This window comes from Streptomyces sp. NPDC044002, from assembly GCF_056434525.1.
Window position 1 is genome coordinate 1 of record NZ_JBWKEZ010000008.1, and the last position, 56,655, is coordinate 56,655.

Here is a 56,655-nt window from a genome sequence, read left to right on the forward strand (position 1 = left end):
GGGGGGGGGGGGGGGGGCGAGTGTGCGGTCGTCCGGTTCGCCAACACCCGGCCGGGGGTGGTCGCCGTCTCCCGCGAAGGGAGGGAGGGGGGGGGGGGGGGGGGGGTCCCCCCCCCCCCCCCCCCACCACCTTCCCGCGTTCCCCCTCCCGCGTTCCCCCTCCCGCGTTCCCCCTCCCGCGTTCCACCCCGCCACACCACCCGCCGCACCGTCCGCCGCGACCCTGGAGACCGACGCCCATGCGCATCCGCACCGTTGTCCGCTCCCTCCTGCCAGCCCTGTCCGGCGCGCTGGTGCTGCTGGTGCTGCTGCTCCCCGCCACCCCCGCCACGGCCGCGGACAACGGCACGTGGGGGGTCTTCCCGACACCGCCGGCCGGCGCGTCGGTGACCGACCGGGCGTACTTCTTCCACCAGGGCGCCGCCGGGACCACCGTCAGCGACAGCGCGACGATCGTGAACTCCTCCGACAAGGAGCTGACCTTCCGGGTCTTCGCCACCGACGCGGTGAACACCCCCTCGGGCGGGGCCTTCGCGCTGCTGCCCGTGCAGACCAGGCCGAAGGACGTCGGCGCCTGGGTCGCGCTGGCACCCGAGGCGGCCGCCACCGTCACCGTCCCGCCCCGGGGCCGCAAGGACATCCCCTTCACCGTCAAGGTCCCCCAGGACGCCGTGCCGGGCGACCACGTCGGCGGGATCGTCGCGCTGAACACCGAGGTCGAGGGGGTGCGCAAGGACGGCAAGGTGCAGGTCGGGGTCCAGCGACAGGTGGGCGCCCGGATGTACTTCAGGGTGCCCGGCCCGCTGACGCCGGGACTGACCGTGGAGGACGTACGGGTCACCCGGGGCGCCCCGCTGCTGCCGTGGGTCAAGGACGCCCGGGCCACCGTCACGTACACGCTGGTCAACCGGGGCAACGTGGTCGTCGAGCCGAGGGTGGCGGTGTCCGCCGAGGGGCTGTTCGGGCGCCGGGTGCTGAACCGGCCCGCCCGGGACCTGAAGCTCGTACTGCTGCCCGGCCAGCGCATCGAGCTGACCGAACCGTGGCCGGACGCCCCCCAGTTGGACCGGGTGTCCGTCAAGGTCCGGGCGAGTGCCGCCGCTTACCCCGACCTCACCCCGGACGCCGGTACGGACTTCGTCGCCGTGCCGTGGCCGGCGGCCTGCGCGCTCCTGGTCCTGGCGGGGGCCGGCACCACCCTCCTGGTGCTGCGCCGGCGGCGCCGCGGCACTCCGGAAGAAGCGCTGAGCGAACCGGACTTGGCGCGGGCCCGCTGACCGGCAAGGGTGTCCCCGGGGGGTGACGGCATTCGGCCATCACCTGTGACGGGGAGGCAAGACGGATGGAACGAGAGCACAGCGAGCCCGGGTCCGCCGCGCCCGCCGCCCGGCCGGTCAGGGGCGTGGGCCTGCTGACCCGCATCGAGCGGGCGCTGGGCACCGGGACCGCCGCCTACCTGCCCGGGGACGGCTGGATACGGCTCACCCTCCCACTCGACGACGGCGGCCCGGCGCCCGTCACCGTGGACGTGGTCGCCGACACGGTGCGGGCCCCGCGCGGGATCGCGTACCTGCTGCCCGGCGGTGGCCTGAACTTCGCGGCGGACTTCTTCACTCCGGGCCACGACAACCTGGCCCACCACCTGCGCCGCCAGGGCCTGCTGGTGGTCGGGGTGACCCCGCGCGAGGACGCCGCCCGCCCCGAGGAGGTCACCGCGGACTTCGGACTGGCCGCGCACCGCCGGGACCTGGCGGCCGTGGTGGCCGCGCTGGACTCCGTACTGGGCCTGCCGTACGAGTACGCGGGCCACTCGGCCGGCGCCGTCCTGGCCCTGGACGCCGCCTCCCACGACCCCTCGGAGCGGCTGCGCCGGGTGCTGGCCCTGGACACGACCGGCCCGTACGCGGGGGCCCTGGCCGAGCGGGCCGCCGAGACCCGCGAGGCGTACGAGGAGCAGCTCGCGCGGGGTGTCCACGCGGCCGCCCCGGGCCTCGCGGCACTGGTCGCCCGGGCGGTCGCGGACCCGTCGGGCGCGTCGGAGGCGCCCTGGGCGCCGGACCCGGCCCGCCGCTTCACGCACGCGGGCCTGGCCCACTTCGCGCTGCTCCGCACCGCCGCCCTGCCCGGTCCGGCGAACTGGATCTACCGCCAGGGCCACAGCGCGGGCGAGTACGTCTTCGGCGCCACCCCGGCCGAGGACCGCTTCGCCCTGGCCAGGACCCCGCTGGCCACCTGGCACGCGGCCACGTCGGCATTGGGCAGCGGGCTGGTCCCCACCGCGCTGATGCGGGACCTCGCGGCGGTGTGGGCGGGCGACGGCAAGGCGTACGGGATCGCGTGGGAGCGGATCCGCTGCGAGGTGGTGTGGGTCAACGCCGAGCTGGGCCGGGGCGACGAGCCGCGCGGCGCGGAGCTGATCCGGGCGGCGGGCAACGACCGGGTCCGCTTCGCCGTGGTCCCGGGCTACGGGCACGCCGACGCGGTCTGGTCGCAGACGGCGGCGGCGGACGTCTGGCCGCTGCTCCAGGGCTGAGCAGGCCCGGCGCACGGGGCAGCCCCCGGCCGGTGAGGGTTGGCCGGGGGCTGCTGGTTCGGCGGGGCGCCGGGCCGGGCGGCCGGCGCCCGGGGGACGGCCCGGGCGGTCGGCGCCCGGGGGACGGCCCGGGCGGTCGGCGCCCGGGGGACGGGCCGGGCTCAGTGGTTGCGGGGGAAGCCCAGGTCGACGCCGGCGGGGGCGTCGGCCGGGTCGGGCCAGCGGGTGGTGACGACCTTGCCGCGCGTGTAGAAGTGGATGCCGTCGTTGCCGTAGATGTGGTGGTCGCCGAAGAGCGAGTCCTTCCAGCCGCCGAAGGAGTGGTAGCCCACCGGCACCGGGATCGGCACGTTGACGCCGACCATGCCGGCCTGGATCTCCAGCTGGAAGCGGCGGGCGGCGCCGCCGTCGCGGGTGAAGATCGCGGTGCCGTTGCCGAACGGCGAGGCGTTGATGAGGGCGACGCCCTCCTCGTAGGTCTCGGTCCGCAGCACGCACAGGACCGGGCCGAAGATCTCGTCGCGGTAGGCGTCGGAGTCGGTCTTCACGTTGTCGAGCAGGGACAGGCCGATCCAGTGGCCGTTCTCGAAGCCGTCCACCGTGTAGCCGGTGCCGTCCAGGACCACGTCGGCGCCCTGGTCGGCCGCGCCCTTGACGTACGAGGCGACCTTGTCGCGGTGGGCGGCGGTGATCAGCGGGCCCATCTCGGAGGTCGGGTCGCTGCCGGGGCCGATCTTGATCTTCTCGGCGCGCTCGCGGATCTTCTCGACCAGCTCGTCGGCGATCGAACCGACGGCGACGACCGCCGAGATGGCCATGCAGCGCTCGCCGGCCGAACCGTACGCGGCGGACACGGCCGCGTCGGCGGCGGCGTCCAGGTCGGCGTCCGGGAGCACCAGCATGTGGTTCTTGGCGCCGCCCAGCGCCTGGACGCGCTTGCCGTGGGCGGAGGCGGTGGTGTGGATGTGGCGGGCGATCGGCGTGGAGCCGACGAAGGAGACGGCGGAGATGCCGGGGTGGGCGAGGAGGGCGTCGACGGCGACCTTGTCACCGTGGACGACGTTGAGGACGCCCGCCGGCAGGCCGGCCTCGGTCATCAGCTCGGCCAGCTTGACGGAGGCCGAGGGGTCCTTCTCGCTCGGCTTGAGGATGAAGGTGTTGCCGCAGGCGATGGCCAGCGGGAACATCCACATCGGGACCATCGCCGGGAAGTTGAACGGGGTGATGCCCGCGACGACGCCGAGCGGCTGGCGGATGGCGGAGACGTCGACCCGGTTGGAGACGGAGGTGGACAGCTCGCCCTTGAGCTGCGTGGTGATCCCGCAGGCCAGCTCGACGATCTCCAGGCCGCGCGCGACCTCGCCCAGCGCGTCGGAGTGCACCTTGCCGTGCTCGGCGACGATCAGCTCGGCGATGGCGTCGCGGTTGGCGTCCAGCAGGGCGCGGTAGGCGAAGAGCACCTTGGTGCGGGCGGCCAGCGAGGACTGGCCCCAGGACAGGAAGGCCTCCTGGGCGACCTCGACGGCCGCGTCGACCTCCTCGGCGGAGGCGAGCGCGACCTGCGTGGTGACCTCGCCGGTGGCCGGGTCGGTGACCGGGCCGTAGTTGCCCGACGCGCCCTCGACGGTCTTGCCACCGATCCAGTGGTTGACGGTCTTCATTGTGCTGCTCCTTCACAGATGGCGACGTCGCTGCGCGGCTTGCCGGTCGTACTCTTCACGGGCCCGGGCCGCCGACGCACGGGTCGCGGTCTCGGCCACAGGAACATCCCACCACGCCTGTGCCGGGGGCGGGCCCGACACAGTGTCGGGTGTTCGGGTCTGTGCGTAGACACATGTGGGCCGGTCCGCGAGGCGGGCCTCGGCCAGGGCTTTTCGCAGGTCACCGATGGTGCGGGTGTGGATCACGGCCATCCCGAGGGAGGCCGCGTTGGCCGCGAGGTCCACCGGAAGGGGATCACCGGTGTACGCCCCGCCGGGCGCCCGGAAGCGGTAGGCCGTACCGAAGCCCTCGCCGCCGACCGCCCCGGAGAGGCCGCCGATGGAGGCGTAGCCGTGGTTGTCGACGATCACCACCTTGAGGGGAACGCCCTCCTGGACGGCGGTGACGATCTCGGTGGGGTTCATCAGGTACGAGCCGTCGCCGACGAGCGCCCACACCGGCCGGTCCGGGGCGGCGAGGGCCGCGCCGAGGGCGCCGGGGATCTCGTAGCCCATGCAGGAGTAGCCGTACTCCACGTGGTACTGGTACGCGGAGCGGGCCCGCCAGAGCCGGTGCAGGTCGCCGGGGAGCGAGCCGGCCGCGTTGACGATCACGTCGGTGTCGTCGACGACGGCGTCGAGGGCCCCGAGCAGCTGGGCCTGGGTGGGGACGGCGTCCTCGTCGGGGGCGTGGAAGGCCTGGTCCACCAGGGCCTCCCAGTAGAGCTTGGCCTTGCGGTACGTCCGCTCGTAGGCGGGGTCCACGCGGTGGCCCGCCAGCTCCGCGCGCAGCGCGTCCAGGCCCTCGCGGGCGTCGGCGACCAGCGGCAGCGCGGCCTGCTTGTGGGCGTCGTACGGGTCGAGGTTGAGGCCGAGGAAGCGGACGCCGGGGTCCTGGAAGAGGGTCGAGGAGGCGGTGGTGAAGTCGGTCAGCCGGGTCCCGGCCGCGATGACCAGGTCGGCGGCGCGGGCCAGGTCGTCGGCGGTGGCGGTGCCGGTGTGGCCGACGGCGCCGACCTCGGCGGGGTGGTCGTGGCGCAGCGCGCCCTTGCCGGCCTGGGTGGCGGCGACGGGGATGCCGGTGGCGTCGGCGAAGGCCCGCAGGGCGTCCTCGGCGCCGCTGTGGCGGATGCCGCCGCCGACGACCAGCAGGGGCCGGCGGGCCGCCCGTACGGCCTCGGCGGCGGCCCGCAGCTCGTCGGTGTCGGGCCGGGGGCGGCGCACCCGCCACACCCGTTCGGCGAAGAACTCCTCGGGCCAGTCGTACGCCTCGGCCTGCACGTCCTGCGGGAGCGCGAGGGTGACGGCGCCGGTCTGCACCGGGTCGGTGAGCACCCGCATCGCCTGCAGGGCGGCCGGGACCAGGGCCTCGGGGCGGGTGATCCGGTCGAACCAGCGGGACACCGGCCGCAGGGTGTCGTTGACGGAGACGTCGCCGGCCCAGGGCACCTCCAGCTGCTGGAGCACCGGATCGGCGGGCCGGGTCGCGAAGGTGTCCCCGGGCAGCAGGAGCACCGGGATCCGGTTGATCGTGGCCAGGGCGGCGCCGGTGACGAGGTTGCTGGCGCCGGGCCCGATGGAGGTGGTCACGGCGTGCGCGGAGAGCCGCCCGCGCTGCCGGGCGTACCCGACGGCGGCGTGCACCATGGCCTGCTCGTTGCGCCCCTGGAGGAAGGGCATGGCCTCCGGCCCGCTCTCCAGCAGTGCCTGCCCGATCCCGGCGACGTTCCCGTGCCCGAAGATCCCCCAGGTGGCGGCGATCAGCCGGTGCCGCCGCCCGTCGCGCTCGGTGTGCTGGGCGGCGAGGAAGCGCACGAGGGCCTGCGCGGTGGTGAGCCGGACGCTGCGCTGCGCGGTCACGGGGTCTCCTCGGGTCGGGGGAACGGGAGGCGGGGGTCCACGGCCTGGGCGGGCCAGGTGCCGCGGATCCAGGCGTGGTCGGGGTGGTCCCGGATCAGCCACTCCCGCTCCGCGTCCGGGCCGGCCATCACGTTCAGGTAGTACATGTCGTGCCCGGGCGCCGCGATCGACGGGCCGTGCCAGCCGTCGGGGATCAGGACGACGTCACCCGACCGCACCTCGGCGAGGACGTCGGTCTTCCCGGCGGGCGAGGGCGTCACGCGCTGGTAGCCGACGCCGGGGGTGTCGCCGTGCGGGGCGATCTCGTAGAAGTAGATCTCCTCCAGGCGGGACTCCTCGCCCGGGTGGTGCTCGTCGTGCTTGTGGGGCGGGTACGAGGACCAGTTCCCGCCGGGGGTGAGCACCTCGACGGCGATGAGCCGGTCGCAGTCGAAGGCGTCGGCGGCGGCGAAGTTGTGCACCTGCCGCGAGCACTGGCCGGCGCCGCGCAGCTCTACGGGTACGGCGTCGGCGGGGCCGTACCGCGCGGGCAGCCGCCGCTCGCACCGGGCCCCGACGAGCGCGAACCGGCCGCCTCCGGCGGAGGCGATCTCGGCGCGGGCGTCCCGGGGCAAGTACGCGAAGTCGGTCGGCCCCGCGAACACCCCGGCGCGGCCGCGCAGCCGGAACGTCCCTGCGGGGCCCTCCCCCACCCCGCCCCTTCCCGAAACCGTGGCTGCGCCCCGGACCCCCTCGGGGGCTCCGCCCCCGAACCCCCGCGCCTCAAACGCCGGCGGGGCTGGGTTTCGCTGCGCACCCCGAGTCCCGAAGCCCGTGGCTCCCACCCCGGGCACGGAGCCCCCCTCACCCAGCCCCACCGACCCTTGCGGCGCGGAGTCCGGGGCGGAGCCCCCCTCACCCAGCCCCGCCGACCCTTGCGGCGCGGGATCCGGGGCGGAGCCCCCCTCACCCAGCCCCACCGACCCTTGCGGCACGGGGTCCGGGGCGGAGCCCCCCTCACCCAGCCCCGCCGGCGCTTGAGGCGCGGGGTCCGGGGCGGAGCCCCGGGGAACGGTGGAAGGGCGGGGCGGGGAGAGTTCCGGCCGTGCCCCGGCCCCGGGGCCCGTGTCCGCGTCCGGGGCCTGGGCCTGGGCCTGGGCCCGGCCCGGAGCCGGAGCCGGGTCCGGGGAAGCGTCCGCGCAGCGGACCTCGCAGGCGCCCGACAGCGGCAGCACGATCCACTCCGCGTCGCCGCAGGCGAACCCGTGCGTCTCCCCCGGTGCCAGCTCCAGCACCACCAGCCGGGTGAGTTCCATCCCCGTCTCAGACCGCACCGGCACGCCCCAGCACCTCCTCCACCTCGCGCGGGAACGGCATCGCCGACGAGCACGCCAGCCGCGAGGCCACGATCGCCCCGGCGGCGTTCGCGTACCGCAGGACCCGCTCCAGGTCCCAGCCGGCCAGCAGCCCGTGGCACAGGGCGCCTCCGAAGGCGTCCCCGGCGCCGAGCCCGTTCACGACCTCCACCCGCACCGGCGGCACCTCCACCGCCGTCCCGTCCCGGTGGACCGCGAGGACGCCCTTCGGCCCCCGCTTGACCACCGCCAGCTCCACCCCGGCCGCGAGCAGCGCCTCCGCGGCCGCGTACGGCTCGCGGCAGCCGGTGGCGACCTCGCACTCCGCGGTGTTGCCGACGGCCACCGTCGCCAGCCCGAGGGCCCGCTCGTACCAGGGCTGCGGCGGGCCGTCCCACAGCGTCGGCCTCCAGTCGAGGTCGAAGACCGTGGTCCCGGACTTCGAGCGGGCCTCCAGTGCGGCCAGGGTCGCGGCGCGGCTCGGCTCGGCGCTCAGGCCCGTGCCCGTCATCCAGAAGACCCGCGCCGCCCGCACCGCCGCCCGGTCGATCTCGTCCGGCCCGATCTCCAGGTCGGGCGCCTTCGGGAGCCGGTAGAAGTAGAGCGGGAAGTGGTCGGGCGGGAAGACCTCGCAGAAGGTGACGGGCGTCGGGTGGGCGGCGACCTCCGCCACCCACCGGTCGTCGACCCCGAACGCCCGCAGCTCGGCCCGCAGGTACGCGCCGAACGGGTCGGCCCCGGTCCGGGTGATGACGGCCGTGCGCCGCCCCAGCCGGGCGGCCGCGACGGCGACGTTCGTCGGCGAGCCGCCGAGGAACTTGCCGAAGGTGTCGGCCTCGGCGAGCGGTACGCCGGTCTTGAGCGGGTAGAGATCCACCCCGATCCGCCCCATCGTGATCAGGTCGTGGACGGCTCCCCCGTCCGACGTTTCCACAGCCGGTTCTCCTGCCACTCGCCCTCCCACTCGCCCTCCCATTCGTCCTCCCTCTTCCTCGAAGCCCCCGCACCCTAAGGTGGCCGCCATGACCTCCTCCCCACCCGCGTTGACCCGTATCCGTGTCGGTTCGGCTCCGGACTCCTGGGGTGTCTGGTTTCCGGAGGATCCCCTGCAGACCCCCTGGGAGCGGTTCCTCGACGAGGTCGCCGACGCCGGGTACGAGTGGATCGAGCTCGGCCCGTACGGCTATCTGCCCACCGATCCGGCCCGGCTCGCCGACGAGACCGCCGGACGCGGGCTGCGGGTGTCCGCCGGCACCGTCTTCACCGGACTCCATCACGGCCCCGGCGTCTGGGAGCAGACCTGGGCGCACGTGTCGCGGATCGCCGCGCTGGCCCGGGACACGGGGGCGGAGCACCTCGTCGTGATCCCGTCCTTCTGGCGCGACGACAAGACCGGCGGGATGCTGGAGGACCCGGTCCTGAGCCCCGCCCAATGGCGTGAGCTGACCTCGCAGACCGAGCGCCTGGGCCGGGAGGTCCGGGAGCGGTACGGGCTGCGGATCGTGGTCCACCCCCACGCGGACACGCACCTCGACACCCCGGAGAACGTGGCCCGGTTCCTGGACGCCACCGATCCGGCGCTGGTCTCCCTGTGCCTGGACACGGGGCACTACGCGTACTGCGGCGGGGACAGCGTCGAGGCGATCGAGACGTTCGGCGAGCGGATCGGCTACCTGCACCTGAAGCAGGTCGACCCGCGGGTCCTCGCCGAAGTGCGGGCGCAGGGGACGCCGTTCGGCCCGGCGGTGGCGCGCGGGGTGATGTGCGAGCCGCCGTCCGGGGTGCCCGCGCTGGAGCCCGTGCTGGCGGCGGCGCAGCGGCTCGGGGTGGAGCTGTTCGCGATCGTGGAGCAGGACATGTACCCGTGTCCGCCGGAGCGTCCGCTGCCGATCGCCCGGCGGACCCGTGCCTATCTGCGCTCCTGCGGCGCCCGTTGACGACCCCGAACCTCGGAGGAGAGACATGAGCACGCTCGGCATCGCCGTCATCGGCACCGGGAAGATGGGCGCCGACCACGTCCGCCGGATCGGCGACAGGGTGGGCGGGGCGCGGGTGGTGGCCGTGGCCGACCCGGACGGGGACCGGGTCAAGGAGGTCGCGGCGGGCCTGGACGGGGTGGGCGCGTACACCGATCCGGCGGCGGCGGTGGCGGCTCCCGGGGTGGACGCCGTGCTGATCGCCTCGCCGGGACCGGCCCACGAGGAGGCGATCCTGCACGCCTTGGGGCGGGAGTTGCCGGTGCTCTGCGAGAAGCCGCTGACGCCGGATCCGGAGGGGGCCCTGCGGGTGCTGGAGGCGGAGCGGGGGCTCGGCCGGCGGCTGGTGCAGGTGGGGTTCATGCGGCGCTTCGACGCCGAGTACGAGCGGCTCAAGGAGCTGCTGGACTCGGGCGGGATCGGCCGGCCGCTCTTCCTGCACTGCCGCCACCGCAACGCCGCCTCGCCGTCCTTCTTCACCAGCGACATGCTGATCAGCGACTCGGTGGTGCACGAGGTGGACGCGGCCCGCTGGCTGCTGGGCCAGGAGGTGACGGCGGTGACGGTGCTGTCCCCGACCCCGTCCTCGGCGGCGCCGGAGGGGCTGCGCGATCCCCGGCTGGTGCTGCTGGAGACCTCGGGCGGGGCGGTGGTCGACGTGGAGATCTTCGTGAACTGCGGGTTCGGCTACCAGGTGCAGTGCGAGGCCGTCGGCGAGTCGGGCAGCGCCCGGATCGGCGACGGGCAGGCGATGGTCGTCCAGTCGGGCGGCCGCTGGGGCGGGGAGATCACCCAGGACTTCACCACGCGCTTCGCCGACGCCTACGACCGCCAGGTGCGGCGCTGGGTGGCGGCGGCCGGGCGGGGGCGGGTGGACGGCCCCGACGCCTGGGACGGGTACGCGGCCGCCGCGGTGTCGGAGGCCGGGCTGGCGGCCGCGCGCAGCGGCGTACGGACCGAGGTGCGGCTGGCGGAGCGGCCGGAGCTGTACGCGCGCTGAGCCCGCCGGGCCGACGTCGCCCCCTGCCGCCACCGGCGGCTCCTGTGTCACGTACGTCACGGGAGTCGCCGCCGTGTCACACATGTCCGCACTACGCGGGTTTTCCGTCACAGGGAGTCCACAGACCCTCCCCCGCGCTCACCGAGCGTCGTTCTCCGGGCACAACCCGAGTGATCGTCAGTGTCCACGCGCCGGCTCCCCCGACGGCCTCCCGGCCGGCCCCGCGCCGTGGACCAGGAGGTGGCGTGGATGAGCGACCGACAGCTGTGGTCCTACAAGGAGATCGCCGCCCATATCCGGGTCCAGCCGGACACCGTGCGCTCCTACCGCAAGCACGGGCTGCTGCCCGCCCCCGACCACGTGGAGGGCGGCAAGCCCTACTGGTACGCCGACACCATCCGGACCTGGGTCTCGCGCCGCCCCGGCAACCGCGGCCGCCGCGAGGAGTGATCCGGTGGTACGGGGGCGGGGCCGGGCCCCGCCCCGGTCACCAGGACTCCTCCCCGGCCCGCAGGCCGCCGGCCGCGGCGTGGCCCCGCAGCCGCAGGGCGATCAGCGGGAAGACCAGCACCGAGACCATGCCGGCCCCGACCAGGGCGGCCGCCTCCCCGGCGCCGAGCTCGCCGTCCTCCACCCCGAGGGTGGTGATCGCCACCACCAGCGGCAGCGCGGTCGACCCGAACAGCACCAGCGCCCCGCGGTCGCGCCGCACCAGGTCACGCGGGGCCAGCAGCCAGATCGGCAGCCCGCGCACCAGCAGGAACAGCAGCAGGAACACGGGCAGCAGGAGCAGTTCGCGGCCGCCCGCGAGGAGGGCCTCCAGGTCGAACTGGATCCCGGTGACCACGTAGAACAGCGGCACCAGGAAGCCGAAGCCCATGGCCTCCACCTTGGACAGCACGGCCTCGCTGCTCTCGGGCGCCGCCCCGTGCAGCACCAGCCGGGTGATCAGCCCGGCGGCGAAGGCGCCGAGCAGGACGTCCAGGCCCATCGCCTGGGCCAGCCCGAGCATCGCGACGAGCATCAGCGCCACCAGCCGTACCGCGAACTGGGCGCTGCTGTGCAGGGTCTTGGCGATGACCGCGGCGAACCAGGGCGGCTTGGGCCGCATCGCCCAGAACACCGCCACCGCCGTCAGGACGGCGAAGGCGGCCAGCAGCGCCGCCGAGCGGGCCGGTGCCCGGCCGCTGAGCAGCAGGGCCATCGCGATGATCGGCCCGAACTCGCCGACGGAGCCCACGGCCATGGTCACCGTCCCGAACCGGCCGTCCAGGTCCCCGGAGTCCCTCAGCATCGGCAGGACCGCGCCGAGTGCGGTGCTGGTGAGCGCGGTGCCGACGTAGACGCCCTTGTCGAAGCCGCCGTGCGCGAGGAGGGTGCCGGCGGCCAGCCCGAGGGCGAGGGCGGCCAGCCAGGCCCAGGCCGAGCGGCGCAGGGTGTCGCCCTTGACCTCGTCGAACCGGATCTCGTAGCCGGCCAGGAAGATCAGCATGGCCAGGCCCAGCTGGCTCAGTACGTCGATCACCTCGCCGGTGTGCGCCCAGCCGAGCACGTCGGGGCCGATGAGGACGCCCAGCACGATCTCGAAGATCACCAGGGGGACGGAGAGCCAGCGTGCCGTCACGTAGGCGAGCAGCGGCGCGAGCACCGCGGCGGCCATGATGAGGATGAGCGTCACAGACTGGGCCATGAGCGCCATTTACGTACGCTCCGGCGATCCCGGCCACCGGAGGACGGCCGGAGGGCCTCCGGAGCCGCACTCAATGGACACTCAATACCCCCTAGGGGTATAGAGTGGAGAGAGACAGACGTCCCCCGACAGAGGAGAACGACATGACCGCCATGACGGTAACCGTGTACAAGGTCACCGGGATGACCTGCGGGCACTGCGAGGGCGCCGTGACCGCCGAGCTCACCGCCCTTCCCGGCGTGACCTCGGTCAAGGCCGTCGCCGCCACCGGGGAGGTCACCGTCGAGTCCCAGGCCCCGCTCTCCGAGGACGACGTGCGCGCCGCCGTGGACGAGGCCGGGTACGAGCTCGCCGGCGTGGCGGCCTGAGCCTCCGGCCCCTCCCAGCCGCAGCACCCCGCCGGGCCGCACCCGCCAGCTCATACTGGACCGTACGGCCCGGCCCTCCCCCTGGAGCGGGAACATGAGCAGCAGCACAGTGCACGACGGGCCCATAACGGAGGCCCCCGCCTCCGAGGTCGAACTGACGATCGGCGGGATGACCTGCGCCTCCTGCGCGGCCCGCATCGAGAAGAAGCTCAACCGGATGGACGGCGTCAGCGCCACGGTGAACTACGCCACCGAGAAGGCCCGGGTCTCCTACGGCGGCGCGGTCCAGGTGGCCGACCTGATCGCGACCGTGGTCAGGACGGGCTACACCGCCGAGGAACCCCCGCCGCCGCGCCCCGAACCGGAAGCGGAGCCCGAGGACACCGCCGCCGTACGCGACCCCGAGCTCGCGGCGCTGCGGCAGCGGCTGCTGGTGTCCGCCGCCCTGGCCCTGCCGGTGGTCCTGCTCTCGATGGTCCCCGCCCTCCAGTTCGACAACTGGCAGTGGCTCTGCCTCACCCTCGCCTCGCCCGTGGTGGTGTGGGGCGCCCTGCCCTTCCACCGGGCCGCCTGGACCAACCTCCGGCACGGCGCCGCGACCATGGACACCCTGGTCTCGGTCGGCACGCTGGCCGCCTACGCCTGGTCCCTGTGGGCGCTCTTCTTCGGCCACGCCGGGAACCCCGGCATGCGGCACGGCTTCGACCTCACCGCCGGGCGGACGGCCGGCTCCTCCGCCCTCTACCTGGAGGTCGCGGCGGGCGTCGTGACCTTCATCCTGCTCGGCCGCTACCTGGAGGCCCGCTCCAAGCGGAAGGCGGGCGCGGCGCTGCGGGCGCTGATGGAGCTGGGCGCCAAGGACGTGGCCGTCCTGCGCGACGGCCGCGAGGTGCGGATCCCCGTCGGCGCGCTCGCGGTCGGGGACCGGTTCGCGGTCCGGCCCGGCGAGAAGATCGCCACCGACGGCACCGTCGTCGAGGGCTCCTCCGCCGTCGACGCGTCCATGCTGACCGGGGAGTCCGTCCCGGTCGACGTCACCGCCGGGGACACCGTCACCGGCGCCACCGTGAACACCTCCGGCCGGCTCCTCGTGGAGGCCACCCGGATCGGGGCCGACACCCAGCTCGCCCGGATGGCCCGCATGGTCGAGGAGGCCCAGAACGGCAAGGCCGAGGTGCAGCGGCTCGCCGACCGGATCTCCGCCGTCTTCGTGCCCGTCGTCCTGCTCCTCGCGCTCGGCACCTGGGTCGTCTGGCTGCTGCTCACCGACGACCCCACGGCCGCGTTCACCGCCGCCGTGGCCGTCCTGATCATCGCCTGCCCCTGCGCACTGGGCCTGGCCACGCCGACCGCGCTGATGGTCGGCACCGGCCGGGGCGCACAGCTGGGCATCCTGATCAAGGGGCCGGAGGTGCTGGAGTCCACCCGGCGCGTGGACACCGTCGTGCTCGACAAGACCGGGACGGTCACCACCGGCCGGATGACCCTGACCGGGGTGCACGCGGCCGAGGGCGTGGACGAGAAGGAACTGCTGCGGCTCGCGGGCGCGCTGGAGCACGCCTCCGAGCACCCGGTCGCCCGGGCGATCGCGGCCGGCGCCGCCGAGGCGGCCGGGGAGCTGCCCGCGCAGGCCTCCTTCGAGACGCCCTCTTCCTTCGAGGCACCCTCTTCCTTCGAAAACCTCGCCGGGCTCGGCGTCCGCGGCACGGTCGAGGGGCGCGAGGTCCTGGTGGGCCGCGAGCGGCTGCTCACGGACCACGGGATCACCCTGCCCGCCCCGCTCGCCGCGGCCAGGGCCGCCGCCGAGGCGGCCGGCGCCACCGTGGTGCTCGTCGCCTGGGACGGCGCGGCCCGCGGGCTGCTGACCGTGGCCGACGCCGTCAAGGGGACCAGCGCCGAGGCCGTGGCCCGGCTGCGGGCGCTCGGCCTCACCCCGGTGCTGCTGACCGGCGACAACGGGGCCGTGGCCGCGACGGTGGCCCGGGAGGTGGGCATCGACGAGGTGATCGCGGAGGTGCTCCCGCAGGACAAGGTGGACGTGGTCCGCCGGCTCCAGGCCGAGGGCCGCACGGTCGCCATGGTCGGCGACGGGGTCAACGACGCGGCCGCGCTCGCCCAGGCCGACCTGGGCCTCGCCATGGGCACCGGCACGGACGCGGCCATCGAGGCCGGCGACCTGACCCTCGTACGGGGCGACCTGCGGGTGGCGGCGGACGCGATCCGGCTCTCCCGGCGGACCCTGGCCACCATCAAGGGCAACCTCTTCTGGGCCTTCGGCTACAACGTGGCGGCGCTCCCGCTGGCCGCCGCGGGGCTGCTCAACCCGATGATCGCGGGGGCGGCGATGGCCTTCTCGTCGGTCTTCGTGGTGACCAACAGCCTGCGGCTGCGCTCGTTCCGCTAAAGGATCTCCTCCCCGTTCCCTCCACAGATCCTTCACTGGAGACGCAGATCACAGTGATGACAACGTAACCATCCGGGGTCGTCACAGGTCTAATGGGGCGATGCCGGAAACGTCTTGGGGGACGTTTCACGGAGGTCCTTGGGGGGCTTCCGGGCATCCGCCGGCCGGGACGCGTGCCCTCGGGAAGCTTTGAGCGGCCCACCCGACCCGAACGGGTCCCGGCACACACCGACGCCCCGGCGCGGATCCCGTGGGGGGAATCCGCTGCCGGGGAAAGGGAAGCGCCCCGACCGTCGACCCGTGGGGGGATCGACGGCGGGGCGCTTTCCGCGAACCGGAGCGGCCGGGAGGACCTAGCGGGCCTCGACCGGGACGAACTCGCGCAGGACCTCGCCGGTGTAGATCTGGCGCGGGCGGCCGATGCGGGAGCCGGGCTCCTTGATCATCTCGTGCCACTGCGCGATCCAGCCGGGAAGGCGGCCGAGCGCGAAGAGCACGGTGAACATCTCGGTCGGGAAGCCCATGGCCCGGTAGATCAGACCGGTGTAGAAGTCCACGTTCGGGTAGAGGTTGCGGGCGACGAAGTACTCGTCGGCCAGCGCGTGCTCCTCCAGCTTGAGCGCGATGTCCAGCAGCTCGTCGCTCTTGCCGAGCGCCGAGAGGACGTCGTGCGCCGCCGCCTTGATGATCTTCGCCCGGGGGTCGAAGCTCTTGTAGACGCGGTGCCCGAAGCCCATCAGGCGGACGCCGTCCTCCTTGTTCTTCACCTTGCGGATGAAGGCGTCGACGTCGCCGCCGTCGTCCTTGATGCCCTGCAGCATCTCCAGGACGGACTGGTTGGCGCCACCGTGCAGCGGGCCCCACAGGGCCGAGATGCCGGCGGAGATCGAGGCGAACATGTTCGCCTGCGAGGAGCCGACCAGGCGCACGGTGGAGGTCGAGCAGTTCTGCTCGTGGTCCGCGTGCAGGATCAGCAGCTTGTCGAGCGCGGAGACCACGACCGGGTCCAGGTCGTACTCCTGGGCCGGCACGGAGAAGGTCATGCGCAGGAAGTTCTCGACGTAGCCGAGGTCGTTGCGCGGGTAGACCACCGGGTGGCCGACCGACTTCTTGTACGCGTACGCGGCGATCGTCGGGAGCTTGGCCAGCAGACGGATCGTCGAGAGGTGGCGCTGCTTCTCGTCGAACGGGTTGTGGCTGTCCTGGTAGAACGTCGACAGCGCGCTGACCACGGACGACAGCATGGCCATCGGGTGGGCGTCGCGCGGGAAGCCGTCGTAGAACCGCTTCACGTCCTCGTGCAGCAGCGTGTGCTGGGTGATCTCGTTGCGGAACGACGCGAGCTGGTCGACGGTCGGCAGCTCACCGTTGATCAGCAGGTAGGCGACCTCGATGAAGGTCGAGCGCTCCGCCAGCTGCTCGATCGGGTAGCCGCGGTAGCGCAGGATGCCCTGCTCACCGTCGAGGTAGGTGATCGCCGACTTGTAGGCGGCGGTGTTGCCGTAGCCACTGTCCAGCGTGACGAGCCCGGTGTGGGCCCGGAGCTTCGAGATGTCGAAGCCCTGGTCACCGACGGTGCTTTCGACCACCGGGTAGGTGTATTCACCGTCCGCGTACCGGAGTACTACAGAGTTGTCGCTCACGTCATCCCTCACCGACGTAGTGCCTCTTCTTCGAGGTGCCCTGACTGCCTCTACCTTCCCCCATTTGGCGCAGGAGAGTGCACTCGGGGTCGGCCTTTGGTCCTTTTGACGGCACTGAGTGCCGTCAACCTGCTCATCCTGCCCCCTCCGCGCCGGTGGTAGGAACCCCAAATGATCGATCATCTAGGTGATGTTTCCCACCGAGACCCGGCCGGCGAGCCGCGCGGCCACCGCCGTGTACCTCCTGCCTGCGGAAACGGTACGCACCGCCTGCCCGAGGGCCTTGCGGGACCCGACCAGGACGACCAGTTTCTTCGCCCTGGTCACGGCCGTGTAGAGCAGGTTCCGCTGGAGCATCATCCAAGCCCCGGTGGTGACGGGGATCACGACCGCCGGATATTCACTCCCCTGGGAACGGTGGATGGTGACGGCGTACGCGTGCGCCAGCTCGTCCAGCTCGGCGAACTCGTACCCCACCTCCTCGTCCTCCTCTGTACGGACCGTCAAGCGCTGCTCTTCCACGTCCAGAGCGGTGACCACGCCGACGGTGCCGTTGAAGACGCCGTTGGCGCCCTTCTCGTAGTTGTTGCGGATCTGGGTGACCTTGTCGCCCACCCGGAAGACCCGGCCGCCGAACCGCTTCTCGGGCAGGTTCGGCCGGGCCGGGGTGATCGCCTGCTGGAGCAGGCCGTTGAGGTTCCCCGCTCCGGCCGGCCCCCGGTGCATGGGGGCCAGGACCTGGACGTCCCGGCGCGGGTCGAGCCCGAACCGGGCCGGGATCCGGCGGGCAGCCACGTCCACGGCGAGGACCCCGGCCGCCTCCGTGTCCTCCTCCGGGAAGAGGAAGAAGTCCGGCAGGCCGTCGGTGATGGGCGGCACCCCGGTGTTGATGCGGTGCGCGTTGGTGACCACGCCCGACTGCTGCGCCTGGCGGAAGATCCGGGTCAGCCGGACGGCCGGCACCGGCCCGCCCTCGGCGAGGAGGTCCCGCAGCACCTCGCCGGCGCCGACCGAGGGGAGCTGGTCCACATCGCCGACCAGCAGCAGGTGCGCTCCCGGCGCCACCGCCTTGACCAGCTTGTTGGCCAGCAGCAGGTCCAGCATCGAGGCCTCGTCGACCACGACCAGGTCGGCGTCCAGCGGCCGGTCCCGGTCGTACGCCGCGTCCCCGCCGGGCTTGAGCTCCAGCAGCCGGTGCACGGTGGAGGCCTCGGCCCCGGTCAGCTCGGACAGCCGCTTCGCGGCCCGGCCGGTGGGGGCGGCGAGCACCACCTTGGCCTTCTTGGCCCGGGCCAGCTCCACGATGGAGCGCACGGTGAAGGACTTGCCGCAGCCGGGCCCGCCGGTGAGCACCGCCACCCGGCGGGTGAGGGCCAGCCTGACCGCGTCCCGCTGCTCGGGGGCGAGGCTGGCCCCGGTGCGGCCGGCGAGCCAGCCGAGGGCCTTGTCCCAGTCCACGTCCCGGAAGCCGGGCATCCGGTCCTCCTCGGCGTTCAGCAGCCGGCGGACCTGGCCGACCAGCGACAGCTCCGCCCGGTGGAAGGGGACCAGGTAGACGGCGGTGAGGGGGTCGGGGCCGCCCTGCGGGTCGGGCACGGGCTCCCGTACGACGCCCTCCGGATCGGCGGCGAGCTCGGCCAGGCACTCGATGACCAGCCCGGTGTCCACCTGGAGCAGCTTCACCCCGTCGGCGATGAGCCGCTCCTCGGGGAGGAAGCAGTGCCCCTGGTCGGTGGACTGGGACAGGGCGTACTGGAGGCCGGCCTTGACCCGCTCGGGGCTGTCGTGCGGGATGCCGACGGCCTGGGCGATGCGGTCGGCGGTGAGGAAGCCGATGCCCCAGACGTCGGCGGCGAGCCGGTACGGCTGGTTCTTCACCACCGAGATGGAGGCGTCCCCGTACTTCTTGTAGATGCGGACGGCGATGGAGGTGGAGACGCCGACGCCCTGGAGGAAGACCATGACCTCCTTGATGGCCTTCTGCTCCTCCCAGGCGGCTCCGATCAGCTTCGTCCGCTTGGGGCCGAGGCCGGGGACCTCGATCAGCCGCTTCGGCTCGGCCTCGATGACGTCGAGGGTGTCGAGGCCGAAGTGCTCGACGATGCGGTCGGCGATCCTGGGGCCGATGCCCTTGATGAGGCCGGAGCCGAGGTAGCGGCGGATGCCCTGGATGGTGGCGGGCAGGATCGTCGAGTAGTTCTCGACGCTGAACTGCCTGCCGTACTGCGGGTGCGAGCCCCAGCGGCCCTCCATGCGCAGGGATTCGCCGGGCTGCGCGCCGAGCAGCGAGCCGACGACGGTCAGCAGGTCCCCGGCGCCGCGGCCGGTGTCGACCCGGGCGACCGTGTAGCCGCTCTCCTCGTTGGCGTAGGTGATGCGCTCCAGCACCCCCTCGACCACCGCCGGTTGCACCGCCCCGTTGTTCGCCATGGCACGAAGCTACAGTCCGCCGCCGACAGCCCGGCGGGCCTGTGGACAAACGAAAGGGGGTCCGGCCTCGCGGCCGGACCCCCTCACGGTTACCCCTCCCTCGTCGGACTTCCCGATCCCCCCGGATCCCCACCCGGAAGTCCCGACGTTCCATACGACCCGCGTGGCGCCCGGAGGGTTGCATGCGGAATCACAGCTTTACCTTTCCATTACGTTCAGCCACCCGGGGAGTACTCCGAGGTGCCATGAAATCACCGCACACGTAGCGTTTCCGGCATGAGCGACTCTTCCTTCGAAGACGACGTAATGAACGAGCTCGGCGACGACAAGCTCCAGGAGATCGCCTCCCTGCTCGGCACCGACGCCGCCGGCGCCCGCGACACCGTCTCCCAGACCGTCGGGGCGATGACCGGCGGCCTCCAGGAGAAGGCCGACGCCGACGACGACGAGGTCCGCCAGGCCTTCGCGGAGGTGTCCGAGGCCCCCCTCCAGGGCGTGGCCACCCTCGGCGGCGGCCTCGGCGGGCTGCTCGGCGGCGGGATGATGGCCGGGGTGCTCTCCAAGGTGAGCAGACCGGTGGCCAACGCCGTCTCGAAGAAGACCGGCATCCCCGCCCCGACCGTCATGCGCGTCATCGAGCTGCTGATCCCGGTGCTGATGGCCGTCTTCGCCAAGCGCGCCGCGGGCAGGGGCGCGGGCGCCCCCACCCCCGGGGCCCCTGCCCCGGGAGCCGCCCCCGCCGGTGCCGGCGGCCTCGGCGACCTGCTGGGCCAGATCCTGGGCGGCGGGAAGAAGTAGTCCCGCCCGGCCGGCCGCCCCCGCGCTATCCTCGGCAGCCATGGAGACTTCCGGCGCGGCGGTGCGGCTGCGGGACCCCGGGCCCGGCGAGCTGGGCTGGATCGTGCAGCGCCACGGCGCGCTCTACGCCGCCGAGTACGGCTGGAACCAGGAGTTCGAGGGCCTGGTGGCCCGGATCGTCGCCGACTTCGCCGAGGACCACGACCCCCACCGGGAGCGGGTCTGGATCGCGGAGCACGAGGGCGAGCCGGTCGGCTCGGTGATGTGCGTGCGCGAGGACGGCTCGCCCGGCACGGCCCGGCTGCGGCTGCTGCTCGTGGACCCGGCCGGGCGCGGCCTCGGGGTGGGCACCCTGCTGGTGGACACCGTCGTCGCCTTCGCCCGTTCGGCGGGCTACCGCGAGCTGGTGCTGTGGACCAACGACGTGCTGACCGCGGCCCGTTCGCTCTACGAGCGGGCCGGCTTCACCCTGGTCGCCGAGCGCCCGCACCGCTCGTACGGGGCCTCCCTCACGGGGCAGGACTGGCGGCTGCCGCTGCGCGAGGACCCCCCGCGCTGACCGGGCCCGTACGGGTCTTCGCGCGCGCGGGGGCCAGCGAGGTCAGGCCCACCCCGCCCACCAGCAGCACCGCCGCCGCCCAGCCCGGCCCGGAGACCCCCTCGCCGAGCACCAGGGCGGCCGAGGACATCCCGAACGCCGGCACCAGCAGCGAGAACGGCGCCACGGCCGAGGCCGGGTAGCGGCGCAGCAGGTAGGCCCAGGCGCCGAAGCCGAACACCGTGGACACCCAGGCGACGTAGCCGATGACGGCCACCCCGGACCAGTCCAGGGCCCGCAGCGCGGCCATGTCCCGCTCCGGCCCCTCCAGCAGCAGCGACAGCGCGAACAGCGGGACCACCGGCACGACGCACACCCACACCTGGAAGTTCATGGCGTCGGACGGGGCCGCCTTGCGGGTGAGCACGTTGGACACGCCCCAGCAGGCGGCGGCCGCGACGACCAGGACGAAACCGGTGACGGGCCCGGACAGGCCCCGGTCCACGGCGGCCACCGCGATCCCGGCCAGCGCCACGGCCATGCCCAGCAGCCGCACCCGGCCGGGCCGCTCGCGCAGCACGACGGCGGCCAGCGCGGCGGTGAAGACGGCCTGGATCTGGAGCACGAGCGAGGACAGCCCGGCCGGCATCCCGGCCGCCATCCCCGTGAACAGCAGCCCGAACTTGGCGATGCCGAGGGCGGCCCCGACCCCGAGGATCCACTTCCAGGCGACCTTGGGGCGCCCCACGAAGAACACGGCGGGCAGCGCGGCGACGAGGAAGCGCAGCGCGGACAGCAGCAGCGGCGGGAAGTGGCCGAGGCCGATCTCGATGACGACGAAGTTGAACCCCCAGACGGCGGCGACGAGTACGGCGAGTGCGGTGTGTACGGGACGCATGCTCCGAGCATCGGCGCCCGGACCATGTAGCACCAGCGCGGATCCCTACCGGGATGGATGAAGCAGTGCTTACGATTGGCAGATGCTCGACCTGTCCCGGCTGCGCGCCCTGCACGCCGTCTCCGTCCACGGTTCGGTCGCGGGCGCGGCGGCCGCCCTCGGCTACACCCCCTCCGCGGTCTCTCAGCAGATCGCCAAGCTGGAGCGGGAGACCCGCACGACGCTGCTGGAGCGGCGCGGGCGCGGGGTCGCGCTGACCGAGGAGGCCCGGCACCTCGCCGACACCGCCCATGAGCTGCTGGCGATCGTGGAGCGCGCCGAGACCACCCTGGAGGAGCGGCGCGGCCGGCCGAGCGGCCTGCTGACGGTCGCTGCCTTCGCGTCGGCGGCGCGGGGGCTGCTGCCGGGGGTGCTGGCCGAGCTGGTGCAGCGCCATCCCGCGCTGGACGTGCGCCTCACGGAGGTCGACCCCCACCTGTCGGTGGACCTGGTCGCCCGGGGCGTCACCGACCTGGCGGTGGCCCACGACTGGGACATCGCCCCGCTGCCCGCCCCCGAGGGCGTGGAACAGGCCGTCATCGGTGACGACCCCTGCGATCTGGTGGTCCCGGCCGGACACCCCTTCACCACCCGGCGGACGGTGCGCCGCGCGGACCTGGGGGGCCAGCGGTGGGTGTGCCAGCCGCCCGGCCGGGTGTGCCACGACTGGCTGGTGCGGACCATGCGGACGGCGGGGTTCGAGCCCGACATCGCGCACACCGCCGAGGAGAACCACACGATCGTCGCGCTGGTCGCGGCCGGTCTCGGGGTGGCGGTCGTGCCCCGGCTGGGCACCGGCGCGCTGCCGCCGGGTGCGGTGGCCGTACGGCTGGAGCCCGGGCCGGTGCGCAGGCTGTACGCCCTGTGGCGGACGGGAGCAGCCCGCCGGCCCGCGATCACCGAGACCGTACGCACCCTCCAGGAGCACTGGGCGGCGACGCAGGGGCGTACCTAACGGGCCATTCCCGAGTGTCCGTCAGGCGTGGCGCCGGGTACGGCAGTAGGGTCCCACGGGTGCCGAACCACGCCTCCCGCCGGGCTCTGCTCGCCGCCGCCGCCATGGCCGCCGTCACGGCCGCCGGAGCCGCCGGGGCCGCCTCCACGGCCTCCACCGCCGCCCCCGGGACCCCCGGGACCCCGGACGACTCCCGCGCCCCCGGCGGGCCGCCGGGGCGCCGCCCGGACCGGGAGCGGCTGCGGGCGCTGGTCTCCGGGCTCGGGCTGCCCGAGCTGGTGGGGCAGCTGTTCGTGTCCCGGGCCTACGGGCATTCGGCGACGGACCCCGATCCGGCGGACGCCGCGCTGAACATGGAGCACTTCGGGGTGCGCACCGCCGCCGAGCTGGTGGCCCGCTACCACCTGGGCGGGGTCGTCTACTTCGCGTGGGCCCACAACACCCGTGACCCGCACCAGATCGCCGCCCTGTCCAACGGGCTCCAGCGGGCCGCCGCGGACTCGGGGGCGGGGATCCCGCTACTGCTGTCGGTGGACCAGGAGCACGGGGCCGTGGCCCGGATCGGCCGGCCCGCGACCCTGCTGCCCGGGGCGATGGCGCTCGGCGCGGCGGGTTCCGCCGAGGGGGCGCGCCGGGCGGCCCGGGTGGCGGGGACGGAGCTGGCGGCGCTGGGCATCCGGCAGGACTGGGCTCCGGTGGCCGACGTGAACGTGAACCCGGCCAACCCGGTCATCGGCGTGCGCTCCTTCGGCTCCGACCCGGCCGCCGTCGCGGCCCTGGCCGCGGCCCAGGTGCGCGGCTACCAGGGGGCGGGGGTGGCGGCCGCGGCGAAGCACTTCCCGGGCCACGGGGACACCGAGACCGACAGCCACGTCGGGCTGCCGGTGATGCGGCACTCGCGCGCCCAGTGGGAGGAGCTGGACGCGCCGCCGTTCCGGGCGGCGGTGCGCGCGGGCGTGGACGTGGTCATGACGGCCCACATCGTCTTCCCCGCGCTCGACCCCTCGGGGGACCCGGCGACCCTCTCGCGGCCCATCGTGACCGGCCTGCTGCGCGAACAGCTGGGCTTCCGCGGGGTGGTGGTCACCGACGCCCTCGACATGGCGGGGGTCCGGCAGAAGTACGGGAACGACCGGGTGCCGGTGCTGGCCCTGAAGGCGGGCTGCGACCTGCTGCTGAACGCTCCGGACCTCGGGCTGGCGCAGCGCGCCGTGCTGGCGGCGGTGGAGTCGGGCGAGCTGTCGCGCGGCCGGGTCGAGGAGTCGGTGCTGCGGGTCCTGGAGCTGAAGGCCCGCCGGGGCCTGTTCGAGGACCCGTACACCTCCGATGCGGCGGTGGACGCGGCGGTGGGGACGGGCGGGCACCTGGCGGCCGCCGACGCGGTCGCGGCGGGTACGACGACGCTGCTGGCCAATCCGCGCGGGCTGCTGCCGCTGGACGCGTCGGCCGGACCGAAGCTGCTGGTCACCGGTACCGACCCGGTCTCCCCCACGGGCACCACGGGCCCCCCGACGGCGGTCCTGGCGCGGGAGCTGACGGCCCTGGGGTGCCGGGCGCAGGCGCTCCCGCCGGAGCGGGCGGTGGCGGCGGCGCCGGGGCACGCGGCGGTGCTGGTGTGCACGTACAACGTCCCGGAGGGGGAGAGTCCGCAGCGCACGCTGGTGGCGGGGCTGGTCGCGACGGGCGTCCCGGTGGTGCTGGTGGCGGTCCGCAATCCGTACGACCCGGCGCGGCTGCCCGCGTGCGCGGCCGAGGTGGCCACGTACACCTGGACGGACGTGGAGATGCGGGCGGCGGCCCGGGTGCTGACGGGCGCGAGCCGGCCGTCGGGCCGGCTCCCGGTGCCCGTCCCGGGCCGCTACCCGCTGGGCCACGGGCTGTCGTACTGAGGCACCGGGAGTACCGGCGGCACCGGGAGTACGACAGCCCGTCGGGGACCCCTAGCGGCGCAGCGAGTCGCGGCGCAGGTCGGTCTGGTCGAGCACCGGGTCCGGCGCGGCGAGCGGCGCCGCCGTCTGCGGGGCGGCCCCGTCGGCGCGGAACACGTCGGCGGCGGGGGCCACTCCGGCCCACTGGAGGATCCGCGCGGTCGCGAGGGCCTTCTCGCCGTCCTGGAGCTTGGCGACGTTGGCCCCGTGGTTGGCGCCCGGAGCGGTCATCACGTAGCTGTCGCGCGTCCCGTACCCGAGGTGGAAGGGCTCGGCGCCCCACGGGTCGTTCTGCCCGTACACGAACAGCATCTGGTGGGCGTTGTTGCGGACCCAGGTGTCCACGTCCGCCATGGCGGCCGGCTGGAAGGTCATGGGGATGTCGCGCGGCACGAAGTTGCGCGGCGGCTGGTAGCCGTACCGGCTCAGGCCCTTGAGGTGGGGCTGCTTGATGTCGGGCGAGCCGAGCTGCGTACCGGCCTGGTAGTAGTACGGCGTGTACGTCTCCAGGCCCTGGTCGGCGTAGGCCGAGAAGCCGGAGATGGTGTCGACCGTGTCCCAGATCTGCTGGTCGGTGGCGGTCTTGGCGTCCGGGATCGTGGCGCAGTCGGCGAGCAGGCTGTACTGCCAGAAGGCCCAGGTGTAGTCGAGGACCACGGCCTCGAAGGCCTTGTCGAGGCTGCCGACGGTGTTGAAGGTCCAGCCGTTCTCGGCGGCGGCGGCCTTGTACTTGGCCTCCAGCGGCTCGCGGCGGATCAGGGCCTCGCGCTGGACGTTGTTGAGCTTGTCGCGGCACTCCTTGGTGCCGACCTTGCCGAAGAACCGGTCGTAGGCCGAGTCCTCCTTGTTGACGACGTCGTTGGGCGCCACGTAGGCGACGACACCGTCCATGTCGCGCGGGTAGAAGCGCTCGAAGTACGTCGCCGTCATGCCGCCCTTGCTGGCGCCCGTGGACAGCCAGTTCTTGGGGTAGATCTTCTTCAGGGCGGTGAAGAGGCGGTGCTGGTCGCTGGCGGCCTGCCAGATGTCGAGCTTCGACCAGTCCGCCGGGTCGGGGCGGGACGGGTTGAAGAATCGATACTCCATGGACAGCTGGTTGCCGTCGATGATGGTCGTCGGCTCCGCGCGGCGCGGGTTGGTGTTGACGTTGTAGCCCGAGGTGAAGAACACCGTGGGGCGGGAGACGTCCTTGTGCAGCAGGGTGATGCGCTGCTTGAAGGTGCCCTTCCACGGCTGCCGGTGGTCGACCGGCTGCTCGTAGTTCAGTACGAAGAACCGGTAGCCGGGGTACGGCTTCTCCTCGATCAGGCTCATGCCCGGGATCGCGAGGATCTGGTCCTTGATGTCCGCTGCGGATCCCTGTCCCGCGGTGGCCTGCGCGGCGGCGGCCGGCTCTGCGGCGGTGGCCGTCTGAGCCGTGAGACCGGCCGTGCCCATGGTGCCGATCAGCACCGCGACGGGCAGTACCCGGCCAAGCGTCTTGCGCATTCACCCTCCCCTTGAGTTCACTGTGGTCGCCCGTGAACCTAGCGGGATCAACGCGTCCGTGAACAGCCCCAGTTGGGACGCGGGCTCAGCACAGGATCCAGCCAGATTCGACGGATCCGGCCGCCATCTCGCCCCTTACATACACACACCGGCTGATCGCGCCCACGGTGACGGGGCCCGCGTAGCGGGCGAATTGCCCCGCATCGCCCACCGGGACCCCGCCGCGCGGCTGAACGCTGACCGCCATGTGGCGGCGCTCCCCCGGCCGCAGGGCGACGGTCATCGCGCAGACCTGGTTCCGGCTCTTGAACACCCGCACCTCGGCACCGGGCAGCGGCATCGTCTTGACCAGCTCGCCGGCGCAGCCGCCGGCCGCCGCCGACGCGGCGGGCGCCGCGAAGACGCCCCCCACCGCGAGCCACAGCGCACCCCCGAACACCCCCAGGGACACCATTCGCCCCCGCCGCCCGCGGTCCTGCCTCATTCCGCCCCCCACCCGATCGGTCGTACGTAACACGTACGCACGTACGACGCTCAGTCGACCCGGAAGGTTGCACTACCCTGGGCGATCGACCGAATGCACACCGTAGCCGTGAAAGGCAGCCGACATGACGACCGATCTGCTCGACCGCAAGCTGGAGCGCGCCTTCGCCCACCTGGACGCCGACGACAACGGCGTGATCGACGAGAAGGACATGATCGCGCTCGGGTCGCGGCTGCTGACGGCGCTGTCGGAGCCCGCCGACTCCCCCAAGGCGACCGAGGTGTTCCGCGGGCTCACCGACTTCTGGGTGGACCTCTTCAACGAGCTCGGCGTCGGCCAGGACCAGAAGCTGACCCCGGTGCAGTACCGGGACGGCATGACCCGCCTGTACAAGGACGGCGGGCCGGCCTACGAGAAGTCCTTCCGGCCGATGATGAAGGCGATCCTCACGGTCGTCGACACCAACGGCGACGGGCACATCAGCCCCGAGGAGTTCCACAAGGCGCAACTGGCCTTCGACACCCGGCTGGAGCCCGCCGACGCGGACACCCTCTTCGCGAAGATCGACAAGAACCACGACGGCTACCTGTCGGTGGACGAGCTCCTCGACGCCGTGCGCGAGTACTACACCGGTGACGACGAGGACGCCCCCGGGAACCTGCTCTTCGGCGAGCTCTGATCCCGGGGGCGCCCCCGTACGACTGCGGCCGCGCGGCCGGCTAGGCGGCCGCGGCCGGCTCGTCCTCGCCGGCGAAGGTCCGCCACAGCACCGCGTACCGCCCGCCGCGCGCCAGCAGTTCCGCGTGGCTGCCGTCCTCGACGACCCGGCCCCGGTCCATGACCACCACCCGGTCGGCCCGGGCCGCGGTCGTCAGCCGGTGGGCCACCACGAGGGTGGTGCGCTTGCCGGCGAGGCGCTCGGTGGCCTGGTTGACCTGCGCCTCGGTGGCCAGGTCCAGGGCCGCCGTGGCCTCGTCGAGCAGCAGCACGTCCGGGTCGACCAGCTCGGCGCGGGCCAGCGCGATCAGCTGGCGCTGGCCGGCCGAGAGGTTGCGGCCGCGCTCGGCGACGGCGTGCAGGTAGCCGCCGTCCAGGGTGGCGATCATGTCGTGGGCGCCGACCGCGCGGGCGGCGGCCTCCACCTCGGCGTCGCTCGCCCCGGGCCGGCCGTAGGCGATGGCGTCGCGGACCGTCCCCGGGAAGAGGTACGGCTCCTGGGGGACGACCCCCAGCCGGTGGCGGTACGCCGTCAGGTCCAGCTCCCGCAGGTCGGTGCCGTCGGCGGTGACCCGGCCGGAGGTCGGGTCGTAGAACCGGGCCACCATCTTGACCAGCGTGGACTTGCCCGCTCCGGTCTCGCCGACGAAGGCGACGGTCTGCCCGGCGGGTATCCGCAGGCTGATCCCGGACAGCGCGTCGCCCTTGGTCCCGCGCTCCTCCGCGGTGCCGTACCGGAACCGCACGCCCTCGAAGGCGATCTCGCCGCGCAGCGCGGTGACCTCGCGGGGCTCGGCCGGGCGCGGGGTGGTGGTGGGCTCGCGCAGCAGGTCCTGGATCCGGCCGAGGGAGACGGTGGCCTGCTGGTACCCGTCGAAGACCTGGGACAGCTGCTGGACCGGCGCGAAGAACAGGTCGATGTACAGCAGGTAGGCCACCAGCGCGCCCGTGGTGAGCGTGGCCGCCTCGACCCGGCCCGCGCCGACGATCAGCACGGCCGCCGCGGCGCCCGAGGACAGCAGCTGCACGAAGGGGAAGTAGACCGATATCAGCCACTGGCCGCGCACCCGCGCCTCGCGGTACGAGTCGCTGCGCTCGGCGAACCGGGCCCGGCCCGCCTCCTGCCGGCGGAAGGCCTGCACCAGCCGGATGCCGGCCACGGACTCCTGGAGGTCGGCGTTGACCAGGCTGACCCGGTCGCGCGCCAGCTCGTACGCGGCGACCGACTTGCGGCGGAACACGACCGTGCCGATGACCAGCACGGGCAGGGTGGCGAAGACGATCAGCGCGAGTTCGACGTCGAGGACCAGCAGGGCGACCAGGATGCCGAAGAAGGTCAGGACGGAGACGACGGCGGTGACGAGCCCGGTCTGCAGGAAGCTCGACAGGGAGTCCACGTCGGTGGTCATCCGGGTCATGATCTTGCCGGTGAGCTCGCGCTCGTAGTAGTCCAGGCCGAGCCGCTGGAGCTGCGCGAAGATCTTGACGCGCAGGGAGTAGAGCACCCGCTCGCCGGTCCGGCCGGTCATCCGGGTCTCCGCGAACTGCGCGGCCCACTGGCCGAGGACCACGGCGAGGGCGAGCAGGGACGCCGCCCACACCGCGCCCAGCGCGGCCCGCTCCACGCCCTGGTCGATGCCGTGCCGGATCAGGACGGGCAGCAGCAGCCCGGCGCCCGCGTCGAGGGCGACCAGGCCCAGGCTGACCGCGAGCGGGGCCCAGAAGCCGGCCAGCAGCCTGCGCAGGCCGTAGCTCTCCTCGGCGGCCGCGGACCGGACCTCGTCCACGCCCGGCTCGTCGTCGGCGGGCGGCAGCGCGGCCACCTGCGCCAGCAGTTCGGGCGTGGCGCCCGGCGCCGGGTCGGCCTCGGACTCCTCCCCGCGCCGCCACAGCTCGGGGGTGACCCCGTCGACGACGCGCCGCTTGGCGTTCACCGGCTCGGAGTCGATCTCCGCTTCGAGCTCGATGTCCTTCTCCAGGTCCCGCTCGAACTCCGCCATGGACGGCGCGTCGGGGGTGCGCGGCGAGTGCGCGCCGAGGACGTCGGGGTCGGTGAGCAGCCGCCGGTACAGCGCGGAGCGGCGCTCCAGCTCCTCGTGCGTGCCGATGTCGGCGAGCCGCCCGTGCTCCATCACGGCGATCCGGTCGGCGAGCGCGAGGGTGGAGCGGCGGTGGGCGATCAGCAGGGTGGTGCGGCCGGCCATGACGGCCCGCAGCGCCTCGTGGATCTCGTGCTCGACGCGGGCGTCGACGGCCGAGGTGGCGTCGTCCAGGAGCAGCAGGCGGGGGTCGGTGAGGATGGCGCGGGCGAGCGCGACGCGCTGGCGCTGGCCGCCGGAGAGGGTCAGGCCCTGCTCGCCGACCTTGGTGTCGTAGCCGGCGGGGAGGGCTTCGATGAACCCTTCCGCCTGGGCGGCGCGGGCCGCGGCGCGGACCTCCTCCTCGGAGGCGCCGGGGCGTCCGTAGGCGATGTTGGCGCGGATGGTGTCGGAGAAGAGGAAGGAGTCCTCGGGCACCAGCCCGATGGCGCCGCGCAGCGAGTCGTAGGTCAGCTCGCGCACGTCGTGGCCGCCGACGCGGACGGTGCCGTGGTCGGCGTCGTAGAAGCGCGGCAGGAGCAGGGAGACGGTGGACTTGCCGCTGCCGGAGGCGCCGACGAGGGCCACGGTCTCGCCCTCGGCGAGGGCGAGGGAGAACCCGTCGAGGACGGGGCGGCCGGGCTCGTACCCGAAGCGGACGTCCTCGAACTCGACGGTGGCGGGCGCGTCGGCGGGGAGTTCCCTCGTCCCTTCGCGGATCTCGGGCTCGGTGTCGATGAGCTCGAAGACCCGCTCCGCGCCGGCCCGGGCCTGCTGGGCGACGGTGAGCACCATGGCGAGCATGCGGACGGGGCCCACCAGCTGGGCGAGGTAGGTGGAGAAGGCGACGAAGGTGCCGAGGGTGACCTGGCCCCGGGTGGCCATCCAGCCGCCGAGGGCCAGCATGGCGACCTGGGCGAGGGCGGGGACGGCCTGGAGGGCGGGGGTGTAGCGGGAGTTCAGGCGGATGGCGCGCATCCGCCCGCCGAAGAGCCTGCGGCCGGCCGCGCGGAGCTTGCCCGTCTCCTGCTCCTCCTGCCCGAAGCCCTTGACGACGCGTACGCCGGTCACCGCCCCGTCGACGACGGAGGCGACGGCCGCGGCCTGCTGCTGGGCGTACCAGGTGGCGGGGAAGAGCTTCTTGCGGCTGCGCTTGGCGATGAACCAGAGGGCGGGGGCCATCAGCAGCGCGACGAGGGTCAGCAGCGGGGACAGCCACAGCATGACGCCGAGGGATATCCCGAAGAGGAGGAAGTTCCCGATGGTCATGGGCAGCATGAAGAGCAGCCCCTGGATCAGCTGGAGGTCGCTCGTGGCCCGGCCGACGACCTGTCCGGTGGACAGCTCGTCCTGCCGGCGCCCGTCGAGGCGGGCGATGGTGTCGTACATGTCGGTGCGCAGGTCGTGCTGCACGTCGAGGGCGAGGCGCCCGCCGTAGTACCTGCGTATGTAGGTCAGTGCGTAGACCAGCAGGGCGGCGCCTATGAGCAGGCCCGCCCAGGGCCCCATGGGCCTGCTCTCGTCGCCGATGACGTCGTCGATGATGACCCGGGTGACGAGGGGGACCAGCGCCATGACGGCCATGCCCGCCAGCGAGGACCCGAGCGCGAGGAGCACGTTGGCCTTGTACCGCCAGGTGTAGGCGGCCAGCCGTCTGCCCCAGCCCGGCTTCTCACCAGCCGCTGTCTCCCCAGCCTGCGCCGCCGTCACGTGGTCGCCTCCCCGTAGGTCCTGTCCTGCCGCCTGCCCCAACGCCCCCACCGGCGGATTTCATCCCGCTGCAACAATCGCACCGGTGTCCGGAGGGCGCCCGGGGGCCGCGGCCGTCCAGGGGACCGCCGGGCGCTCGACCCTCGCCGGAACGGGGTCGGGCGGCGGAACCGATGCGCCCCGGGGGCGCTCTAGCCGGGTGCGCACCGGTTGGCGGTGCTCTGGGCTCCTTGGAAGGGTTCGGCCGGTACATGGGTCTGACGAGTGGCACGCTCCTGGCGGGTGCCGTGCTGTGCACGGTGCTGGCGTTCGCGGCGACGGTGCGGCTGTGGCCGCGGCTGGCGGGAAGGAGCCGGGGGCCGGTCCTGGGGCGCTTCGGGCTGCTGCTCCTGGTCCAGGTGCTCCTGTTCGCCTCGGTCGCGCTCGCGGCGAACCGGAGCTTCCTGATCTACGGCTCGTGGCAGGACCTGGCCGCCGGAGCGCCGCGCCAGGAGGCCGTGGCCGGCGGGGCGGCCGTGCAGGTGCTGGGGCGGCAGGCACCGGACGTCCCGGGCGGGCGCGATCCCCGGTCGGGCGGGGTGATCGAGAAGGTGACCCTGCACGGGCAGCGGTCGGGGGTGGCGGCCCAGGCGTACGTGTACCTGCCGCCGGAGTACTTCCAGAAGGGCTCCGAGCAGCGCAGGTTCCCGGCGGCCGTGGTCCTGACGGGCTATCCGGGCACGGCGGAGAACCTGCTGAAGGGGCTGCGCTACCCGAAGACGGCCTGGACGCAGGCACGGCAGAAGAAGGCGCAGCCGATGATCCTGGTGATGATGCGGCCGGTGGTCGGCCCGTCCAACAGCCAGTGCGTCGACGTCCCGGGCGGCGGCCCGCAGAGCGAGACCTTCTTCGGCACGGACGTCCCCAGGACCGTCGCGAGCCACTACCGGGTGGGCACCGCCGCCCGGAACTGGGCGATCATCGGGGACTCGACGGGCGGCTACTGCGCCCTGAAGATGACCCTCCAGCACCCGGAGACCTACACGGCCGGCGTCGGCCTCTCGGCGGACTACAAGCCGGAGGTCGACGCGGACTCCGGCGACCTGTTCCACGGGAACAAGGACGAGGAGAAACGATCCGACCTGCTGTGGCACCTGGCCAACCGGCCCCAGCCGAACGCCTCGTTCCTGGTCACCACCTCGCTCCAGGGCGAGAGCAACCTCCGGCCGACGCAGCAGTTCGTCAAGGCCGTGAAGGACCCGGCCCACGTCTCGTCGATCACCCTCGACCGCGGCGGCCACAACTTCAACACCTGGAACCGCGAGATCCCCCCGGCGCTGGAGTGGACCAGCGCCCGGCTGAAGGCCGAGTGAGCCCCTAGAGGTGCGTCGGGGCGAACATCTTGAGGGTGGCCGGGAGGACCAGGACCGAGGGGCCGGGGGTCTTCAGGGCGCGGGCGAGGTCCTCGCGGAGGGTGTCCGGGGTGGTGGTGGACGCCGGGACGCCGAAGGAGGCCGCCAGGGCGGTGAAGTCCGGGCGGGTCAGTTCGGTGGCCGTGGTGCGGCCGTCGAAGGAGGCCGTCATGTACTCGCGGAGGATGCCGTAGCCGCCGTCGTCGACGATCAGCCAGGTGACGTCCAGGCCGTGTTCCTTCGCGGTGGCCAGCTCCGCGAGGGAGTACATCGCGCCGCCGTCGCCGGAGACCGCGAGGACCGGGGTGCCGGGCTCGGCGACCGCCGCGCCCAGGGCCGCCGGGAAGGCGTAGCCGAGGCCGCCCGCGCCCTGCGCCGAGTGCATGGTGTTCGGGTGCTTCGGGTCGAACGCGGACCAGGCCCAGTAGGCCAGGATCGTCATGTCCCAGAAGGACGGGGAGCGGGGCGGGAGGGCCTGCCTGATGGAGTCCAGGAGTTCCCGTTCGAGGGTGACGTCCTGCGGGGCGAGGCGGTCCTCGACCGCGGCGAGGAGCGCGCGGACCCGCTCGGGGGCCCCTTCGTCCTCGCGGGGTTCGACCGTCTCCAGGAGTGCCTGGAGGGCGAGGCGGGCGTCGGCGTGGATGCCGAGGGCCGGGTGGTTGGACTCCAGCTTGCCGAGGTCCGCCTCGATCTGGACGACCCGGCCGGTGGGGAAGAACGTGTGGTAGTTCGAGGACAGCTCGCCGAGCCCGGAACCGACCACCAGCAGGACGTCCGCGTCCTCCAGGAAGTCCGTCGTGTGGCGGTCCTCCAGCCAGGAGCGGAGGGACAGCGGGTGGGTCCAGGGGAAGGCGCCCTTGCCGCCGAAGGTGGTGACCACGGGGGCGTTCAGGCGCTCCGCGAGCTGCCGGAGCTTGCCGGCGGCGTCGGCGCGGACCACGCCGCCGCCCGCGATGATCACGGGGCGTTCGGCCTTCGAGAGCCAGTGCGCGGCCAGCGCGGTGAGCTCCGGGCGCGGGGCCAGCTCGTGCGGGGTCGCGTCCATGCCGGTGACCTCGGGGATCAGCGTCCCGGCGCGGAGCACGTCCTCGGGGATCTCCACCCAGACCGGGCCGTGCGGGGCGGTGAGCGCCGACTCCCAGGCCTCGGCGACCACGGAGGGGATCTGGGAGGGGGTGCGGGCGGTGTGGACGGACTTCACCACGTCGCGAAAGGACGCCGACTGGTCCCGCAGCTCGTGCAGGTGACCCCGGCGGCCCCCGCCCAGGCCCGCGGTGGGGACCTGGGAGGAGATCGCGAGGACGGGGGCGGAGGCGGCCGCCGCCTCCGCGAGGGCGGGCAGGGACATCAGCGCCCCGGGCCCGGTGGAGAGCAGCAGCGGCACGGCCTCGCCGGTGAGGCGCCCGTACGCGTCGGCGGCGAAGCCCGCGTTGTTCTCCGTGCGCAGGGTCACCAGGCGCAGGTCGGAGCGGCCGACGGCGTCGAAGAGGCCCAGCGCGTGCTGGCCGGGCAGGCCGAAGACGGTGGTGGCGCCGAGCCCGCGCAGCGTCTCCACGACCAGGTCCCCGCCCGTGCGGCCCGGCGGCGGGGCCAGGGCGGCCGCCGTCTGGGCCTCGGTGGGACGGAGTACCAGGTCGTGGTCGTGCGTCACGGGTGTGTGGTGCCCTTCGTGCTCGGCTGCCGCACCGTCCTCGCCGCCGTGCCGGGGGGTCAGCCCTGGCGGGAGGCGGCGATCTGACGGCTCATGATCGTGGTCAGCTCGTACGCGGTGTGCGAGGCCGCGACCGAGGTGATCTCCGCGTGATCGTACGCCGGGGCGACCTCGACGACGTCGGCCGAAACCAGGTTGCAGGAGGAGAGGCCGCGGATGATCTCCAGCAGCTCGCGGGAGGTCATGCCGCCGGCCTCCGGCGTGCCGGTGCCGGGCGCGTGGGCCGGGTCGAGCACGTCGATGTCGATGGAGATGTACAGCGGGCGGTCGCCGATGCGCTGGCGCAGCTGGTCGGCGACCTCGTCGGCGCCGCGGCGGTAGACGTCGGCGGAGGTGACGATGCCGAAGCCCATCTTGGCGTCGTCGTCGAGGTCCTGCTTGCCGTAGAGCGGGCCGCGGGTACCGACGTGGGACAGCGCCTCGGTGTCGAGGATGCCCTCTTCGACGGCGCGGCGGAACGGGGTGCCGTGGGTGTACTCGGCGCCGAAGTAGGTGTCCCAGGTGTCGAGGTGGGCGTCGAAGTGGAGCAGGGCGACCGGGCCGTGCTTCTTCGCGACCGAGCGCAGCAGGGGGAGGGCGATGGTGTGGTCGCCGCCGAGGGTCATCAGGCGGGAGCCGTTGCCGAGGAGCTCGTCGGCGGCGGCCTCGACCGTCTCGACGGCCTCGTTGATGTTGAAGGGGTTCACCGCGATGTCACCGGCGTCCGCGACCTGCGCGAGGGCGAACGGGGAGGCGTCCTGGGCCGGGTTGTACGGGCGCAGCAGGCGGGAGGCCTCACGGATGGCGTTGCCGCCGAAGCGGGCGCCGGGGCGGTAGGAGACGCCGGAGTCGAAGGGCACGCCGACGACGGCGACGTCGGCGGAGCCGACCTCGTCGAGGCGCGGCAGGCGGGCGAAGGTCGCCGGGCCCGCGTAGCGCGGGATGCGGGAGGAGTCGACGGGGCCGCGCGGCTGCGTGCTCATGGGGGGTGCCCTTCTGGTGGTCCTGCTGGTGCGGTCCTTCGAGCGTAAGCGTGCCGCGCGGGGGTGGGGAGGGTACGTTTCATCCATCTGGCAGCGCTGAAATGTACGGAGTATCCATGGCCGCCGACGTCCCGGTCCCCCCGTCACCCGGCAGCGGGCCGGCCGGGGTGCCCGCTGGTGAGCCGATGACGCCGCCCGTGGGGCTGGCGGGGCTGCTCGCCGAGCGGGGGCTCGGGCTGCGGCACCTCGCGGGTCCGGCGGTGGCGGAGGTGCACGGGGTGCACGCCTCCGAAATGGCGGACCCCTCCCCGTACCTGCTGGGCGGGGAGCTCCTGCTGACGGCCGGGGCCGAGCTGACGGAGGCGGGCGCTGCCGCCTACGTCGGCCGGCTGGCCGGCGCCGGGGCCGCCGCGCTCGGCTTCGGTGTGACCCCGGTACACGAGGTGGTGCCGCCGGGCCTGGCCGAGGCGTGCGAGCGGTACGGGCTCCCGCTGGTCGAGGTCCCGCCCGGGACCCCGTTCACGGCGGTCGCCCGCAGCGTCGGGCGGCTGATGGCGGAGGCGCGCACGCGGGAGCTGCGCCGGGTCGCCGAGGCGCAGCAGGCCCTGGCGGCGGCCGCGGCCCGCCCGGACCCGGTCCCGGCGCTGCTGTCCCGCCTGGCGGCGAGCCTGGGCGGCTGGGCGGCCCTGCTCGACCCGGACACCGACCCGGCGGGAGCCGTCGCCGTCGCCGGGGGCGTTCCCGCCGCGGCGGGCGACGTGGCCCCCGGGGCGGAGGCCGGCGGCCCGCCCGGGAGCGCACAGCCGGCGGAGCCCGCCGCCCGGGGCGCCGGGCCGGCGCCCGCGAGCCCCGGAGCCGCCGGGGCCGCCGGGGTGGCCGGAGCCCGGAACACCGGTACCGCCGGGGCCGTCGGCTCCCCGACCCCTGCCCCGGGCGCCTCAGGGGCCGGGACGGCCGGGGCCGGGCGGGGCACGACCGGGGTCGCCGGCGCCGCCCGGGGCGTCAAAGCCACAGGTCCGGCCGGAGCCGCCGCAGCGCCCACGACCGCCGGAGGCTCCGGCGCCGCCCGGGGCGTCGTCGCGGGCGCAGGGGTGGCGCCCGGCGCCGGGGTACTCGATGCCGTGGCGGCGCTGGCGCGGCGGGTGGCGGCCGGGGCCGCGGTCACCGCCACCGACTCGCTCGGCGCGACGAGCCTGGCCGCGTACGCCGTCGGCGGCGGGCGGGTCCTGGCCCTGGCGACCCCGGGGCGGACCCCCGGCGACCACACCATCGCCTCCATCGCCGCCGTGCTGCTGAGCCTGGTCACCGCGGAGCGTCCCGCCGGGGACGAGGCGGCGGCCCTGACCCGGCTGCTGCTGGACGGGGATCCGGCCGGGGCCCTCGCGCCCGGGCCCTGGTACGCGGTCCACGCCCGCGGCGGCGGCGACCCGGGGGCCCTCGCCGCCGCGCTGGGCACCGTACTGCTGGACCCGCGCGGGGACGGCGTACGCCTGCTCACCGACCGCGAGCCCGGCCCGCAGCCCGGCTGGCGGCTCGGGGTCAGCGCCCCGGCCGCGCCCGGCGCCCTGGCCACCGCCGCGGCGCAGGCCCGCCGCGCCCTCGCCCGGGCCGAGGCGGCGCGGACCCCGCTGTCCCGGCACACGGACCCCGGCTTCGCGGGGCTGGTCGGCGAGGCCGAGGCGCGGGCGCACGCCGAGGCCCTGCTGGAGCCCCTCTCCCCGGCCCTGCGGGACACCCTGCGCGGCTGGCTGGCCCACCACGGCAGCTGGGACCGCAGCGCGGCGGCCCTCGGCGTGCACCGCAACACCGTCCGCCAGCGCGTGGCCCGCTGCGCGGCGCTGCTGGACCGGGACCTCGACGACCCGGACGCCCGGATGGAGCTGTGGTTCGCGCTGCGCCGCCTGCCCTAGGGGGTGTCTTTCGGATCAGGCCGGCGTGGGCGGTGTGCGGACGGTGTGACCGACCCGCTATGGACAGGATCGACAACCCGCCGGTAACTTAGCTATGAGCAAGCGCTTAGACATGGGCGGCGGACCGCCGCGACGAAGGGAGCCGGCCGTGCGCCGTACGGTGTTCAACGAGGACCACGAGGCGTTCCGCGAGACCCTCCGCGCCTTCATCGAGGCCGAGGTCGTCCCCGTCTACGACGAGTGGTTCCAGGCCGGCCAGGCGCCGCGCGACTTCTACTACAAGCTCGGCGAGCTGGGCATCTTCGGCATCAACGTGCCCGAGGAGTTCGGCGGCGCGGGCCTGGACACCCACAAGTTCGAGGCTGTCCTCTACGAAGAGACCTCCCGCGCGGGCGTCAACTTCGGCGGCTCCGGCGTGCACGTGCTGCTCGCCCTGCCCTACATCAAGATGCTCGCCACCGACGAGCAGAAGAAGCGTTTCCTCCCGAACTTCGTCTCCGGTGAGGAGATGTGGGCGCTCGCCATGACCGAGCCGGGCACCGGTTCCGACGTCGCGGGCATGAAGACCACCGCCAAGCTCTCCGAGGACGGCACCCACTACGTCCTCAACGGCTCCAAGACCTTCATCACCGGCGGCGTGCACGCCGACCGCGTGATCGTCTGCGCCCGCACCTCCGCCCCGTCGGCCGACGACCGCCGCTTCGGCATCTCCCTCTTCGCCGTGGACACCAAGTCCGAGGGCTACTCGATCGGCCGCAAGCTCGACAAGCTGGGCCTGAAGACCTCCGACACCGCCGAGCTGGCGTTCGTCGACGTCAAGGTCCCGGTCGAGGACCTGCTCGGCGAGGAGGGCAAGGGCTTCTACTACCTCGGCCACAACCTGGCCTCCGAGCGCTGGGGCATCGCCTTCGGCGCCTACGCCCAGGCCGCCGCGGCCGTCCGGTTCGCCCAGCAGTACGTCACCGACCGCACCGTCTTCGGCAAGCCGGTGGCGCACTTCCAGAACACCAAGTTCGAGCTGGCCGCCTGCCAGGCCGAGGTGGACGCGGCCCAGGCCGTCGCCGACCGCGCCCTGGACGCCCTGGACGCCGGCGAGCTGACCCCGGCCGAGGCCGCCTCCGCGAAGCTCTTCTGCACCGAGGTCGCGCACCGCGTCATCGACCGCTGCCTCCAGCTGCACGGCGGCTACGGCTACATGAACGAGTACCCGATCGCCCGCCTGTACGCCGACAACCGCGTCAACCGCATCTACGGCGGCACCAGCGAGATCATGAAGTCGATCATCGCCAAGTCGATGGGCCTCTAACCCACTTGAACGAGGCACTGGCGGACCTCCTCGATCTGCTCGACCTGGAGCAGATCGAGGAGAACATCTTCCGCGGCACGAGCCGCACCTCCCTGGTGCCGCGCGTGTTCGGCGGCCAGGTCGCGGCCCAGGCGCTGGTCGCGGCCGGCCGCACGGTGCCCGCGGACCGGCTGCCGCACTCGCTCCACTCGTACTTCCTGCGCACCGGCGACTCCGGCGCGCCGATCGTGTACTCCGTGGACCGGATCCGCGACGGGCGGTCCTTCACCACCCGCCGCGTGGTCGCCGTCCAGCACGGACAGCCGATCTTCCACCTCTCCGCGTCCTTCCAGACGTACGAGGAGGGCATGGAGCACCAGGCCGCGATGCCGGCCGCGCCGGACCCCGACTCCCTGCCGACGGCCGCCGAGGCGCTGCCCGCCTACCGGGAGATCTTCCGGGACCCCGGCACGGTCGAGCGGCTGCTGGACGCGCGCGGCGCCGTGGACCTGCGGTACGCGACCACCCCGCCGTGGGGCTCGGTCGGCGAGCCGCTGGAGCCGCGCTCCCAGGTCTGGTTCCGCACCCAGGGCAAGCTCGCGGACGACCCCCTGCTCCACATCTGCCTGGCCACCTACGTGTCCGACATGACCCTGCTGGACTCGGTGCTGCTCGCGCACGGCCGGGGCGGCTGGGCCGTCGGCGACGTGGTCGGCGCCTCCCTGGACCACGCCATGTGGTTCCACCGCCCCTTCCGCGCCGACGAATGGCTCCTGTACGACCAGGAGTCCCCCTCTGCGTCCGCCGGCCGGGGCCTGGGACAGGCCCGCATCTGGACGCAGGACGGCCGCCTGGCGGTCACCGTCATCCAGGAAGGTGTCGTGCGCGTCCCGCGCGGCTGAGCCGACATACCGTCGCCCCATGCCGGTCGAAGCCGATGCCCCGGGTGCGGGGACGGGATCCGAGAGCCTCGCCACGGTGGTCGTCGCCGTGGTCACCAACCTGGCCATCGCCGCCGCGAAGGCCGTCGCCGGGATCGTCAGCGGGTCCAGCGCGATGCTGTCCGAGGCCGCGCACTCGGTGGCCGACACGGTCACCGAGGTGCTGCTGCTGGCCTCCCTGAAACGCAGCGCCCGCCCCGCCGACGAGGCGCACCCGCTGGGGTACGGGCCCGAGCGCTACATCTGGGCGCTCCTCGCCTCGATCGCCACGTTCGCGGGCGGCGCGGTCTTCGCCTTCTACGACGGGATCCACACCCTGGTGCACGGGGAGGATCCCGGCGACCCGGTGTTCTCGTACGCCGTCCTCGCCGTCGCGTTCGTCCTGGAGGGGTACTCGCTGCTGGTGGCCTGGCGGCAGGTGACGGGCGAGGCGGCACGGATGCGGGCGCCGCTGGGGCTGTACGTGAAGCACACCCCCGACACGGCGGTGAAGGCGGTCCTGCTGGAGAACGCCGCCGCGCTGGCCGGCCTCGCGCTGGCGGCGGGCGGGCTGCTGGGGGCGCAGCTGACGGGGTCGGGCGCCTACGACGGGGTGGCCTCGCTGCTGATCGGGGCCCTGCTGGTGGCGGTGGCGTGGGAGCTGGGGCGCTCGAACGCGCAGTACCTGATCGGGCGGCCGCTGCCGGCCGCGATGCGGGCGGAGGTCCGCGAGGAGCTGCTGTCGGTCCCGCACATCGAGGGGGTGCTGGAACTGACCACCCTGGTGCAGGGGCCGGACGAGGTGCTGATCGCGGCGAAGGTGGACTTCCACGACCTGGCGTCGGCCCGGCAGGTGGAGGCGGCCTGCGAGGACGCGGAGGACCAGCTGCGCGAGCGGTGGCCGGCGGTCCGCCGGGTCTACCTGGACCCGACGCCGGCCCCGGTCCCGTCGGCGGAACCTTCGCTACCGCCCGGGGCTGTGCAAGGCTGAACAGGTGAACCTGGAGGACCTCGCCCGGCTGCGCCGGGCCCGCGACCTGATGGACCGCAACTACGCGGAACCGCTCGACGTCACCGCGCTGGCCCAGGTCGCGCTGATGTCGGCGGGGCACTTCTCGCGCAGCTTCCGCGCCGCCTACGGGGAGACCCCGTACAGCTACCTGATGACGCGCCGGATCGAGCGGGCCAAGGCGCTGCTGCGGCGCGGCGACCAGTCGGTGACGGAGGTGTGCTTCGCGGTGGGCTGTACCTCGCTGGGGTCGTTCAGCACGCGGTTCACGGAGCTCGTGGGCGAGAGCCCGAGCGCGTACCGGGCCCGCGACCACGAGGCGGACGCGGCCCTGCCGGCCTGCGTCTCGAAGATCCACACCCGGCCGGTCAGGAACGGCCCCAACGCCGGCTGAGGCTGAGGGCCGCCCGTCAGTCCCACCAGAACGACCAGTGGGACGCGCCCACCAGCGCCTCCGCGGCGTAGTCGCGGACGGTGCCGGAGCCCTGCCAGACGTTGTCGGGGCAGAACGCGAAGTGCTCGGCGGCGACCGGGAGTGCCTCGGCGAGCGTGCGGGGCGGAGGCCGGAGCCGGGACCGGGCCGCGGCCCCACACCGGGGCCGGGACCACGGGCCGGGGCCGGGGCGCGGCACGCCCCCGGGCAGCGGCAGCGGCAGCGGCAGCCGGCCCGTACACCGCCCGGACGGGGCTACAGCAGCCCCGCCGCCGACAGGAGGTACGCCACCATCGGGTCGTAGAAGCGCGGGTCGCGGACGTGGTCGTCCAGGGGGACGGTGACCTGGAGGGTGCCCTCCGCCTCGCCGAGGAAGAGCGCCGGGTCGTTGCAGTCCGCGTACCCCACCGCGTCCAGCCCGCGCTGCGCCGCGCAGCCCGCCCAGCCGTGGTCGGCGACGACCAGGTCCGGCTGCGGGCGGCCCTCCGCGGCGAGGCCGTCCAGGATCGCGGCCATCGGGGCCGGGGAGTGGGTGTGCCACAGGGTCGCGCCCCGCTCCAGCACGGCCACGTCGGCGAACTGCCACACAGAGCCCTCGTCGGCGATCAGGCCGGCCGGGATCCGGACGATCTCGCAGCCCGCGGCGCGCAGCGCGTCGGCGGTGGCGCGGTGGACGTCGAGCAGGCCGCCGGGGTGGCCGGTGGCGAACAGCACGCTGTGCCGGTCGAGGGCCGCCTTGTGCAGCCGGGCCGCCATCCGGTCCAGGCCCGCGACGGTCAGTTCCGGGTCGATGGTGTCCTGGCCGGCGCGGTGGGCCGGGTCGTCGACGACGCCGACGCGCTCGGCCATCACGGCCAGTACGTCCTGCTCGTCGGCCCAGCGGTCGCCGAGCTCCAGGCCGAGCCAGTAGTGCCGGTCGCCGTTGGCGAGTTTGCGGTAGTGGGAGAGGTTGTTCTCGCGCGGAGTGGCGACCTGCCCCGCGATCCGCGTGCGGACCAGGTGGTCGATGAGTTCGGCGCGGCTGGGTACGGGCGTCTCTATCGGCTTCGGCATGCGGCCCATTCTGCCGCCGCCCGCCCGGAGGCGTCCGTTCCGCCAAGTACCTCTCAAGCCGCGCCTCACCCCGACAACGCTCCGAAGGCGCCGTTCGCCAGCCTGCGCAGCAGGGACTCGGTGGCTTCCCGGCCCGGCGCGGCCAGGTGGGGGGTGGAGTTCAGCAGGCCGAAGACGGCGTGCACGGCCACCCGTACCTCCGCCTCGCCGACCTCGGGGTGCAGTTCCCGTACGACCTCGACCCACAGCTCGACGTACTGCCGCTGGAGCTGGCGCACGAGCTTGCGGTCGGCCTCGCGCAGCCGGTCGAGTTCGCGGTCGTGCAGGGTGATCAGCGCACGGTCGTCCAGGGCGAAGTCGATGTGCCCCTCGACGAGGGAGGCGAGGATCGCCTCCGGGTCCCCGGCGGCCTCCTCCACGCGCCGCCGGCCGCCGGTCAGCAGCCGCTCGCTGATGCCGACGAGCAGCTCGGCGAGCATGGCGTCCTTTCCGGCGAAGTGCCGGTAGAGGCCGGGGCCGCTGATGCCGACCGCCGCCCCTATCTCGTCCACGCCGACGCCGTGGAAGCCGCGCTCCGCGAAGAGACGAGCGGCCTCACTGAGGATCTGCTCGCGACGGGTCGGGGTGGCCGCTCTGGTGCTCATGGAAATCCATTCTAGACAGGGCGGTTAGCGCTCGTTAACCTGAAACCCAAACGCGTTAACGGTCATTAACAAAGCGTGCACGAGCAAGGGAGCTCGACCGATGCAGCAGGCACCAGTGCTGACGAGCGCCGCGGACCCGGCGTCCGAGGCCTGGCGGACCAATGAGGCCGCCCACCGCGAACTGGCCGAAGGCCTGCGCGCCCGGCTCGACGCGGCCCGCCTCGGCGGCGGCGAGAAGGCCCGCGCCCGCCACACCGCGCGCGGGAAGCTGCTCCCCCGCGACCGCGTGGACACCCTCCTCGACCCCGGTTCCCCATTCCTGGAGCTGGCCCCGCTGGCCGCCGAGGGCATGTACGGGGGCGCGGCCCCCGCCGCCGGGGTGATCGCGGGCATCGGCCGGGTGAGCGGACGCGAGTGCGTGATCGTCGCGAACGACGCCACCGTCAAGGGCGGCACGTACTACCCGATGACCGTGAAGAAGCACCTGCGCGCCCAGGAGGTGGCCCTGGAGAACCGTCTCCCCTGCCTCTACCTGGTCGACTCCGGCGGCGCCTTCCTCCCCATGCAGGACGAGGTCTTCCCCGACCGGGAGCACTTCGGCCGGATCTTCTACAACCAGGCCCGCATGTCCGGGGCCGGCATCCCGCAGATCGCCGCCGTCCTCGGCTCCTGCACGGCCGGCGGGGCGTACGTGCCGGCGATGAGCGACGAGGCCGTCATCGTCCGCAACCAGGGCACGATCTTCCTCGGCGGCCCGCCGCTGGTGAAGGCCGCCACCGGTGAGGTGGTCACGGCCGAGGAGCTCGGCGGCGGCGAGGTCCACTCCCGCGTCTCCGGCGTCACCGACCACCTCGCGGAGGACGACGCGCACGCGCTGCGGATCGTACGGAACATCGTGGCGACCCTGCCCGCCCGCGGGGCCCTGCCCTGGTCGGTCGAGGCCCCCGAGGAGCCCAAGGTGGACCCGTACGGCCTGTACGGCGCGGTCCCCGTCGACTCCCGCACCCCCTACGACGCCCGCGAGATCATCGCCCGCGTCGTGGACGGCTCCCGCTTCCAGGAGTTCAAGTCGGAGTTCGGGCAGACCCTGGTCACCGGCTTCGCGCGGATCCACGGCCACCCGGTCGGGATCATCGCGAACAACGGCATCCTGTTCGCCGAATCCGCCCAGAAGGGCGCCCACTTCATCGAGCTGTGCGACCAGCGCGGCATCCCGCTGCTCTTCCTCCAGAACATCTCCGGCTTCATGGTCGGCCGCGACTACGAGGCGGGCGGCATCGCCAAGCACGGCGCGAAGATGGTCACCGCGGTGGCCTGCGCCCGGGTCCCGAAGCTGACCGTGGTCGTCGGCGGCAGCTACGGCGCGGGCAACTACTCGATGTGCGGCCGGGCGTACTCGCCGCGCTTCCTGTGGATGTGGCCCAACGCCAAGATCTCGGTGATGGGCGGCGAGCAGGCCGCCTCGGTGCTGGCGACCGTCAAGCGCGACCAAATCGAGGGCGCGGGCCAGGAGTGGCCGGCCGAGGACGAGGAGGCCTTCAAGGCCCCGGTCCGCGCGCAGTACGAGGAGCAGGGCAACGCCTACTACGCCACGGCGCGGCTGTGGGACGACGGGGTCATCGACCCGCTGGAGACCCGGCAGGTGCTGGGACTGGCCCTGACCGCGTGCGCGAACGCCCCCCTGGGCGACTCCGGCTTCGGCATCTTCCGTATGTGACGTGAGTGACGTGAGGACCCCTTCGATGTTCAGCACTGTTCTGGTCGCCAACCGCGGCGAGATCGCGGTACGCGTCATCCGCACCCTGCGGCAGCTCGGCATCCGCTCCGTCGCCGTCTTCAGCGACGCCGACGCCGACGCCCGCCACGTACGGGAGGCCGACACGGCCGTCCGGATCGGCCCGGCGGCCGCCGCCGAGAGCTACCTGTCGGTGGAGCGGCTCCTCGACGCCGCGAAGCGCACCGGCGCCGAGGCCGTCCACCCCGGCTACGGCTTCCTCGCCGAGAACGCGGCCTTCGCGGCGGCCTGCACGGAGGCCGGGCTGGCCTTCATCGGGCCGCCCGCCTCCGCCATCTCCCTGATGGGCGACAAGATCACGGCGAAGGAGACGGTCCGCGCGGCCGGCGTCCCGGTGGTCCCGGGCTCCTCCGGCAGCGGCCTGACGGACGCCGAACTGGCCGCGGCCGCCTCGGAGATCGGCATGCCGGTCCTGCTCAAGCCCTCGGCGGGCGGCGGCGGCAAGGGCATGCGGCTGGTGCGCGACGAGGCGGTGCTCGCCGAGGAGATCGCGGCCGCCCGCCGCGAGGCGAAGTCCTCCTTCGGCGACGACACCCTGCTCGTGGAGCGGTGGATCGACCGGCCCCGGCACATCGAGATCCAGGTGCTGGCCGACGCCCACGGGAACGTGGTGCACCTGGGCGAGCGCGAGTGCTCCCTCCAGCGGCGCCACCAGAAGGTCATCGAGGAGGCCCCCTCGGTCCTGCTGGACGAGAAGACCCGCGCGGCGATGGGCGCGGCGGCCGTGGAGGCCGCGCGCTCCTGCGGGTACGTCGGCGCGGGCACGGTGGAGTTCATCGTCCCGGGCGGGGACCCGTCCTCGTACTACTTCATGGAGATGAACACCCGCCTCCAGGTGGAGCACCCGGTGACCGAACTGGTCACGGGCCTGGACCTGGTGGAGCAGCAGCTGCGGGTCGCCGCCGGCGAGCCCCTGCCCGTCACCCAGGACGGGATCCGGCTGACCGGGCACGCGATCGAGGCCCGCGTCTGCGCCGAGGACCCGGCGCGCGGGTTCCTGCCGTCCGGCGGCACGGTGCTGGCGCTGTCGGAGCCGGAGGGCGGCGCGGTGCGCACCGACTCCGGCCTGACGGCCGGGGTGCCGGTGGGCTCCACGTACGACCCGATGCTGTCGAAGGTCATCGCGTACGGGCCGGACCGTGCCAGTGCCCTGCGGGTGCTGCGGGGTGCCCTGGCGGACACGGTGATCCTGGGTGTCCAGACCAACGCCGGGTTCCTGCGCCGTCTGCTGGCGCACCCGGACGTGGTGTCCGGCGACATGGACACCGGCCTGGTGGAGCGGGACCTGAACGGGCTCCTGCCCGAAGGGGTGCCGCCGGAGGTGTACGCGGCGGCTGCCCTGCTGGCTTCCGTCCCCCACCCCGCCCCTTCCCGAAACCGGGCGCTGCCCGGACCCGCGCCTCAAGCGCCGGCGGGGCTGGATGGGGCCGGCTGGGTCGACCCGTTCGACACGGCGAACGGCTGGCGCCTGGGCGGCACCCCGGCCTGGACGGTGCACCACTTCCGGCTCCCGGGCCAGGACCCGGTGGAGGTCCGCACCCGACTGCGGGGAACCGAGCAGGAGCTCCTGCTTCCCGCAGGCGACGACGACGGGTCGGCAAATCAAGCCCCGCCGGCGATTGAGGCGCGGGGTCTGGGGCGGAGCCCCGGCGACCCGGCCCTGGGCCGGATCGTGGCCCGCACCGCCGACACCGTCACCCTCGAACTGGACGGCGTCACCCACCGCTTCAGCCACGCCACCTCCCCGGACGGGGTCTGGCTCGGCCGCGACGGCGACAGCTGGCACGTCCAGCACCACGACCCCGTCACGGCGAAGGGCGCGGCCAGCACAGGCGCCGACACCCTCGCCGCCCCCATGCCCGGCACCGTCACCGTCGTCAAGGTGGCCGTCGGCGACAAGGTCACGGCCGGGCAGAGCCTGCTGGTCGTCGAGGCGATGAAGATGGAGCACGTCATCTCCGCCCCGCACGCCGGCACCGTCACCGAACTCGACGTCACCCCGGGCACCACCGTGGCCATGGACCAGGTCCTGGCCGTGGTGACCGCCGACGAAGCGGAGGAGGCCTCGTGAACGGGCTGCCCATGACCGTCCCGGCCCCCGCCGGGCTCCCGCCCCGCGTCCGCATCCACGAGGTCGGCGCGCGCGACGGGCTGCAGAACGAGAAGACGGCCGTACCGACCGCGGTGAAGGCCGAGTTCGTCCACCGGCTCGCCGCCGCCGGCCTGACCACCATCGAGGCCACGAGCTTCGTCCACCCCAAGTGGGTCCCCCAGCTCGCCGACGCCGAGCAGCTCTTCCCCCTCCTCTCCGACGTGGACGCGGCGCTCCCGGTCCTGGTCCCGAACGAACGCGGCCTGGACCGGGCGCTCGCCCTCGGGGCCACCCGCATCGCCGTGTTCGGTTCGGCCACGGAGACCTTCGCCGCCCGCAACCTGAACCGGACCGTCGCCGAGTCCCTCGCCATGTTCGAGCCCGTCGTGGCCCGCGCCAAGGCCGGGAAGGCCCATGTGCGGGGCTACCTCTCGATGTGCTTCGGGGACCCCTGGGAGGGGGCCGTCCCGGTCCACCAGGTGGTCCGCGTCGCGAAGGCCCTGCTGGACCTCGGCTGTGACGAGCTGAGCCTCGGCGACACCATCGGCGTCGCCACCCCCGGCCACGTGCAGGCCCTGCTGTCCGAGCTGAACGCCGCGGGCGTGGGGACCGACCGGATCGGCGTGCACTTCCACGACACCTACGGCCAGGCGCTCTCCAACACCCTCGCCGCGCTCCAGCACGGCGTGACCACGGTCGACGCGTCCGCGGGCGGCCTCGGCGGCTGCCCGTACGCGAAGAGCGCCACCGGCAACCTCGCCACCGAAGACCTGGTGTGGATGCTCGACGGCCTCGGCATCGAGACCGGGGTCGACCTGGCCGCCCTCACCGCCACGAGCGTGTGGATGGCCGAACAGCTGGGTCGTCCCAGCCCCTCCCGTACCGTCCGCGCCCTCTCCCACAAGGAGTAGTCACACCATGTCCCTCGACCACCGGCTCACCCCCGAGCACGAGGAACTCCGCCGCACCGTCGAGGCGTTCGCGCACGACGTGGTCGCGCCGAAGATCGGCGACCTGTACGAGCGGCACGAGTTCCCCTACGAGATCGTCCGCGAGATGGGCCGCATGGGCCTGTTCGGCCTGCCGTTCCCGGAGGAGTACGGCGGCATGGGCGGCGACTACCTCGCCCTCGGCATCGCCTTGGAGGAGCTGGCCCGCGTCGACTCCTCGGTCGCCATCACCCTGGAGGCGGGTGTCTCCCTGGGCGCCATGCCCCTGTACCTGTTCGGCACGGAGGAGCAGAAGCAGCAGTGGCTGCCGAAGCTGTGCTCGGGCGAGGTGCTCGGCGCGTTCGGCCTGACCGAGCCCGGCGCGGGCAGTGACGCGGGCGGCACCCGCACCACCGCCGTGCGCGACGGCGACGAGTGGGTGATCAACGGCTCGAAGTGCTTCATCACCAACTCCGGTACGGACATCACGGGCCTGGTCACCGTCACGGCCGTGACGGGCCGCAAGGCGGACGGCCGCCCGGAGATCTCCTCGATCATCGTCCCGTCCGGCACCCCCGGCTTCACGGTGGCAGCTCCGTACTCCAAGGTCGGCTGGAACTCCTCCGACACACGCGAGCTGTCCTTCGACGACGTGCGGGTGCCGCTCGCCAACCTGGTGGGCCAGGAGGGCCGCGGCTACGCCCAGTTCCTGCGGATCCTCGACGAGGGCCGCATCGCCATCGCGGCCCTGGCCACGGGGCTCGCGCAGGGCTGCGTCGACGAGTCGGTGAAGTACGCCAAGGAGCGGCAGGCCTTCGGGAAGCCGATCGGCGACAACCAGGCCATCCAGTTCAAGCTGGCCGACATGGAGACGCGCGCCCACATGGCCCGCATCGGCTGGCGCGACGCGGCCTCCCGGCTGGTGCACGGGGAGCCGTTCAAGAAGGAGGCGGCCATCGCGAAGCTGTACTCCTCGACGGTCGCGGTCGACAACGCCCGGGACGCCACGCAGATCCACGGCGGCTACGGCTTCATGAACGAGTACCCCGTGGCCCGTATGTGGCGCGACTCCAAGATCCTGGAGATCGGCGAGGGCACGAGCGAGGTGCAGCGCATGCTGATCGCCCGTGAACTGGGCTTCGCCGGCTGACGGAACGCCCGCGCCGCGCGTGGGAACGACGAGGGGACCCGAAAAAAATTAGGGTCCCCTTACCGTTTTCGGCCAAGGTTAGGCTAACCTTCCCACCGAACGGCCTCGGGTCCCCCGGCCGCCCCTGCACGTACGAAAGCGGACTTCGCCATGCCCAAGCCCAGCTCCACGTTCCTCTCCCGCCGCGGTCTCGTCGCCGCCGGCGGCGCCCTCGGCCTCGTCGCGGCTCTCACCGCGTGCGGCGGCAGCGACAAGGCGAAGGACGCTGAGGGCGGCAAGGGCGGCACGGCCGCCGCCTCGGGCGCGTGGAGCTTCAAGGACGACCTCGGCAAGGACCCGATCACCGCGAAGTCCACGCCGAAGAACATCGTGGCCTACACCGGCACCGCCGCCGCGCTGTACGACTACGGCGTGCAGGTCAAGGGCGTCTTCGGCCCGACCAAGCTGGCCGACGGCAAGGCCGACCCGATGGCCGGCTCGATGGACATCTCCAAGGTCGAGATCCTCGGCAACGTCTACGACGAGTTCAACGTCGAGAAGTACGCCTCCCTCAAGCCCGAGCTGCTCGCCACCAACACCTGGGACGGCACGTACTGGTACGTCCCCGAGGCCTCCAAGGACAAGATCCTGAAGCTGGCCCCGGCCGCCGCGATCGGCGTGGGCGACAAGGTCTCCATGGACAAGGCCCTGGAGCGCACGGCGGACCTCGCCAAGTCCCTCGGCGCCGACCTGAACTCGAAGAAGGCCGCCGACGCCAAGGCCCGCTTCGACGCCGCCTCCGCCAAGGTCCGCGAGGCCGTCAAGGCCAACCCGGGCATCAAGGTGCTCGTCGGCTCCGGCGCCGACCAGCTCTTCTACGTCTCCACCCCGAAGACCTCGGCCGACCTGAAGTACTTCGAGTCCCTGGGCGTCGAGTTCGTCTCCCCCGAGCAGGACAAGCTGGACCCGCAGGGCTTCTACGAGAGCCTGAGCTGGGAGAACGCCGGCAAGTACAAGGCCGACGTCGTCCTGCTCGACAACCGCACCCAGGCCCTGCAGCCCGAGGCCCTGAAGGCCAAGCCGACCTGGAACGAGCTGCCCGCCGTCAAGGCCGGCCAGGTCGCCCCGCGCGTGACCGAGCCGATCTACTCGTACGAGAAGTGCGCGCAGATCCTCGAGGACCTCGCCAAGACCATCCAGAACGCCAAGAAGGTCTCCTGACCCTCTTCCGCCGGTCCTGAAGGCCGGGCCGCGGGCCACCGCCCGCGGCCCGGCCTCCGGCACTGACCGCCCGGCACTGACCGCCCGGCACCACACCCGCCGCCGGCGCCCATTCGAATCCCAGGGGGGACTCGCGCATGACCGCCACCGCGTCCGAGGCCGAACAGGCCGTGGCGCACTTCCGCTTCTTCACGATGGAAGTGCTGCGCACGCGCCGCCTCGGCCACTCGTTCCTGCGCGTCACCTTCGGCGGTGAGTCCCTGGCGGACTTCAGATCCGGCGGGTACGACCAGAGCCTCTCGCTCTTCCTGCCGCCCGCGCACGTCGAGCACACCGAGCTGCCCTCCACCGACGAGGACACCTGGTTCGGGGCCTGGCGCGCGATGCCGGACGAGGACCGCCCGGTGATGCGCTCGTACACCGTGCGCGAGCAGCGGCGTACGGACGAGGGCGTGGACGAGGTCGACATCGACTTCGTCCTGCACGGGGACGCCTCCCCCGCCTCCCGCTGGGCGGGCCGGGCCGTCACCGGCCGCCGGATCATGGCGATCGGGCCTGCCGTCGCGGAGAACAAGTCCGTGCGCTTCCAGCCCCCGGCCGCCACCGGCGCCTTCCTGATGTACGCGGACGAGACGGCCCTGCCCGCCGCCGCCGCGATCCTGGACCGGCTCCCGGCCGGGGCGAAGGTCAGGGCCTGGTTCGAGGTCCCGCACGCGGACGACCGGCTGGCCCTGCGCACCGACGCCGACGCGGACATCACCTGGATCGTGCGCGAGAAGGGCGCGCCCGGCCCCGACCGGGCGGGCCGCGTGGTGGAGGAGATCCGCGCTGCGGAACTCCCCGCCGCCGAAGCCCCGTACGCCTGGCTGGCGGGCGAAGCGGGCACGATCCGCGCGGTACGCCGCCACCTGGTGCAGGAACGTTCCATCGACCGGCGCGCGGTGCGCTTCACCGGTTACTGGCGGCTCGGCGCGAGCGAGGAGCAGCTGCTCGCCGAGGCGTACGCGGGCAAGGCCCCGAGCGAGGACCCGGCGTCCGAGCTCTAGCCACAACGGCCGTGCGGTGCACGGAATTTCACACGGGAGGCCCCGGCATTCGCCGGGGCCTCCCGCATTTGTGATCAAAGTAAGGTTAGGCTAACCTAACTCTCACACCCCAAGCCTCACCCATCCCCCCGCTCCCCCCTGCCCTGCCCGGAGGAAAGTTGATGCGCTCGCATCTGCTGAACGAGACGACCGCGGACCTCTACCGGCGTTCCGTCACCGAGGGCGTCGACCGCGTCGCCGCCAAACTCGCCACGACCGAGCGGCCCCACACCGGCATATCCGTCGACGAACTCGCCCCGGTCATCAACGGGATCGACCTCGACAAGCCGCTCGGTGACGCCACCGCCGCCCTCGACGAGCTGGAGGACGTCTACCTCCGCGACGCCGTCTACTTCCACCACCCGCGCTACCTGGGCCACCTCAACTGCCCGGTGGTCATCCCCGCGGTGGTCGGCGAAGCGGTCCTGTCGGCCGTCAACTCCTCCCTCGACACCTGGGACCAGTCCATCGGCGGCACGCTCATCGAGCGCCGCCTGATCGAGTGGACCGCCCGCCGCATCGGCCTCGGTGAGGGCGCCGACGGCATCTTCACCTCCGGCGGCAGCCAGTCGAACTTCCACGCCCTGCTCCTCGCCCGCGACGAGGCCTGCCGGACCGTGATGAAGCGCGCCCTCGACGCCGGCACCGAGCTCACCAAGGACGAACTGCTGCCGAAGCTGCGCATCTTCACCTCCGAGGCCAGCCACTTCAGCGTCCAGAAGTCCGCCGCCATGCTGGGCCTCGGCTACGAGGCCGTCATCTCCGTGCCGGTCGACCGCAACCGCCGCATGGACACCTCGGTCCTGGCCCTGGAGCTGGAGAGCTGCGCCGCCGAGGGCCTCTTCCCGATGGCCGTCGTCGCCACCGCCGGCACCACCGACTTCGGGTCCATCGACCCGCTCCCCGAGATCGCCCGCCTGGCCGACGAGCACTCCGCGTGGATGCACGTGGACGCCGCCTACGGCTGCGGGCTGCTGGTCTCCCCCACCCGCCGGCACCTGCTCGACGGCATCGAGAAGGCCGACTCGGTCACGGTCGACTACCACAAGTCGTTCTTCCAGCCCGTGAGCTCCAGCGCGATGCTGGTCCGCGACCGCGACACCCTCAAGCACGCCACGTACCACGCGGACTACCTCAACCCGCGCCGCATGGCCGAGGAGCGCATCCCGAACCAGGTCGACAAGTCCATCCAGACCACGCGCCGCTTCGACGCCCTCAAGCTCTGGATGACCCTGCGCATCATGGGCGCCGACGGCGTCGGCTCCCTCTTCGACCAGGTCGTCGACCTCGCCGCCGCCGGCTACGAGGTCATCGCGGCCGACCCGCGCTTCGAGGTCGTCGTCGAGCCGCAGATCTCCACCCTCGTCTTCCGCTACCTGCCCGCCGGCGAGACCCGCGCCGACCTCGTGGACGAGGCCCAGCTGCACGCCCGCAAGGCCCTGTTCGCCTCCGGTGAGGCCGTCGTCGCCGGCACCAAGGTGGACGGGAAGCAGTACCTGAAGTTCACCCTCCTCAACCCGCAGACCACGACGGCCGACATCGCGGCCGTCCTCGACCTCCTCGCCGCACACGCCGAGCAGTTCCTGGGAGAATCCCTTGCCGTCCACCGCTAAGCCCCACGACTTCATCGGCATCGGCCTGGGCCCCTTCAACCTGGGACTCGCCTGCCTGACCGCGCCGATCGACGAGCTCGACGGTCTGTTCATCGAGTCGAAGCCGCACTTCGAGTGGCACGCCGGGATGTTCCTGGACGGCGCGCACCTGCAGACGCCGTTCATGTCGGACCTGGTCACCCTCGCCGACCCGACCTCGCCCTTCTCCTTCCTGAACTACCTGAAGGACAAGGACCGGCTGTACTCCTTCTACATCCGGGAGAACTTCTACCCGCTGCGCGCCGAGTACAACGACTACTGCCGCTGGGCCGCCGACCGGCTCGACAACGTCCTGTACTCCACCTCCGTCACCGAGGTGACGTACGACGAGGCCGCCGGCGTGTACGAGGTCCACACCGACCGCGGCGAGACCCACCGGGCCCGCCGCCTGGTCCTGGGCACCGGCACCCCGCCGCACGTCCCGGCGTCCTGCGAGAACCTCGGCGGGGACTTCCTGCACAACTCCTCGTACATGCAGCACAAGGAGTCCCTCCAGAAGAAGAAGTCGATCACCCTGATCGGCTCGGGCCAGAGCGCCGCCGAGATCTACTACGACCTCCTCGCCGAGATCGACGTACACGGCTACCAGCTCAACTGGGTGACCCGCTCCCCGCGCTTCTTCCCGCTGGAGTACACCAAGCTCACCCTGGAGATGACCTCCCCGGAGTACGTGGACTACTTCCACGCCCTCCCCGAGGAGACCCGCTACCGGCTGGAGAGCCAGCAGAAGAACCTCTTCAAGGGCATCGACGGCGACCTCATCAACGCCATCTTCGACCTGCTCTACCAGAAGAAGATCACCATGCCGGGCGCGGTCCCCACGACCCTGCTCACCAACACCTCCCTGAACAGCACGGCGTACGACACCACCACGGGCACGTACACCCTGGGCCTGCGCCAGGAGGAGCAGGAACGTGACTTCGCCCTCAGCACCGAGGGCCTGGTCCTGGCCACGGGCTACAAGTACGTGGCGCCGGAGTTCCTCACCCCCATCCACGACCGCCTGAACTTCGACGGCCACGGCCGCCTCGACGCCGGCCGCAACTACGCCGTCGACGTCACCGGCCGCGGGGTGTACCTCCAGAACGGCACCACCCACAACCACTCCCTCACCTCGCCCGACCTGGGCATGGCCGCGTACCGCAACGCGTACATCGTCGGTGAGCTGCTCGGCCGCGAGTACTACAAGGTCGAGAAGTCCATCGCGTTCCAGCAGTTCGCGGCCCCGGAAGGCATCCACGCATGAGCACCACCCCTGAACTCCTCTTCGCCCGCACCGACGCGGCCCTCGGGACCTTCTCCCTCCGTCCCCTGGACCCCTTCTCGGACGCGGAACTCCTGCACGGCTGGGTGACGCACCCGAAAGCCGCGTTCTGGATGATGCAGGAAGCCTCCCTCACCGAGGTCGAGCGCGAGTACGTGCGCATCACCGCGCACGAGCACCACCACGCCTTCATCGGCCTCCACGAGGGCCGCCCCGCCTTCCTGATGGAGAGCTACGACCCCTCGGAGCTGGAGCTGGTCGGCCTGTACGACGCGCAGCCCGGCGACGTCGGCATGCACTTCCTGGTGGCCCCCTCGGACACCCCCATATCCGGCTTCACCCGCGCGGTGATCACCACCGTCATGGCCTCCCTCTTCGCCGACCCGGCGACGGAGCGCGTGGTCGTCGAGCCGGACGTCCGCAACAAGGCCGTCCACGCCCTGAACGAGGCGGTCGGCTTCGTCCCCGAGGGCCCGGTCCGGAAGCCGGAGAAGGAAGCCCTGCTCAGCTTCTGCACCCGCGCCCAGTTCGAGGCGGCCACCGCCCTCACGACGGGAGTCCCGGCATGAGCCTCGCCGACGCCGTCTCCCACCTCTCCCCCGAGCTGTGGGCCCGCGCGAACCGCGCCCTGGTCCGCAAGGCCCTCGCGGAGTTCTCCCACGAGCGCCTGCTGACGCCGAAGGAGCTGGAACCGGGCCTCTACTCGGTGCTCAGCGACGACGGCACGGTCGAGTACCGCTTCCGCTCGGCCCTGCACGCCCTGGACCACTGGGCGGTGGACGAGGAGTCCATCACCCGCCACGGCAACGGCACCGAGCTCCCGCTCGACGCCCTGGACTTCCACATCGAACTCCAGCAGACCCTGGGGCTGAGCGCGGAGGTCCTGCCGGTCTACCTGGAGGAGATCTCCTCCACCCTGGCCGGCACGGGCTACAAATACACCAAGCCCCAGCTCAGCTCGTCCACCCTCGCGAAGTCCACCTTCCAGGACATCGAGACGGGCATGACCGAGGGCCACCCCTGCTTCGTCGCCAACAACGGCCGGCTGGGCTTCGGCGTGCACGAGTACCTCTCGTACGCCCCGGAGACGGCGAGCCCGGTCCACCTGGTGTGGGTCGCCGCCCGCAAGGACGTCTCCACCTTCACGGCGGGCGCGGGCCTGGACCACGACACGTTCATGCGGGAGGAGCTGGGCGAGGACGCCCTCACCCTCTTCGCGGCGAAGATGACCTCCCTGGGCCTGGACCTGGCGGACTACCACCTCCTGCCCATCCACCCCTGGCAGTGGTGGAACAAGACCACGGTCACCTTCGCGGCCGAGATCGCCAACCGCCGCCTGGTGCTGCTGGGCGAAGGCTCCGACGCCTACCTCGCGCAGCAGTCGATCCGTACCTTCTTCAACACCACCACCCCGACGAAGCACTACGTCAAGACGGCCATCTCCGTCCTCAACATGGGCTTCATGCGCGGCCTGTCCGCCGCCTACATGGAGGCCACCCCAGCCATCAACGACTGGCTGCACCAACTGATCGAATCCGATTCGGTCCTCCAGTCGGTCGACTTCTCGATCATCCGCGAGCGCGCGGCGATCGGCTACCACCACCGCCAGTACGAGCGCGCGACGGACCGCTACTCGCCGTACCGCAAGATGCTGGCCGCCCTGTGGCGCGAGTCGCCGGTGAACTCCCTGCGCGACGGCGAGCGCCTGGCCACGATGGCCTCGCTGCTCCACGTGGACGCGGACGGCAAGTCCTTCGTCGGCGCCCTCATCGCCGAATCGGGCCTCACACCGGCCGAATGGCTGAAGCCCTACCTCCGCGCCTACCTGCTCCCCCTCCTGCACTGCTTCTACCGATACGACCTCGCCTACATGCCGCACGGCGAGAACACCATCCTGGTGATCAAGGACGGCGTGGTGCAGCGGGCGATCTTCAAGGACATCGCCGAAGAGATCGTCATCATGAGCCCGGACGCGGTCCTGCCCCCGGAGGTCGATCGCATCCGCGCCGACATCCCGGAGGACATGAAGCTCCTGTCGATCTTCACGGACGTCTTCGACTGCTTCTTCCGCTTCCTGGGTTCGATCCTGGTCTCGGAAGGCATCTGCGAGGAGTCGGTCTTCTGGCAGGCCGTGGCCGACTGCGCCCACGACTACCAGGACTCGGCGCCCGCCCTGGCGGACCGCTTCGCGCAGTACGACCTGTTCGCGGAGGAGTTCCAGCTGTCCTGCCTGAACCGCCTCCAGCTGCGCAACAACAAGCAGATGGTCGACCTCGCCGACCCGGCGGCGGCCCTCCAGCTGATCGGCACCCTCAAGAACCCCGTCGCGCCCTTCGCGCGGCGGTGAACAAAGAGGGGCGGGCGCGGCTTCGATACGGTCCCTCGAACCCGCGCCCGCTCCTCCACCCCTCAGCCCCGACGTCGGGGCCGCGAAGCCCAAGGCCCTCTTCGCGGCCCCGACGTCGTGCCGTCCCCGGACGGCCTCAGCGGTAGCGGACGACCCGGACCCCGGACTCCCGGAACCCGTCGAGGCTCTTGAGCTCCTCCGCCGAACCGTCCACGAGCCCCACGAAGCCGGCCTCGGAACGCAGACCGGTGAGCAGCAGACCGGTGGACTCCCGCCCCCGCCCGTCCAGCCGGCGCACCCACACCAGGGCGCGGCCCCCGGCCGGCAGGGCCGCGAGCGCCTGGACGGAGGCGGCGACCGTCGGGAACTCGGACACCTGCATGACGGGCCCCAGCTGCGCCATCGTCGAGGCGAACCAGTCGGCCTTCCCCGGCTCCGGCGTGGGCCCGCCCGCCTCACCCCGGTCCCAGCGGGCGAAGAACCCCCACGGGTCGGAGTTGGGCAGCAGGAACGGCGCCCCCGGCCCCTTCGGCACCACCAGCGCGGCGTCGAGCATCGCGTGCCGCCAGTCCCCCGTCCGCAGCGCGGCGGTGGTCTGGCAGGCGAACAGCCACCCCCGGGCCGTCTCGTCCGCCGCATCCGGAGCCACCAGCTCGACGGGCTCCCCGTACGTCTGCCCCAGCCACGCCTCGGCCTTCGCCCGCGCCGCCTCCAGCCCGTCGGCTGCAGGAACTTCTTCGAGCTTCACCTGGGCGAATACGAGCTCCAGCACGCCCTCGGTCTCCAGCCGCGCCAGACCGCCGGTCATTCCGTCAAGGAATACGGCTTCGCCGTCGCTGTTGTGCACATGGATCAGATGTCCGCTGGCCTCGGCTCCACCGATCGTCCTGCGAACCCAGACGATGCCCTGGGTGCCCGGCCCGCTTTCCCGGACTCGCCGGATGACCTCGCTCCAACTCGCGCAGCGCATCTGCTCCGCAGTGGGAAAGTAGCGCCGGAGAAGCAGCTCCCACCAGCCCGGGGCCTCGTGCGCCGGTTGCCAGGGCAACGGCATCGTGGGCGCCCCGGCGATCGCAGAGGCCACAGACACCACGCACCCGCGCGAGTTCAGGCGCCGCGCCTGCGTTCCCGGGTCCGGTGCGTGCCGAGTGCGGGTATACGCCGTGGCGTCGCCCCACGGGTCGTCCGCCGCCGGATGAAACGGGAGCCCTCCGTCCTTGGGCACCACCAAGGACGCGGCCAGCATCGGGGT

At 73.1% G+C, this 56,655-nt stretch carries 43 protein-coding genes and 3 pseudogenes (1 of these 46 only partly in view); 28 read left to right on the forward strand and 18 right to left on the reverse strand.

Annotation, left to right across the window (positions count from 1 at the left end; all coding sequences use genetic code 11):
- The first annotated feature begins 239 nt into the window (after window positions 1-239).
- Window positions 240-1,277: a WxL protein peptidoglycan domain-containing protein gene (locus tag AC07A6_RS08295; RefSeq protein WP_478776527.1), complete on the forward strand. Its 1,038-nt coding sequence runs from the start codon at window positions 240-242 to the stop codon at window positions 1,275-1,277.
- Window positions 1,278-1,342: 65 nt separating this feature from the next.
- Window positions 1,343-2,533 (forward strand): hypothetical protein, encoded by a 1,191-nt coding sequence (locus AC07A6_RS08300; RefSeq protein ID WP_478776528.1) that lies wholly within the window; start codon window positions 1,343-1,345, stop codon window positions 2,531-2,533.
- A 161-nt stretch (window positions 2,534-2,694) separates the two neighbouring features.
- Here AC07A6_RS08300 and AC07A6_RS08305 read toward each other — a convergent pair whose 3' ends face one another.
- The 4 genes from AC07A6_RS08305 to iolC all read right to left on the reverse strand — a co-directional run bounded on the left by AC07A6_RS08305 (window position 2,695) and on the right by iolC (window position 8,319).
- Window positions 2,695-4,194 (reverse strand): CoA-acylating methylmalonate-semialdehyde dehydrogenase, encoded by a 1,500-nt coding sequence (locus AC07A6_RS08305; protein ID WP_478776529.1) that lies wholly within the window; start codon window positions 4,192-4,194, stop codon window positions 2,695-2,697.
- 12 nt (window positions 4,195-4,206) lie between these two features.
- Window positions 4,207-6,093, reverse strand: coding sequence for a 3D-(3,5/4)-trihydroxycyclohexane-1,2-dione acylhydrolase (decyclizing) (iolD, locus tag AC07A6_RS08310; protein WP_478776530.1), 1,887 nt, complete (start codon window positions 6,091-6,093; stop codon window positions 4,207-4,209).
- Window positions 6,090-6,926, reverse strand: coding sequence for a 5-deoxy-glucuronate isomerase (gene iolB / locus AC07A6_RS08315; protein ID WP_478776636.1), 837 nt, complete (start codon window positions 6,924-6,926; stop codon window positions 6,090-6,092). The genes iolD and iolB overlap by 4 nt, the downstream gene beginning before the upstream one ends.
- A 469-nt stretch (window positions 6,927-7,395) precedes the next feature.
- Window positions 7,396-8,319, reverse strand: a complete 924-nt coding sequence (gene iolC, locus AC07A6_RS08320) for a 5-dehydro-2-deoxygluconokinase (RefSeq protein WP_478776637.1) — start codon at window positions 8,317-8,319, stop codon at window positions 7,396-7,398.
- Window positions 8,320-8,449: 130 nt separating this feature from the next.
- On the opposite strand from iolC, the gene AC07A6_RS08325 reads away from it, so the two are divergent.
- From AC07A6_RS08325 to AC07A6_RS08335, 3 genes are all read left to right on the forward strand, one after another.
- The gene (locus tag AC07A6_RS08325; protein WP_478776531.1) at window positions 8,450-9,364 is read left to right on the forward strand and encodes a sugar phosphate isomerase/epimerase family protein; all 915 of its coding nucleotides are present in this window, start codon (window positions 8,450-8,452) and stop codon (window positions 9,362-9,364) included.
- Between the two features lie 25 nt (window positions 9,365-9,389).
- Entirely contained in the window at window positions 9,390-10,403 is a 1,014-nt protein-coding gene (locus tag AC07A6_RS08330; RefSeq protein ID WP_478776532.1) for a Gfo/Idh/MocA family protein, read from the forward strand.
- A 249-nt stretch (window positions 10,404-10,652) separates the two neighbouring features.
- Entirely contained in the window at window positions 10,653-10,853 is a 201-nt protein-coding gene (locus AC07A6_RS08335; RefSeq protein ID WP_042800909.1) for a helix-turn-helix transcriptional regulator, read from the forward strand.
- Window positions 10,854-10,890: 37 nt separating this feature from the next.
- Here the strand turns inward: AC07A6_RS08335 and AC07A6_RS08340 are convergent, their stop codons facing one another.
- Entirely contained in the window at window positions 10,891-12,093 is a 1,203-nt protein-coding gene (locus tag AC07A6_RS08340) for a cation:proton antiporter (RefSeq protein WP_478776533.1), read from the reverse strand.
- A 143-nt stretch (window positions 12,094-12,236) separates the two neighbouring features.
- Between AC07A6_RS08340 and AC07A6_RS08345 the strand changes: the two genes are divergently transcribed.
- Both AC07A6_RS08345 and AC07A6_RS08350 read left to right on the forward strand, forming a co-directional pair.
- Entirely contained in the window at window positions 12,237-12,461 is a 225-nt protein-coding gene (locus tag AC07A6_RS08345) for a heavy-metal-associated domain-containing protein (RefSeq protein ID WP_362474332.1), read from the forward strand.
- 94 nt (window positions 12,462-12,555) lie between these two features.
- Window positions 12,556-14,865: a heavy metal translocating P-type ATPase gene (locus AC07A6_RS08350; RefSeq protein ID WP_478776534.1), complete on the forward strand. Its 2,310-nt coding sequence runs from the start codon at window positions 12,556-12,558 to the stop codon at window positions 14,863-14,865.
- A gap of 353 nt (window positions 14,866-15,218) precedes the next feature.
- Here AC07A6_RS08350 and AC07A6_RS08355 read toward each other — a convergent pair whose 3' ends face one another.
- On the reverse strand, window positions 15,219-16,508 hold the full coding sequence (locus tag AC07A6_RS08355; protein ID WP_362461667.1) for a citrate synthase: 1,290 nt from the start codon (window positions 16,506-16,508) through the stop codon (window positions 15,219-15,221).
- A gap of 183 nt (window positions 16,509-16,691) precedes the next feature.
- Entirely contained in the window at window positions 16,692-18,938 is a 2,247-nt protein-coding gene (recD2, locus tag AC07A6_RS08360) for an SF1B family DNA helicase RecD2 (protein ID WP_478776535.1), read from the reverse strand.
- A gap of 276 nt (window positions 18,939-19,214) precedes the next feature.
- Between recD2 and AC07A6_RS08365 the strand changes: the two genes are divergently transcribed.
- Together AC07A6_RS08365 and AC07A6_RS08370 are read left to right on the forward strand one after the other, a co-directional pair.
- A complete protein-coding gene (locus tag AC07A6_RS08365) occupies window positions 19,215-19,736 on the forward strand; it encodes a DUF937 domain-containing protein (protein ID WP_478776536.1) in 522 nt (173 codons plus the stop codon).
- Between the two features lie 61 nt (window positions 19,737-19,797).
- Window positions 19,798-20,295, forward strand: a pseudogene (locus AC07A6_RS08370) (GNAT family N-acetyltransferase); the annotation flags it as partial.
- Here AC07A6_RS08370 and AC07A6_RS08375 read toward each other — a convergent pair.
- Window positions 20,246-21,172, reverse strand: coding sequence for an EamA family transporter (locus tag AC07A6_RS08375; protein ID WP_478776537.1), 927 nt, complete (start codon window positions 21,170-21,172; stop codon window positions 20,246-20,248). The pseudogene AC07A6_RS08370 and the gene AC07A6_RS08375 overlap by 50 nt on opposite strands.
- An 82-nt stretch (window positions 21,173-21,254) precedes the next feature.
- Between AC07A6_RS08375 and AC07A6_RS08380 the strand changes: the two genes are divergently transcribed.
- Together AC07A6_RS08380 and AC07A6_RS08385 are read left to right on the forward strand one after the other, a co-directional pair.
- Complete coding sequence (locus AC07A6_RS08380) at window positions 21,255-22,166, forward strand: LysR family transcriptional regulator (RefSeq protein ID WP_478776538.1); 912 nt, start codon at window positions 21,255-21,257, stop codon at window positions 22,164-22,166.
- A gap of 59 nt (window positions 22,167-22,225) precedes the next feature.
- Window positions 22,226-24,055, forward strand: coding sequence for a glycoside hydrolase family 3 protein (locus AC07A6_RS08385; RefSeq protein ID WP_478776539.1), 1,830 nt, complete (start codon window positions 22,226-22,228; stop codon window positions 24,053-24,055).
- A 51-nt stretch (window positions 24,056-24,106) separates the two neighbouring features.
- Here AC07A6_RS08385 and AC07A6_RS08390 read toward each other — a convergent pair whose 3' ends face one another.
- The gene (locus AC07A6_RS08390; protein WP_478776540.1) at window positions 24,107-25,582 is read right to left on the reverse strand and encodes an aminopeptidase; all 1,476 of its coding nucleotides are present in this window, start codon (window positions 25,580-25,582) and stop codon (window positions 24,107-24,109) included.
- A gap of 85 nt (window positions 25,583-25,667) precedes the next feature.
- Window positions 25,668-26,066, reverse strand: coding sequence for a hypothetical protein (locus AC07A6_RS08395; protein ID WP_362461687.1), 399 nt, complete (start codon window positions 26,064-26,066; stop codon window positions 25,668-25,670).
- 124 nt (window positions 26,067-26,190) lie between these two features.
- On the opposite strand from AC07A6_RS08395, the gene AC07A6_RS08400 reads away from it, so the two are divergent.
- A complete protein-coding gene (locus AC07A6_RS08400) occupies window positions 26,191-26,745 on the forward strand; it encodes an EF-hand domain-containing protein (RefSeq protein ID WP_362461690.1) in 555 nt (184 codons plus the stop codon).
- A gap of 40 nt (window positions 26,746-26,785) precedes the next feature.
- Here AC07A6_RS08400 and AC07A6_RS08405 read toward each other — a convergent pair whose 3' ends face one another.
- Window positions 26,786-30,571, reverse strand: coding sequence for an ABC transporter ATP-binding protein (locus AC07A6_RS08405; protein WP_478776541.1), 3,786 nt, complete (start codon window positions 30,569-30,571; stop codon window positions 26,786-26,788).
- A 251-nt stretch (window positions 30,572-30,822) separates the two neighbouring features.
- Between AC07A6_RS08405 and AC07A6_RS08410 the strand changes: the two genes are divergently transcribed.
- Window positions 30,823-31,923, forward strand: coding sequence for an alpha/beta hydrolase (locus AC07A6_RS08410; RefSeq protein ID WP_478776542.1), 1,101 nt, complete (start codon window positions 30,823-30,825; stop codon window positions 31,921-31,923).
- Between the two features lie 4 nt (window positions 31,924-31,927).
- Here the strand turns inward: AC07A6_RS08410 and AC07A6_RS08415 are convergent, their stop codons facing one another.
- Together AC07A6_RS08415 and speB are read right to left on the reverse strand one after the other, a co-directional pair.
- Window positions 31,928-33,613 carry a thiamine pyrophosphate-binding protein gene (locus AC07A6_RS08415; protein WP_362461698.1) on the reverse strand — a complete coding sequence of 562 codons (1,686 nt, stop codon included), beginning with the start codon at window positions 33,611-33,613 and terminating at the stop codon, window positions 31,928-31,930.
- 59 nt (window positions 33,614-33,672) lie between these two features.
- Window positions 33,673-34,635 carry an agmatinase gene (speB, locus tag AC07A6_RS08420; protein WP_007264163.1) on the reverse strand — a complete coding sequence of 321 codons (963 nt, stop codon included), beginning with the start codon at window positions 34,633-34,635 and terminating at the stop codon, window positions 33,673-33,675.
- Window positions 34,636-34,751: 116 nt separating this feature from the next.
- On the opposite strand from speB, the gene AC07A6_RS08425 reads away from it, so the two are divergent.
- The 5 genes from AC07A6_RS08425 (at window position 34,752) to AC07A6_RS08445 (ending at window position 40,153) form a co-directional block, all read left to right on the forward strand.
- Window positions 34,752-36,545 carry a PucR family transcriptional regulator gene (locus AC07A6_RS08425; protein ID WP_478776543.1) on the forward strand — a complete coding sequence of 598 codons (1,794 nt, stop codon included), beginning with the start codon at window positions 34,752-34,754 and terminating at the stop codon, window positions 36,543-36,545.
- A 148-nt stretch (window positions 36,546-36,693) separates the two neighbouring features.
- The gene (locus AC07A6_RS08430; RefSeq protein WP_362461704.1) at window positions 36,694-37,851 is read left to right on the forward strand and encodes an acyl-CoA dehydrogenase family protein; all 1,158 of its coding nucleotides are present in this window, start codon (window positions 36,694-36,696) and stop codon (window positions 37,849-37,851) included.
- A 5-nt stretch (window positions 37,852-37,856) separates the two neighbouring features.
- Complete coding sequence (tesB, locus tag AC07A6_RS08435) at window positions 37,857-38,732, forward strand: acyl-CoA thioesterase II (protein WP_478776544.1); 876 nt, start codon at window positions 37,857-37,859, stop codon at window positions 38,730-38,732.
- Between the two features lie 19 nt (window positions 38,733-38,751).
- Window positions 38,752-39,741: a cation diffusion facilitator family transporter gene (locus AC07A6_RS08440; RefSeq protein ID WP_478776545.1), complete on the forward strand. Its 990-nt coding sequence runs from the start codon at window positions 38,752-38,754 to the stop codon at window positions 39,739-39,741.
- Window positions 39,742-39,745: 4 nt separating this feature from the next.
- On the forward strand, window positions 39,746-40,153 hold the full coding sequence (locus tag AC07A6_RS08445; protein ID WP_362461713.1) for a helix-turn-helix transcriptional regulator: 408 nt from the start codon (window positions 39,746-39,748) through the stop codon (window positions 40,151-40,153).
- A 16-nt stretch (window positions 40,154-40,169) separates the two neighbouring features.
- Here AC07A6_RS08445 and AC07A6_RS08450 read toward each other — a convergent pair.
- From AC07A6_RS08450 to AC07A6_RS08460, 3 genes and pseudogenes are all read right to left on the reverse strand, one after another.
- Window positions 40,170-40,319: pseudogene (locus AC07A6_RS08450) on the reverse strand (DUF4253 domain-containing protein); the annotation flags it as partial.
- A 128-nt stretch (window positions 40,320-40,447) separates the two neighbouring features.
- Window positions 40,448-41,254, reverse strand: a complete 807-nt coding sequence (locus AC07A6_RS08455; protein WP_478776546.1) for a phosphatase — start codon at window positions 41,252-41,254, stop codon at window positions 40,448-40,450.
- A 56-nt stretch (window positions 41,255-41,310) separates the two neighbouring features.
- A complete protein-coding gene (locus tag AC07A6_RS08460) occupies window positions 41,311-41,889 on the reverse strand; it encodes an SACE_7040 family transcriptional regulator (RefSeq protein WP_007264172.1) in 579 nt (192 codons plus the stop codon).
- Between the two features lie 100 nt (window positions 41,890-41,989).
- Between AC07A6_RS08460 and AC07A6_RS08465 the strand changes: the two genes are divergently transcribed.
- The 10 genes from AC07A6_RS08465 to AC07A6_RS08510 all read left to right on the forward strand — a co-directional run bounded on the left by AC07A6_RS08465 (window position 41,990) and on the right by AC07A6_RS08510 (window position 55,403).
- The gene (locus AC07A6_RS08465) at window positions 41,990-43,606 is read left to right on the forward strand and encodes a carboxyl transferase domain-containing protein (RefSeq protein ID WP_007264173.1); all 1,617 of its coding nucleotides are present in this window, start codon (window positions 41,990-41,992) and stop codon (window positions 43,604-43,606) included.
- A gap of 25 nt (window positions 43,607-43,631) precedes the next feature.
- Window positions 43,632-45,755, forward strand: a complete 2,124-nt coding sequence (locus tag AC07A6_RS08470; RefSeq protein ID WP_478776547.1) for an acetyl/propionyl/methylcrotonyl-CoA carboxylase subunit alpha — start codon at window positions 43,632-43,634, stop codon at window positions 45,753-45,755.
- 11 nt (window positions 45,756-45,766) lie between these two features.
- Window positions 45,767-46,687, forward strand: coding sequence for a hydroxymethylglutaryl-CoA lyase (locus AC07A6_RS08475; RefSeq protein ID WP_362461886.1), 921 nt, complete (start codon window positions 45,767-45,769; stop codon window positions 46,685-46,687).
- A gap of 7 nt (window positions 46,688-46,694) precedes the next feature.
- Window positions 46,695-47,855: an acyl-CoA dehydrogenase family protein gene (locus tag AC07A6_RS08480; protein WP_125817256.1), complete on the forward strand. Its 1,161-nt coding sequence runs from the start codon at window positions 46,695-46,697 to the stop codon at window positions 47,853-47,855.
- 150 nt (window positions 47,856-48,005) lie between these two features.
- The gene (locus AC07A6_RS08485; protein ID WP_386270550.1) at window positions 48,006-49,055 is read left to right on the forward strand and encodes an ABC transporter substrate-binding protein; all 1,050 of its coding nucleotides are present in this window, start codon (window positions 48,006-48,008) and stop codon (window positions 49,053-49,055) included.
- A 137-nt stretch (window positions 49,056-49,192) separates the two neighbouring features.
- Entirely contained in the window at window positions 49,193-50,101 is a 909-nt protein-coding gene (locus AC07A6_RS08490) for a siderophore-interacting protein (RefSeq protein ID WP_386270551.1), read from the forward strand.
- Window positions 50,102-50,262: 161 nt separating this feature from the next.
- Window positions 50,263-51,753: a pyridoxal phosphate-dependent decarboxylase family protein gene (locus AC07A6_RS08495; RefSeq protein ID WP_478776548.1), complete on the forward strand. Its 1,491-nt coding sequence runs from the start codon at window positions 50,263-50,265 to the stop codon at window positions 51,751-51,753.
- Window positions 51,737-53,038, forward strand: coding sequence for a lysine N(6)-hydroxylase/L-ornithine N(5)-oxygenase family protein (locus tag AC07A6_RS08500; protein WP_478776549.1), 1,302 nt, complete (start codon window positions 51,737-51,739; stop codon window positions 53,036-53,038). Before AC07A6_RS08495 ends, AC07A6_RS08500 begins: the two co-directional genes overlap by 17 nt.
- A complete protein-coding gene (locus AC07A6_RS08505; protein WP_362461739.1) occupies window positions 53,035-53,625 on the forward strand; it encodes a GNAT family N-acetyltransferase in 591 nt (196 codons plus the stop codon). Before AC07A6_RS08500 ends, AC07A6_RS08505 begins: the two co-directional genes overlap by 4 nt.
- Window positions 53,622-55,403 (forward strand): IucA/IucC family protein, encoded by a 1,782-nt coding sequence (locus AC07A6_RS08510; protein ID WP_478776550.1) that lies wholly within the window; start codon window positions 53,622-53,624, stop codon window positions 55,401-55,403. Before AC07A6_RS08505 ends, AC07A6_RS08510 begins: the two co-directional genes overlap by 4 nt.
- A 136-nt stretch (window positions 55,404-55,539) precedes the next feature.
- Here the strand turns inward: AC07A6_RS08510 and AC07A6_RS08515 are convergent, their stop codons facing one another.
- Both AC07A6_RS08515 and AC07A6_RS08520 read right to left on the reverse strand, forming a co-directional pair.
- On the reverse strand, window positions 55,540-56,211 hold the full coding sequence (locus AC07A6_RS08515) for a YrhB family protein (RefSeq protein ID WP_478776638.1): 672 nt from the start codon (window positions 56,209-56,211) through the stop codon (window positions 55,540-55,542).
- A gap of 3 nt (window positions 56,212-56,214) precedes the next feature.
- Window positions 56,215-56,655, reverse strand: a pseudogene (locus AC07A6_RS08520) (toxin glutamine deamidase domain-containing protein) (its annotated part continues 147 nt past the right edge of the window); the annotation flags it as partial.

What these genes read in the sequence shown, in the direction of transcription:
- AC07A6_RS08480 (WP_125817256.1), top strand. Translation starts at nt 46,695, where the DNA reads ATGTCCCTCGACCACCGGCTCACCCCCGAGCACGAGGAACTCCGCCGC.
- AC07A6_RS08490 (WP_386270551.1), top strand. Translation starts at nt 49,193, where the DNA reads ATGACCGCCACCGCGTCCGAGGCCGAACAGGCCGTGGCGCACTTCCGC.
- AC07A6_RS08340 (WP_478776533.1), bottom strand. Translation starts at nt 12,093, where the DNA reads ATGGCCCAGTCTGTGACGCTCATCCTCATCATGGCCGCCGCGGTGCTC.
- AC07A6_RS08470 (WP_478776547.1), top strand. Translation starts at nt 43,632, where the DNA reads ATGTTCAGCACTGTTCTGGTCGCCAACCGCGGCGAGATCGCGGTACGC.
- AC07A6_RS08410 (WP_478776542.1), top strand. Translation starts at nt 30,823, where the DNA reads ATGGGTCTGACGAGTGGCACGCTCCTGGCGGGTGCCGTGCTGTGCACG.
- AC07A6_RS08365 (WP_478776536.1), top strand. Translation starts at nt 19,215, where the DNA reads ATGAGCGACTCTTCCTTCGAAGACGACGTAATGAACGAGCTCGGCGAC.
- AC07A6_RS08325 (WP_478776531.1), top strand. Translation starts at nt 8,450, where the DNA reads ATGACCTCCTCCCCACCCGCGTTGACCCGTATCCGTGTCGGTTCGGCT.
- AC07A6_RS08400 (WP_362461690.1), top strand. Translation starts at nt 26,191, where the DNA reads ATGACGACCGATCTGCTCGACCGCAAGCTGGAGCGCGCCTTCGCCCAC.
- AC07A6_RS08300 (WP_478776528.1), top strand. Translation starts at nt 1,343, where the DNA reads ATGGAACGAGAGCACAGCGAGCCCGGGTCCGCCGCGCCCGCCGCCCGG.
- AC07A6_RS08505 (WP_362461739.1), top strand. Translation starts at nt 53,035, where the DNA reads ATGAGCACCACCCCTGAACTCCTCTTCGCCCGCACCGACGCGGCCCTC.
- AC07A6_RS08455 (WP_478776546.1), bottom strand. Translation starts at nt 41,254, where the DNA reads ATGGGCCGCATGCCGAAGCCGATAGAGACGCCCGTACCCAGCCGCGCC.
- AC07A6_RS08440 (WP_478776545.1), top strand. Translation starts at nt 38,752, where the DNA reads ATGCCGGTCGAAGCCGATGCCCCGGGTGCGGGGACGGGATCCGAGAGC.
- AC07A6_RS08330 (WP_478776532.1), top strand. Translation starts at nt 9,390, where the DNA reads ATGAGCACGCTCGGCATCGCCGTCATCGGCACCGGGAAGATGGGCGCC.
- AC07A6_RS08295 (WP_478776527.1), top strand. Translation starts at nt 240, where the DNA reads ATGCGCATCCGCACCGTTGTCCGCTCCCTCCTGCCAGCCCTGTCCGGC.
- AC07A6_RS08495 (WP_478776548.1), top strand. Translation starts at nt 50,263, where the DNA reads ATGCGCTCGCATCTGCTGAACGAGACGACCGCGGACCTCTACCGGCGT.
- AC07A6_RS08345 (WP_362474332.1), top strand. Translation starts at nt 12,237, where the DNA reads ATGACCGCCATGACGGTAACCGTGTACAAGGTCACCGGGATGACCTGC.
- AC07A6_RS08335 (WP_042800909.1), top strand. Translation starts at nt 10,653, where the DNA reads ATGAGCGACCGACAGCTGTGGTCCTACAAGGAGATCGCCGCCCATATC.
- AC07A6_RS08380 (WP_478776538.1), top strand. Translation starts at nt 21,255, where the DNA reads ATGCTCGACCTGTCCCGGCTGCGCGCCCTGCACGCCGTCTCCGTCCAC.
- AC07A6_RS08460 (WP_007264172.1), bottom strand. Translation starts at nt 41,889, where the DNA reads ATGAGCACCAGAGCGGCCACCCCGACCCGTCGCGAGCAGATCCTCAGT.
- AC07A6_RS08305 (WP_478776529.1), bottom strand. Translation starts at nt 4,194, where the DNA reads ATGAAGACCGTCAACCACTGGATCGGTGGCAAGACCGTCGAGGGCGCG.
- AC07A6_RS08510 (WP_478776550.1), top strand. Translation starts at nt 53,622, where the DNA reads ATGAGCCTCGCCGACGCCGTCTCCCACCTCTCCCCCGAGCTGTGGGCC.
- AC07A6_RS08390 (WP_478776540.1), bottom strand. Translation starts at nt 25,582, where the DNA reads ATGCGCAAGACGCTTGGCCGGGTACTGCCCGTCGCGGTGCTGATCGGC.
- AC07A6_RS08395 (WP_362461687.1), bottom strand. Translation starts at nt 26,066, where the DNA reads ATGAGGCAGGACCGCGGGCGGCGGGGGCGAATGGTGTCCCTGGGGGTG.
- AC07A6_RS08475 (WP_362461886.1), top strand. Translation starts at nt 45,767, where the DNA reads ATGACCGTCCCGGCCCCCGCCGGGCTCCCGCCCCGCGTCCGCATCCAC.
- AC07A6_RS08425 (WP_478776543.1), top strand. Translation starts at nt 34,752, where the DNA reads ATGGCCGCCGACGTCCCGGTCCCCCCGTCACCCGGCAGCGGGCCGGCC.
- recD2 (WP_478776535.1), bottom strand. Translation starts at nt 18,938, where the DNA reads ATGGCGAACAACGGGGCGGTGCAACCGGCGGTGGTCGAGGGGGTGCTG.
- iolC (WP_478776637.1), bottom strand. Translation starts at nt 8,319, where the DNA reads ATGGGGCGGATCGGGGTGGATCTCTACCCGCTCAAGACCGGCGTACCG.
- AC07A6_RS08375 (WP_478776537.1), bottom strand. Translation starts at nt 21,172, where the DNA reads ATGCGTCCCGTACACACCGCACTCGCCGTACTCGTCGCCGCCGTCTGG.
- AC07A6_RS08350 (WP_478776534.1), top strand. Translation starts at nt 12,556, where the DNA reads ATGAGCAGCAGCACAGTGCACGACGGGCCCATAACGGAGGCCCCCGCC.
- AC07A6_RS08465 (WP_007264173.1), top strand. Translation starts at nt 41,990, where the DNA reads ATGCAGCAGGCACCAGTGCTGACGAGCGCCGCGGACCCGGCGTCCGAG.
- AC07A6_RS08515 (WP_478776638.1), bottom strand. Translation starts at nt 56,211, where the DNA reads ATGACCGGCGGTCTGGCGCGGCTGGAGACCGAGGGCGTGCTGGAGCTC.
- AC07A6_RS08485 (WP_386270550.1), top strand. Translation starts at nt 48,006, where the DNA reads ATGCCCAAGCCCAGCTCCACGTTCCTCTCCCGCCGCGGTCTCGTCGCC.
- speB (WP_007264163.1), bottom strand. Translation starts at nt 34,635, where the DNA reads ATGAGCACGCAGCCGCGCGGCCCCGTCGACTCCTCCCGCATCCCGCGC.